We start from the raw sequence: 57,671 nt of genomic DNA, 5'->3' as shown, positions 1-57,671 counted from the left end.
GCATCCCACTCACCACTTCCACGATGCGCCCTGCGGCATTGATGCCCACGTTGTTGTACTCAAACTTGGTGCCCGGTTCGCGAATCAGTGGGAACTGCGCACTCTGCTTCACCTTCTCCTCCAGGGTCGGCACGTATTTCAATCGTGGATCACGTGCCGTGAGCAGGCCGCTGGTGTGGGTCATCACCTCCCGGATGGTGATGGGATGCTTCGGCGGATGCAGCGGACCACCTTCGCGCTCCTGCACTTGTTGTCCCTTGAACTCTGGCAGGTATTTCTCCACCGGATCATCCAGGCTGATCTTGCCTTCATCCACCAGCATCATCACCGCCACACCAGTCACGGACTTGGTCATGGAGGCAATCCAGAAGACCGCGTCATTCTTCATCGGCTCCTTGGTGGCGAGGCTGGCATAGCCCGCACTCTCCAGCGCCAGCACCTTGTCCTTGTCTGCCACCAGCATGACTGCGCCGGCGATCTTGCCTTCGTCCACCAGCGGTTTCAGTGCCGCGGCCAGCGGACCGGAGGTCGGTGTCTCTGCCACGATCGCCACGGACGTGAACAGCAAGGCCAAGAACATCAGGAAGCGTATTTTCATGGAAGAGGCAGCGCGGGCTGGATGGCTGCGGACCCCATGCTCTCTATTCGAGAACACAGGCTGCGGGATGGCTAGAACGACGCGGTTGACGTCATGTTGCCAGCAGGATTGATTATGGGCTGACGACGACAGATCCTATGCCAAATGCGACACGTAATCCCGGTCGAAGCCTGCACGGCAAGACACGCTCCGCGGCGGAACTCCGGCGTCAGCTCGATGGCCGGGACAGCTGGCTGCAGGAGATTGCACCCACCAGCCTCTTCCACACGCTCTTCGACAGCCTGCCGGGATTGCATTTTTTCGCGAAGAACCAGCGCGGTGAGATCATGTTCCTGAGCCGCAGCATTCGTGAACGTTACGGTCTTCGTGATGATGCCAGTACGGTGGGACTCACGGACTTCGACATCAATCCGCACGGCATGGCGGAGAGTTATGTGAGCGACGATGCCCGCATCTACTCCACCGGAGAGCCGATGAGCGACCGCGTCGAGCTATGGTGGGATGCGCAGGGCGTGCCGAACTGGTACGTGGTGACGAAGCTGCCCATCTGGTCACGCCGTGGGCGCATCATCGGCGTGATGGGTGTCATCCAGGAGTATGAGGGGCACGCCCGCTTTGACACCCCCTGGCGTGAGATTGCAGCATCCGTGAAATTCATCCGCCAGCACTTCCGCAAACAGGTAAGCATCGCTGCGCTTGCCAGGCAGGCGGGGCTTTCCATCCGCCAGCTTCAACGGCGCTTTCGTGCCGTCCTTCGTCTTACACCGCAGGAGTTTCTCATCAAGACACGGGTGCTTGCAGCGTGCCGGGCGCTTCGCGAAAGCGATGCCTCGCTGTCAGACATCGCCTCCGCATGTGGCTTCTACGACCAGAGCTCTTTCACAGAGCACTTCCGGCGGCACGCTGGGCAGACACCCCTGGCGTATCGCCGGCAGATTTTGCGCTGTGCGACATGAGCGTGGCGCGTGATGACCTTCAGCTGGCAGCAGCAACAGTCTCCTTCAGCTTCCTTTGATAAAAGGCCTCCAGGCGATTGTGCGCTGCCCACAAGGGAGAAGGCGTGGAACCGGACAAGCGTGCAAAGAGCATCGCGGTGTGCAGGTGCCAGCCGGAACTCACGTCGGTGCGCTCCGCATCCGAATTGAGCTTCCGGTGGGTGAGCGTCAGTTGCACGTCGTCGCCTTGAGGTTCGAGCTCGAAGATCACTTCAGACGTTTCTTCGGGCTTTTCGCCCTCCCAGGTGATGCCAAGCTTTCTTGGAGGATCATACGCGACCACTTCTCCAGCCATCGTCACTCCGGGGTCATGCACAGCGCGGTATTTGTCCGGAGGTGTTTCGTCCGGCGAGAGATTCGCATGGCGGAAATGCAGATTCACGCGACCGCCGAGGCGCGGCTCAATGGTGCCATCCGTGAACCAGGTCTTGCGCTTGTCACCTTCCATCAGGTAGGACCACACACGCTCCACCGGTCCGGGCAGCAACCGCACCACACGCGCCACATCTGAACCGATGTGCTGCACCGGCTGTCGATTCACCACCGCATAACGCTCTCCCAGGCTCGCGGCGAGCCCCTCGACGATGACAGTCCAGCCATCTTGCGAACGCGGGGCGAAATGCACCCAGTCGGGATGCACATCCTGTGTCAGGGTCAGTTCACAACTGTCTCCCTGGGGCACAATCTCCACTGTCACCTTCGTGAATTCCTTGGAGTACTTCGGCACACCGAAGGTGAAGACAAGACGTCGCGGACGATCGATCTCCAGATATTCACCCGCATGCTCCACATCCTCCCCATCACGACGGTCTGTGAAGGTGAACTTACCCCCCACCCGCGCGTCCACTTCTGCACGCACCATGGTTCCGGAGGGTGTGGAAAAGAGCCACTGCGAGGCAAGGTGGGGATCAAGCCATGCATCAAACACGCGCTCGGCAGGGAAGGAAATGCGCCTGACAACGCGCACGAAAGGATAGGTGGGATCTTGTTTCATGGTGAGTAGGGAGTTCTAAAGCCAGGCGGGCTCACTTCTTTTTCGCACTGGGTTTCTTCTTCTTTTCGTCTTCAGCCCGGAGCGTCTGCTCCAGTACATCCAGGCGGTTTTCCCAGAAGCGCTTCGTCTTTGCGATCCACGCCTCCATTTCCGAGAATCCACCCTGATCCAGCGAGTGGATGCGGCGCTGGCCATCCGCGCGCACGTTCACGAGGCCTGCCTCCCGTAGCATCTTGAGATGCTGCGAGATGGCGGGAGCCGTCATGTCGAACCGCGCCACAATCTCACCCGCGGTGCGCTCCCCCTCCGCCAGCATCTCGACAATGCGACGCCGGGTTGGATCTGCGAGCGCGGTGAAAGCGAGCATGCCAATATAATGAAGTCACCACTTAATTAAGCAACAACTTAAATAAAGAATTTGTCGCCCAGCGCAAATTGCCCGGAGCAGATTACGGACGGAGGCTTGCCGCTGCATCCCCGCTCTTCGTGATAGCAAACAAGACCACACGCGCTTTCGCAATCGTACCTCTGTGGGGCGCACTTTTTGCATACGGAATTCCTCGGTGTCACAAAGTTTCCGCTCCGCACAAAAGTCCCCGATGAAAGGCATCTCCTTCGTACTCCCGGCAGTTCTGGTCTTTGCCACGACCACGGCTTTTGCCATGCTCCCCGACCCGCTGCCGAAGGCGCCGGAGCCCATCGATGCCGTGCTGCGACTTCAGATCTTCCTGGATGGAAAACTTTTTGGTCCCGGAAAACTGGATGGCCGGCCGGGTGAATTCACCACGAAGGCCCTGAATCGGTATCAGCGTGCGCAGGGCTTCGCCGAGACGCCTCTGGAAGGACACACCTTGGATCTCTCCAACATCACGCAGCTCTACACCACCTACACCATCAAGGAGGAGGATCTGAAGTTCGTGGGGGATCTGCCCAGCCAGCCTTCCGCCCAGAGCAAGAAGAAGTACCTGCCATACGACTCGCTTCTGGAGTTCCTCACGGAGCGCTTCCACTGCGCACCAGAGCTGCTGGAGTTCATCAATCTCCCGATGAAGATGAGCAGGCTCAAACCGGGCGACACCGTGCGCGTGCCGAATGTGGAGCCTTTCTTGATTGAAGAGCTTACTCCCATCGCCAGCCTGCCGGAGAATCCCGACTACCTCGCGCGAGTCATCAAAATCGATACCCGCGAAAAGATTCTCGACCTCTACGACGGTGAGAAAATCCTCGCCAGCCTGCCCATCACGCCTGGCAGTGGCTATCTTGCAACGCCACCCGGCACCTGGCGCATCGTCGGCATCACCCAGATGCCCACCTTTCGCTGGGACAAGAGTGTTTTGGACTACGGCGTACGCAGCGAGAACTACTACAACCTGCCAATCGGCCCGAACAATCCCGTGGGAGTGATGTGGATTGGACTCAGCAAACCCGGCATCGGTGTGCACGGCACGAATCAGCCACAGACCATCGGCCGCAGCGCCAGCCACGGCTGCATGCGCACGGCGAACTGGGATGTGGTGCGGCTCACCAAAATGATCACCAAGGGCATGACCGTGGTCATTGAAGGACCGAAGCCCACACCACGCCCGGTGTACGTCGAGCGCAGCACGCCACAGCCGCCTCCCCCACCCCCGCCGCAGCGGCGTCGTGGTCTCTTCGACTGGCTGTTCAAGTGAGCGGGAAAGTCTCCTGCGGGGATTCACCGTCCATCTGCCGCAGGTGTCACTACCTGCGGTAGCTATTCATCCCGCATCCAAATCGTCTGTCTGGGACCGTAGCCGCGACTTCGCGATATTGCGTTCCATCCCAGATGATCAATGCCAGCGGCGTGCTGCCCGGTTGCAGGCACCGGACGACGTCATACTGGGGGAAGGTCTCCACCAGCACTCCGTCGAGCGCCACGATGACGTCCCCCACCTTCAGCTTCCACTGCCGGGTATGGTATGACTCTCCGGTGAACGCAACTCCCTTCTCCGGTACTGTGTTGAAGTCTGCCATGGTCACTTTGCGCATGCCCGAGGGAAATTGAACTCCCATCATCCGCTCATACAGTTGGGCCATCGCAGGATCGTGTTCCTTTCTCCGGGACGCGAACTGGAGAAGGCCACCGGGTGCATTGTAGCGCTCCGTGCTGGCCTCATAGTAGGCTCGGGCTTCCTCCCACTTTTCCATGCGCTCCATGAGCTTGGCCGCCGTTTCCAACCCACGTGCGGAATAGACCTCCGCGGCATGCGCAGCGATCTTCAAAGCATCGTCCTTGCGCCCCTGGTCGAAGTAGTAGTTCACAATCCAGTCTGAGCTGTTGGACATGGCAACGCGGTCAGAAGCCTTGTCGAACGCCGCCTGGTACGCGACGGCCGCCTCCTCCTTGTGGCCTGCATCAGCCAGTATCTTCGCCACCGTGAGGTACTCGTCCGGATCAAGCGCACACACGAGATTCATGGCAGACGCGAAGGCCTTGGGATCATTCCTCACGCACGAGGCAATCTTGCGCATGGCATGAACATTGAATTCAGAGACGCTCTTGAATGCCTGTGTGTCACGCTCAAAAGGTGGCAGCGTGCCGGGGTTGCCGGCTATGTGGCTGCGGAGAATGTCATAGTCATAAGGCGCCTGCGTGAGCATCCGCTTCCAGAAGCTGTGATAGTCCTTCCCGCCGGGTGGTAGGGCTGGAAGACGCAACGCTTGCATGCGATGATCAAAATCGAAGGCCGTGCCTTCAGGCATGGACGGCTGGAACCAACCATGCGCCGGTGGAGGAGGCTCGGGCATGAACTGTTTTGCGCTCGAAGCAAGGAGGGCCCAGTTCGCCGAGGAAACGAGATGCGGTTGCTCCCTGCACAACGCTGTGGCCTTGCGCATGGCATCTGCGAGGACAGGTTCGGGGAGGAACTGCCCGGCGCCTCCACTCATCATTCGCCGGACCAAAAGAGGATACAGGCGCAGATGGGAGAACTGGGCGTGGATGACCTGCTCCAAAGCGATCGCCTGATCTGGCACTCCCCAAAGGCTGTGCAAAAAGTGGTCCGTGCGATCCAGTGCCCAGCAAATGTGTCGCTGGTGAAAGGCAGCAATGTGCCCCCAACCCAGTACCGTCAGTTCGTATCCGCTGGCGGATCTCGCGACGGAACGGGTCACCGGTTCATTCAAAAATGACAGGAGCTCTTCACCTTTGGGAGCACGACCGTCCCAAGCTTGCGAAGCGGCCCCAAAGTCAGCGACCTCGAGACTCATGCTTGGTTTGACGAAGACATGCCCCTGCTCCACGCCAAATTCCGTATTCATGGTAGCGCGGCTCCAGTCAGGCGCTGAGTTCTGCGGCAGGTGTTTCCTGAGAAACGCCTGCAGGGGTGCAGGGCTCACTGCCTGGGAGATGACACGCGCCCACGTGAGCTGCTCCAGAAACGTAGCCTTCTCGGGGTTCTGGCAAATGCGCCAATCCCCGGTGTTTCGCATCTTGAGCGCGGTAACCCATGGATCGAGCCCCGCTGGCAGTTTTGCAACGCGCTCCAGTGCCTCCGCCTGCCGGGTCGCAAGAGTGAGTTGGACCGCTTCCGCCAGCTTCCCGCACGTGCCCGGCTCAGGACGGAGAGCCCGGGCCAGGGTCAGATGGGCAGCCATCCGGCACAGTGCTGGGCGCACATCCGTGAATGCCCCCGCAGCCTCACGTAGCGCCAAGGTGCCAATCACCAGAGCTGCCTGCTCGTGAAGTTCAGGATCGAGAGGCCGCTTGGTCAACAGGCGTGAAACGCGTCGCTCCTCTTTCGCGATGACAGGCGAAGTGGGATCCGTCAGTTGCATGGCCAGCGCGACGCCATCCGCGTCCGGGGTAGCGCTGCTGCTGTCGGGAGGCGGCTCGGACAGCCATGCCTTGAGCACCGCAGCGGCCCATGGAAGGTGATCCGCTGGAGACCAAACGTGGTGCTTCAACGTAACGGTCTGGGTGACCGCCCCTTTGGGTCCGGTGGCAGTAACCTCGTAGGCATCCCCATACGTTTTCCGACGGACGGTAAGTTCCACTCCGTGGGAGAAGTCCGCGTTGGAATCCGAGGCAAACAGAACGATTTCCGCAATGTCCCGCGTCACCTCGTCCACCATCCAGCGTCCTTCTGTGGGTCCAAGGGGATCGATCGGCGCAGGAGCACTTTCCTTCGCAGAAGAGGAGTTGTTCAAACCAAACTTCTCCAGATACTTCTCCACCACGCCATCAGGTCCGCGATAACCCTGGGTCCACATATAGGCGCCCACTCCAACAACCGCCACCAAAGGCACCACCAGGTATTTAGCCAAACTCATGAAAAACTTTAACGGTGCCGCGCGCCTATGTCAGATGAGCGTTTCTTCACATTGGCTGACGCCGACCCACCTGCCTACCTTGAGCGAAAGGTCTCACTCGTCAGACATTCCACGAGAATGGTGCGCAGGCCGAGGCCCTGCTTCTTGGCCTTTTCGTGGATATCCTGGATCACGAAGTCATCCGTGGATTCCATGAGGCGACCAGTGCTGTAGGCGAGGATCTCACCGATGAGATGGCGGATGAAGAGATCCTCCCGGGTCTCCTGCAGGATCTTCTTGAAGCCCGTGACGTCCGTATAGGTCTCGCCGGAAGGGAACTCTCCGGTAGTATCAATGGGCGGCGCCACGGCGTCCTTCTTCTTCGGCTTGGGATACGTGCTGCGCCAGTGTCCGATGGGATCATAGGCCTCCAGGCTGAAGCCAAGCGGATCGATCTTGTGATGGCACTCCGCACACGTCTTGTCCGTGCTGTGCTTCGCCAGACGCTCGCGGATGGTCGTTGCCCCGGACACGTCAGGCTCAATGGCGGGCACTTCATCCGGTGGCGGCGGTGGATGGATGCCAAGGATGTTTTCACTGACCCACACACCACGCGTGACGGGCGAGGTCTCCACGCCATTGGCGCTTACTGTGAGGATGCCGGCCATGCCCATGAGACCACCGCGACGCTTGTTGCCTTGCAGGCTGACCTTCCTGAAGCCATCGGCAAGGCGCAGTGTTTTCGCTTCGGGCAGGTCGTAGAGCTTGGCGAGCTTCTTATCCACGAAGGTGTAGTCCGAACTGATAAACTGGCTGGCCGAGCCATTATTCTTGAGCAGGTCACGGAAGAAGAGGCTGACTTCCGTCTTCATGGAGGCGGGCAGATCCTCCGCGTAGTACGCACGGTTCGTCTCACGCGGCGGCGGCTGGCTGCCGAGGTCGCGCAGGCTCAACCAGCTATCGAGGAAGCCATTGACGAAGCCTGTGCTCTTCTCATCCGACAGCATACGCTGGATCTGTTTTTTCAACTCCTCATCCTGGGTAAGCTGGCCCGATTTGGCAGCGTCCAGCAAGGCGCGATCCGGAGGCGCGGCCCACAGGGCAAAGGAAAGGCGGGAAGCGAGGTCGTAGGGATTCAGCGCCTTCGACGACTCATCGGTAATCTCGCTGAGGTAGAGAAACGAGGGCGAGCACAGGATGAGCTTCACCACGTCCAGTGCAGCCTGTCGGGGTGCGGCCTTTTCACCCACGCGCTTTTCATAGAGTCCACGCAGCGGCTGACGGTCACTGTCGGTCAAGGGACGACGATAGGCCTTCTCTGCAAAGGCGAAAAGCTGCTCCACCGCACGGTCTTCCTTGAAGCCTTCGCTGCCGAAGACCGCGGCTTCCTCCACGCTGCCAGCTTTCTCCTTCACCGGTCCCTTGACCTTCACCTCGCTGATGCGGATGTGCGGCAGCTTGCCTTCGCGAAGGATATGGGCGCGGCCCACAAGAGAGGTGGGGATCTTTTCCTTGAACTCGTCTTTGTACTTCTGGTTGATCGAGATCACTGAGGCACGGGATTCATACGGGCCGTTGGGGAAGATGAACCGTGGCGTCTGCCCTGCCTCCAGCCACACTCGAAAATAGAGGCGCGTCGGTTTGTCATCCGGCACTGTCTTCGTCGCGAGCACGGGCTCAATGGCCTGGGGATAGTGAATGTGTCCCTTGGTCACATCTCCGGGCACAATGCCGAGGATGAATGGCTCCGAAAAATCGATGCCAAAAATCGCGGGATCATAGTGCGTGTCCCGGTGCTTGGCCTGCGCCTCCACTTCGATGTCGTACATGCCGGAAACCGGCACGCCGTTCAGGAAGTCCTCAATGTGCCCGTAGCCGCCCTGACGCGTGTCGGTGTTGGGCTGCTCGTAGAGATTGAGGAAGCCAAAGTTGAAGGCGTCCTTGTGCGAGCCCTGTAGTTCCTCGTACTGGACGAAGTGGCCATTGAAACGCCACTGCTGCGGCTCCGTCACAGGCTTGCCAATGCGGGTCTCTACCAGGCGGTTCGCGGCCTGGAAGTACTGGTCCACGAGGAAGCCTGAAGTCACCAGCGTCTTGCCAATGGTATCGATGTGCTGGCTGGTCTTCTCCTTCGGGAAATCTGCGGTCAGTCCAAGGGTGTCCACGCGCCGGCCAAAGAGCGTCGCGAGAGTGTTCTCATACTCACGGCTGGAAAGCCGCCGCATCACGGTGCGGGACCCAGAGCTGTCCAGCTTGGTGCGTGCGGCCACCACGCCTTCGCGCAGCGCCCGCAAGACCGCGAGCCGCTCCTCATCAGAAGGCTGGTCCGCCTTCTTCGGCGGCATCTCTTTCAGTGTGATCTGGTCGATGATGTCCTTGGCCGAGATCAGGTCGGCGACAGACTTCAACGGCAAGGAAAAGGTCTCAAACTCCCGGTCACCCTTCTGCATGCCAGAGTCATGGCACTCCAGACAATACTTGCCCAAGAAGTGATTTACTTCCTGTGGTGCCGGCAAAGCGACATGCGGCTTGGGCGCTGGTGCCGCAGCAGGAGTGGGTGCGGTGGCGGTGGGAGTCTGAAGTGGGGCCGCAGGCTTGGGAGCAGGTGCAGGCGCAGCCGCCGCGGCTTCCGGTTTTGCCTGAATCTTCGGCTGCGGTTCGGGAGACGAAGCCGGTGGCTTCGCGTCCCCTTGCGCACTGGCGCCGCAGAACGACATCGCCGAGACACCGGCGATGATGCAGAGGTGATGAAGCACGCGCATCAGGCGAAACGGCCGGTGCTGCTGCCGAAGCGGTCGGTTTCCACGCCCATCTTTTGCGCGATATCCACGAAGAGATTGCAGAGCGGCACCTTGTTGGGGCCTTCACGCGACACCTGGCGGTACTCGCCATGCTTGTAGCCACCACCCGCGAGGATGATGGGCAGGTCCGAGTTCTTGTGCGAGTTGCCATCGCCCATGCCGCTGCCAAAGAGCACCGTGGTGGAGTCCAGGAGGGTGCGGTCGCCGTCGTTCAACTTGGACAGGCGGGTGACGAATTTGCCGAAGTGCTCGATCTGGTACTTCTCCAGCGTGATGAGAGCAGCAATCGATTCCGGGTCATTGCCGTGGTGCGACAGGCCGTGATAGTCCTTCTTGATGCCCAGGTGCTGCGGCATGAAGTCGCCGCCGATTTCCAGCGTAGCGATACGCGTGCTGTCTGACTGCAGCGCGAGCGCGATGAGCTCGTACAGCAGCGGCAGGTCTTCCACGGCGTTGCGGTTCGCCGGCTTGTCAAAAGGCGCGGCGGGCTTGGGCTGGGTGGTCCAGCGCTTCCGGAGCTCGAGGCGCTTCTCCACGTCGCGCACGGAGGTGAGGTACTCGTCGAGCTTGTCCTTGTCCTCCTTGTTCACCTGGCGGGAGAGGCGGTTCGCCTCTTCTCGCACGGAGTCCAGAATGGAGGACTGCACCTGATTCTCCTGCACGCGGCGGTTTTGGCGTTCCGTCGACTCGCTGACAAAGAGTTTCTCAAACAGTTCCGCCGGGTTCGTGACAGGCGGCACGCGCACGCCCGACTTCGTCCAGGCGATCTGGCAGCCCCCATGGATGCCGCCTTCAGAGCCCACGGTCAGCGAGGGGAAGCGTGTCTCAAAGCCCACCTCTTCCGCGAGGTACTGGTCGATGGTCACATTGCCATCAGGGCGATTCTGCGCCTCGGAATTCAGCACGCCCGAGAGGAAGGAGTGCACCGCGAAGTGCCCGCCCTTCACGCCGTGATCCAGACCACGGTAGACCGTCATCTGGCTGCGATTGTCCCAAACGGGCTCCAGCAACGTGGTCTTCTCGTACGCATTGCCCGTGGTGGTGGGGAAAAGCTGCTTCACCTGAAACCCGAGCAAGTTGCCAATCGCCACGAACCGGCGTGCACCCATGCCCGCGCCTTTCGCCAGTTGGACAGCAGCCGTGCCTCCCACCGCTTCAGCCTTGAGCGAAGTGAGACCCGGCAACGCGAGCGTGGCACCGAGGGATTGGAGAATGAAACGGCGGCGATTCATGGGGGAATTCAGGGGTAAGAGTAATCGGCCTGAAACCCCAGTCCATTGCAAGAAAGTAGGCCCAGCAGGGGGCAATCGGGCGGTTTGCACTGCTTCGAGGCAGCATCGGCCGGAGTTACCCCCAGCTCCACGATGCTGTCCGAAGGCAGCGTTGGAGTTGGCTCCCCTCTGGCTACCAGGTGCACGGCCCGGCCAATCCGCTCAATTCATGTACTTGCCGAGGAACGACAGCACCTTCTCGGGATATCTCCCGAACCAGTTGTAGCCGTCTTCGAAGCGCTTGGTCGTACCCTCGATCCAGTACAGTTCCTTGTCCGTGCTGGCCAGCAGGTCGAAGGTTCTCTGCGCGTCGCCCGGATTCTTGATCACCGCGTCCTGGAGCACCTGCCACATCAGAATCGGCAGCTTGACGTTCGGTGCCCAAAGCGCCCCAGACATGTCGGCCGCAGGAAATCCACCAAGCTTCAACAACTCCAGGTCGATCAATTCCTGATATTGCCCAATCCCCTGCTTCTCGGAGAGATTCTCGAATACGGACGTCATGTTGGGCACCAGAGGGCTGCAGAGACACAGGACGTTCTCGAACAGCTCTGGACGCTTGGTGATCGCCGCGTATTGCGAGACACCGCCCAGGCACTGACTGTACAGCGCCACCTTCATCTGGCTCAGGCGCGGGTGGGCATCGACGTACTTCTTGACCCCCACGCAGTCGCGCCATTCCCATTGGCCCACACCGCAGACTCCGCCGTTGGCCGCCCCGCTTGCGCCATGGTTGCGGAAGTCATAGGTCAGCACGTTGTAGCCGGCATCCGTGAGGTGCTTGTACTGGATGACGAAATCAATTTCCACAGGCTCGATGAAATTGCTCCACGGCGGGCCCATGTGACCGGGATAGCCGGCGCGGCACATCGGGAGGGCGTGGTTGAAGATGACGAGCTTGTTGCTCTCGCCGCCCCTGGCCGGGATATACCAGGCTTCGAGCGGTGTGCCGTCGTCCGAGGGGATGGACAATTCGCTCCAGCCCTGGATACCGTATTCGTCGGGGGTCTTGAAGATGAAGCTCCGTGGCATCTTGACCATGCCGGCGAGCGCTTTGACCTTGGCATGGTCTTCTGGGGAGATGGCCTTGAGTTGTTCGAGGGCCTTGTTCAGGCGTTCCTTGGATATTCTGCTCATGATTCGACTCTCCTTTGGTTCGTTGGTTTGAAGCCTACATGACAGCACTCGAAAACGGGTAGGCCGATCCTGTCGGATTCTTGCCCAATTGTCCGGCTCGCCGGAATCCGGTTGACGTGCGGATGGCTGACCTCAAGTTCATGTAATCACGACATGAGCACGCGGAAACCAAAGGCACCCGATACGACCAGCCACGCCCCGGCGAGACGGACGTCGGAGACGTCGCTGGTGGATCGCCTGCTGGATCGCATTCGCGGACAGGGAAGATTCGACACCGGAATTCCTCATCTGACATTCTACCGCTTCGACGGGCCGACAAGCCCGTCCGGCTACCTGCTTGAACCAAGCATCTGCATGATCTTCCAGGGCTCGAAAAAGGTGCTCTTGGGAGAGCAAAGCCACACGTTTGACGGGAGCCGCTTTTTTGTCACCTCCGTTGACCTGCCAGTGATCGCGGAAGTCCTGGAGGCCAGCCCCAAGCAGCCCTACCTGGGCATGGTGCTCACATTGGACCGGATGGAGATTGCGCGGCTAGTCATGGAAAGCTCGTTGCCACATGCCAAGAACAGCATGGCGGGTGAAGTCATCGAATTGGGAGAAGTCTCCAGGCAGTTGTTGAGCGCTGTGATGAGGATGCTCGAATTGCTGGAAGAGCCCGAGTTCATTCCGTTGCTGTCGCCTTTGATTCAGAGGGAAATCTATCTCCGGCTCCTGATGTCCGAGTGCGGGCCCAAGATTCGACAGATTGCCGTTGGTGGCAGTCCCACGCATCAGATATCGCGGGCCATTGGCTGGATCAAAAGCAACCTCAACAAACGCCTCAGAGTGGAGGACCTCGCCAGTCTGGCAGGCATGAGCGTTTCGACACTGCATCATCACTTCCGCTCTTTGACCTCACTCAGTCCTTTGCAGTTCCAGAAGCAACTGAGGTTGAGCAGAGCCCGGTTGCTCATGGTTGATGAACATCTCGATGCCTCTACCGCCGCTTTCGAGGTCGGCTATGAAAGCCCATCGCAGTTCAGCCGCGAATACGGCCGTATGTTTGGGGCTCCGCCTCTGAGAGACATCAAGGAACTCGCAAGACAGTCGTCCCGTATCGGAAAGCCGCAGTATCCGTGACGACGCCCTACATCGCCTTGATGCAGCGGTAGCTCTCGGCTGACTCATCCCGTCCACCTGGCCGGTCTCAAAAACCCCTTGCCAGTCTCAATTCCCCGTGACACCTTAGCGGCGTTATGAACACGATGCTCTTCCCGTATTTCGGCGTCTCCTGGAACCTTCCAGGGGTGAAGAGCACCTTTCGCGCTGAGTTGACTTGAGTCCCGTTTCGAGATTCGTCCAGCCAGACTCAGACGCAGATTCGGTTCCGATTTCGGACCAAGCCTCTTCACCCCGAAGCCCAGTGCGGGCGGCGGGCTGATGGACGGGTAAAACGAATCGACCTCGAAAGAATCGGATTCTCGTCTTGGAAGGAACGCCCCCGCTGCCCGGCACACCCGGTTCGCAGTCCTCCCTTGGAACTATTGTTCCCGCCCTTCCTTCATCCGCTCCCGCTGCCCCGTCGTTTTTCTCCTTAGTTCCGCCAAGACACCTTCCACTCCCAAGGAAATGGAAACCTCATCCAGTGGCCCTGCCACGACCTCATCCCAACCTCAAACGCCAGTGCCCCCCAAGCCGGCGCCCGCAGCCCTGCTCTGGAGCCTCATGCAAGGATTCCGCGGCCAGTATGCCCTGGCCATTGCCGCGCTGCTGGTCTTCACGGCGATCAACTACCTCATCCCGCTGGTGGGCAGTGCGACCATCGATTTCGCCCTGACCTCCGGCGTGCTGCCAGGAGTGACTACAGCGGCCAAAGTGGCACCGGAGGCGGAGCTCTCGGCCCTGTTGGTCTCGTGGATGGGCGGGCCGGAACTCGTGCGCGCTCATCTGTGGTTGCCTGCTCTGGTCATGGTGGGGCTAACAGTGCTTGCAGGCCTCTTCAGCTACCTGAAGGGCAGGTTCGCCGCGCAGGCCTCCGATGGCATTGTCCGGCGGCTCAAGGACCGGCTGTATGATCATCTGCAGCGCTTGCCCACCAAGTACCATGACCACGCCGAGACGGGCGATCTGATCCAGCGCTGCACCTCGGATGTAGAGACCCTGCGCCTAGCGATCTCCACCCAGGTGGTGGACATCAGCAACGCCATCCTGCTGCTGCTCACGGCCCTGCCGGTGATGCTCCTGCTGGATGGCCGCATGACGGCGATCTCCTTCGTCCTGGTGGTGCCCATTGTGCTCTTTGGCTACATCTATGTAGGACGGGTGAAACACCTCTTCCGCGAAGTGGATGAGGCCGAGGGCCAGGTGACGCGTGTGGTGCAGGAGAACCTGACCGGCCTGCGTGTGGTGCGGGCGTTTGCGCGGCAGGGCTTTGAGATCGACAAGTTTGCAAAGCCCAACCGGCTCTACCGGGACCGGAGCCTGCGCCTGCTGCGCCTCATGGCGTGGTACTGGTCCACGTCCGACTTCATTGTGTTGATTCAGCAGGGAATCGTCCTGATTGCCGGGGCGTGGTTCATCTCCCAAGGGACGCTGAGCGTGGGCACGTTGTTCGCCTTCATCATGTTCCTGAACATGCTCCTCTGGCCGGTGCGCCAGATGGGACGCACGCTCACGGATCTGGGCAAGGCCACCGTGGCCCTGAACCGCATGGGTGAGATCCTTAGCGAACCGGAGGAAAGCAAACCGAATCCTGCCGGCGTACATCCCGAGCCCTTCAAGGGCGGGATCGAGGCGCGGGATCTCGTGTTCGATCACGATGGCAAGAGCGCGGCGCTCAATGGCATCAGCTTCACGGTGTGTCCGGGTGAAACGCTGGCGATCCTGGGACCTTCGGGCTCGGGGAAATCCACCATCATGCACCTGCTGCTGCGGCTCTATGACTACCGCTCCGGCTCCATTCATCTGGACGGTCAGGAACTCACCACGCTGGATCGCCAGTGGGTGCGCTCGCAGTTCAGCGTGGTGATGCAGGAGCCCTTCCTGTTCTCCAAGACAATCGGTGAGAACATCCGCCTGGGGCGCGACGGCGCAGCCAAGGAGGAGATCCAGGAGGCCGCGCGACTGGCGGACATTCACGACACCATCAACACCTTCTCCGCCGACTATGGAACGCTGGTGGGTGAGCGCGGCGTCACGCTCTCTGGCGGTCAGCGCCAGCGTGTGGCACTGGCTCGTGCCCTCCTGCGGGAGACACCCGTGCTGCTGCTGGACGATGCGCTGAGCGCGGTGGATGCGGAGACGGAGGCCACCATCCTGGATGCACTGCGCAGCCGCCACGGCCAGCGCACCACGCTGGTCATCGCCCACCGGCTCTCCACCCTGGCCCATGCCGATCGCGTCATCGTGCTCGATAAGGGCCTCATCATTCAGGAAGGCCGACCAGTGGATCTTCTGAAACAAGAGGGACTCTACCGGCGCCTCTGGACCATTCAAAACGCGGCCCAAGAAGAGATCCTCGAAGACGAGCGACTCGCCGCAGCCGCTCCCGCAGCCAGTGCTGCGCCGACCCCAACTCCATTCTCTGCCAGTCGATGAAGAACGAACCTCAAGAAGATGTGTTCAGTGAAAAGCTTGATCTCAAGCTCTGGGGCCGCGTGTTTCGTCATGCGTTGCCCTATAAGCGATTGTTGATGCCTCTCGCCATCGCCGCGGTGGGCATCGCCATTTGCGATGCCAGCTTCGCGCTGGTGACTCGCTGGACGGTGGATGCGGTTGCCCAACAGCAGCAGGTGAACCTGTGGCCCTATGCGACCGTGTACTTCGTGCTGGCCCTGGCGCTCTCCATCGGAGTGTGGATGTTCATCAACGCGGCCGGCGGACTCTCCAACAACATGAGCCACGACATCCGGCAGGAGTGCTTCAAGAAGCTCCAGGAGCTGGAGTTCGCCTACTTCGACCACCGGCCTACCGGCTGGTTGATCTCAAGGCTGACCTCCGACTGCGACAAGCTGGCCCGCATCATCGCCTGGGGCACACTGGATGTGCTGTGGGCGGTGTGTCTCGTGTTCATCATCGCCGTGGTGATGGTGGTGATGCAGCCGCTGCTCGGCCTGCTGGTGCTCTCAGTCGTGCCTCCGCTGGTGTGGGTGAGTGCAGTGTTTCAGAAGAAGCTGCTGCTCAGCTCGCGTGAGACTCGGAAGTACAACTCCATGATCACTGCCTCCTACGCCGAGGAATTACAAGGCCTGCGCACCACGAAATCCCTCGTGCGTGAGAACGAGAACCAGCGGGAGTTCGAGGTGCTATCCACCCAGATGTATGGGGTCTCCATCCAGAACGCCCTGCAATCGGCGGTGTACATTCCCATCGTGCTCACGCTGGGCAGCGTGGCCGCGGGCATTGCCCTGTGGCGTGGCGGTGCGGATGTGTTGAGCGGCTCACTGAGTCTGGGGACGCTGGTGGCATTCATCTTTTATGCCGGGCAGTTCTTCAACCCCATCAACCAGATCGCGCAGACGCTGGTGCAGATGCAGGGCGCACAAGCTGCGGGTGAGCGCGTGCTGAGCCTGCTGGCCACCATGCCGGAGATCCGCGATCACGAGGAGGTGCAGGCGCGCCTGCGCCTGTGGGATCGTCCTGACCGCCCTGTAGATGTGGCGCCGGATGGCTACGAACGGGAGATCCGCAGCGTGGCCTTTGAGCATGTGGACTTCTCCTACCAGACGGGGGAGCCGGTGTTGCAGGACTTCAACCTCACGGTGGAAGCCGGCCAGACCATTGCCTTGGTGGGTGCGAGTGGCGGCGGGAAGAGCACCATCGTGAATCTTGCTGCGCGGTTCTACGAACCCACGGGCGGGCGCATCCTGGTGAACGGGCGGGATCTCCGTGACCGCAGCCTGGAGTGGTACCATTCCAATCTCGGCATCGTGCTCCAGGGGCCGCACCTCTTCAGTGGCACCGTGCGGGAGAATATCCGCTATGGCAGGCTGGATGCGACCGATGCCGAAGTGGAAGCGGCTGCCCGCAGCGTGAATGCGGACAGCTTCATTCGTGCCCTGGAGAAGGGCTATGATACGGACGTGGGCGAGGGGGGGAACCGCCTTTCCACCGGGCAGAAGCAGCTCGTGTCCTTTGCCAGGGCGTTGCTGGCGGATCCGCGCATCTTCATCATGGACGAGGCCACCTCCTCCATCGACACGGAGACGGAGCAACTCATCCAGCAGGGGCTCAAGGCCATCTTCGAGGGGCGCATCAGCTTCGTCATCGCTCACCGGCTCTCCACGATTCGCGGTGCGGATCGCATCCTGGTCATTGAGAAGGGCCGGATTGTGGAAAGCGGCACGCATGAAGAACTGATGATCGCCCGAGGGCACTACCATGCGCTCTACACCCAGCAGTTCAGAAATGAACAGGTGGAGCACATGCTGGACGTGGGCGTGGTGGGCTCTTAGTACGGAGTGCTTGTGGGGCTTCGATACTAACGATGTGGCTAGCCCCCTCGCCCTCAACTCCACAGCGCCCGGTCGAGCGTTCGGTAGCCTATTGCCTCCAGCACATTCTGCGCACTGACATTCTCAGCGCCCTCCAGATCCGCCAAGGTACGTGCCACTTTCAGGATGCGATCGTGCGCGCGGGCGCTGAAGTTGTTCCCATTCATCGCGTGCTCCAGGTAGCCGGAGGCCTCGGCATCCAGTTCGCAATGCTTGCGAATCAGACGCGGAGTCATGGAGGCATTGGTATGCGTGCCTCGCTCCGCCTTAAAACGCTCGCGCTGGGTGGCTCGCGCTTTCTCTACGCGGGAACGGATATCTTCTGACGTCTCCGAATGTTCCTTCGACGACAGCGTCTTGTAGTCCACCGCAGGCACGTCCACATGGAGATCGATGCGATCCAAGAGCGGTCCGCTGATGCGCTGGCGATAGCGCTGGATCACAATCGGACCACAGCGGCACTCACGCTTCAGGTCGCCATAATAGCCGCAGGGACAGGGATTCATGGCCGCCACCAGCATGAACTGGGCGGGGAATGTCACCGAGCCAATGGCGCGACTGATGGTCACCTTCCCATCTTCCAGCGGCTGGCGCATCACCTCCAGCGTGGAGCGGCGGAACTCAGGCAACTCGTCCAGAAATAATACACCATGATGGGCCAGGCTGACCTCGCCTGGCCCGGGATTTGTGCCCCCACCAAGCAGACCCGCATCGCTGATCGTATGGTGTGGCGGACGAAACGGACGCGTGGCGATGAAGCTGCAATTGTCCCCCAGCAGGCCACCGGCGCTGTGGATCTTGGTGGTTTCAATCGCCTCCTCTTCGCTCATCCCAGGCATGATGGTGGGAATGCGCTTGGCCAGCATCGACTTGCCGGTGCCAGGAGGTCCGACCATCAAGAGATTGTGACCTCCAGCGACCGCCACTTCGATGGCGCGCTTCGCATCTTGCTGACCTCTCACCTCACTGAAGTCGATGCCATAGATGGCATGTGCCTGGAAGTACTCCGCGGCACGGCAGGGTTCGGGCTCGATGGCCTTCTCCCCCTTCAAATACTGCACCGCTTCCCGCAGGTCGTTCACGCCAATGATCTCGATGCCCTGCACCACGCTGGCCTCGACGGCCACGCGCTTGGGCACCATCAGTTGTTTGCGTCCCTTACCACGCGCTTCCTGCGCAATGGCCAGAACACCACGCACCGGTCGCAATTCGCCATTGAGAGCCAGTTCACCCACGATGCAGCAATCCAGAAGGCGCTCTGCAGCGATGCCTTCACGCCCGGCTATCGCGGTCAATGCCAGCGGCAGATCGAAGGCAGGACCTTGCTTTGGAAGGTCTGCCGGCGCCAGGTTGAAAGTCACATACCCGCTGAAGGGCATGTAGAAGCCACTGCTGGTCACGGCGGCAATCACGCGATCCCTCGCCTCCTTCACCGCAGCGTCTGGCAATCCCACCACGGTGATGCGGAAATTGTTCCCCTCCGCATGGTGGCACTCGATCTCCACCTCGACGGCGTTCACGCCAATCAGGGTGGCAGAGTAGGTGCGTGCAATCATGGAATGGAAAGGGTGCGCGCGATGCTAGCACGAAGCCCGCAGATGCGAGCAAAAAATGGCGCGTGTCTGCCAGATTGCCCCACGTCGGCGCTGCCGGATGAATGCTGGGATTTTCCGGTCCGCCCCTCAGGCACGCACCGCGTGGTTCTTTTCCCCAAACAAGTGCTGGTTCAGCAGAGTGGCCGTCTCAGCGCCGTCGCTACGGAGATAGGACTCGTGGGTACCCCTCACCGCGCGGAGATGGAGCTGGCCACCCGTGCACTGTCCCCAGTACTCCAGTGCATGGTCGGAGTTTTTCGCGTCCGATGCGAGAATGACCTGGAGATCACTCCGGATGCGACCGACCGGGGAGTTCCTCATCAGCCGGTAGTAGTTCCGGACCTTGTCCGGAGCATTCTTGATCTGCTCGCTTTCGGGTACCTCCATGCGTTTGCCTTCGATACCCTCGATCCATGGAGAGCGAGGAGGAGTGAGGGGATCGAGCATGGTCACAGCCTCCGGAGCAAATCCCTGCGCCTCCGCCTGACAGGCTACTTCCATGGCCACAGCCGAAGCCACACACTCGCCGATGAGGGTCCATTTCTTTTCCGCGATCACCGGCCTCAGTTCCTGCAGCACCGCTGCGGCATGATCACTCAGGGAGCCCGCCACAGGCCAATCGTCATCCATCGCCCGTGAGCGCACCGCGTAAATGGCGCGACTGGTTTGCAATGCGCTGACAACTCCAGCCAGCAGCAGTATTTCAGTCTCATCACCCCATCCCCCAGGGACGATGATGATGGGATGCGCCTCATCGCCGGCCTGAACACGGACGAGGAAGTTCCAGTCGGCATTCCACTCCAACACCAGCGGTGCTCTTGTTACCTGTGGAGCCTCCGTCCTCGTCTCAGCGGTTCTTGCCATGGAAGCCACCGTGAAGGCCTCCGAGACATCGCTCGAGTCAAACATGACTCCCATCGAAGCCCGGATCTCCGCGAACAATCGCAGTGCTTTCAAGGAATCTCCTCCCACCATCATGAATTCATCATGAAGGCCCGGGACGTACCCTCCCAGCACGCGCGACCAGCACGCTGCCATTGCCATCTCCCATTCACTGAGCAGTCCTTCTTCAGGAAAGGCGGTTTTGTTCTCTACGAAGACTTTTTGCCTGCGGAGAGCTTCACGATCCACCTTTCCACTGGGAGTCAAGGGCAGTGCATCGATGGTCCTCACCACCGACGGCATCATGAAGTCTGGCAGACGGCTCCTGAGATATGCACGAATCTCCCACTCGGGGAGTTGGGTGACCACGTGCGCCATCAATGCCATCTCAGCGCCCCCATCTTGATGGGCTATGACAGCCGCACCCGCCACTCCGGGCTGATTGGTGAGCGCATGCTCCACCTCTCCCAGCTCGATACGGTTGCCTCGAATCTTCACCTGATGATCCAACCTTCCTGCAAACGCGATGGAGCCATCCGGCAAACGTCGGCCTGTGTCGCCTGTGCGATAAGAGCGCCCCTTCCCTTCCCCACGAAAGCGATCCGCAGTCAACGCATCATCACGCCAGTATCCGGGCGAGAGATAAGCGCTATACGCAACGATTTCGCCGACTTCACCTTCCCGGCACTCATTGCCTTCTTCATTGAGAATGCTGAGAGTGGTCCCCTCGGGAGGAAGGCCCACCGGCACCGCCTTGTCAGAAATCAGCGTGTCATGGTCAATGCGAAATCTGGCGTAGTTGAATGTCTCCGTGGAACCGAGACAATTCAGCAGGACACACCCTCGAGGAAATCGACTCTTGAAGAGTTCCACATCCGCAAGACGCAGTTCCTCCGTGCCGAGACGGATGATCCGCAGGTGAGGAAATGAAACGCCGGCTTGTACGCATCCGGCGAACTGCCGGAAGAGCGTAACGGAGGACGTGTAGATGGAGATACGCTCCTGCTCCAACCATGGCGTCAGTGACGCCAATCCTGCCAGCCTCAGGTTGTATGGGTATAGTGTAGCGCCATTGAGCAGCGAGACAAACATCGTGGCCACCCCCTGCCCCATGCTGAAAGCGGTAAGTCCCACCAGCCGATCTTCTGAGCTAATGTCCATCAATTCCGAAAAGGCATGGACATTCTTCAGCAGGTTGCGGTGCGTCTGGATCACGCCCTTCGGCCTGCCCGTAGTGCCGGAGGTATAGAGAAGGTAGGCATAACTCTCGGATGTGATTGCGAGGCGTTCAGCCACTTGATTCCGTGGCGCAGGCAACCTGTCGAGATTCACAATGGATCCCCTTTCACCACGGACACGTCGCGCCAGATCCAGCAGGGCACCGTGGGTCACCAGCGTCTTGGGTTCCGCATCTGACACGATGGAGCGCAAACGCTCCTCAGGATGCTCCACAGAGAGGGGCACACACACCGCGCCTGCCTTCAGCACTCCCAGCCACCCGACGATCAAAGGTATGTCATCTGGGAGGAGCAGGGCCACGCGATCACCTGGCACGACACCCTCGCTCAAAAGAGCGTCCGCCAGCAGCGCGACTTCCCTGGCAAGTTCCCCATAGGTGACGGTGCGCCCGCCAGAGACCACAGCCGGTGCCTCCGGATTGCGTACCAGGACCTTCTCAAAACACTCAGGAATGGTCTGCGCTGTCCAGGACTCGAGCTCCATCGCGTCTTTTTTCGCACCACTCTGTTAGTTCTGCAAGCTGGGTGACCCGCCCTGCACATGCCCCGTTTGCAGCGCCACCCCCCCTGCTGCTCCCCTATTCAGGAAAGTCCGCCTCCAGAAATGGGCATGGATTCACGTATCTCTCTTCCATGCCCGTCCCCCGACCTTCGATGTTTCCTCCTGCATTGCTCCGCTCAGCACGGCTCCTCGGTGCACTCCTCCTTCTGCTCGCTCTGCCACTGCGCGCTGCGCCCCCCGGTAGACCTCTTCCGAGCCGCCCGGACGTGTCCTACGGTCCCCGCCCGCTGCAGGTGCTGGACGTTTACCTCCCACCAAAACCGAACGGCCCTAGTCCGGTGCTGATCTGGTACGGCGGCATCTGGAAGCCGGCGAAAAATGTGCCGGACTGCAATCCCTTCTTCAAAGCCGGCTGCGCGGTCATCGGCGTGCAGACGCGCACCATGGGAGAGGCGACGCAGGATGGCGTATTCCCACCCATTTCGTATGTGATGGATGACGCATGCCGTGCCGTGCAATTCGTCCGGTCCAAGGCTGCCGAATGGGGACTCGACCCGGAACGCATCGCCGTGGGTGGTGGTTCTCAAGGAAGCCTGCCTGCGCTGTATGTCGGCTGTGCCGCCGATCGCGCCAATCCTGATGCGACTGATCCTGTCGAGCGTCAGTCTACCAAAGTCGTGGCCATTGCCGCCTTTCGCAGTCAGCCGACCATTGACCCCAAGCGCATGCAGGAGTGGGTGCCAGGTGTGGTGTGGGGCGCACCGGCGCTTGGTTGCAAGTTCGAGGAGTCGCTCGCACGTCGCGATGAGCTGCTGCCCGTGATCAAGGAATGGTCACCGGACTACTTGCTGCATTCCGGCGTACCTCCCATCTACTTCGAAAACGAATGGGGCCTCACCCAGCCAGAGGACAAGAGTGTGACCGAAACCAACTACAAGGTGCATGCCCCGATGTGGGGGCTCGGTTTTCAGAAGCTGGCTCAAGAAAAGGGCGTGAAGTGTTATGTGAAATATCTGGGCCATGCCACGGAAGAATATGTCAACACGTGGGACTTCCTGGTGAAGCAGCTTACGGCGAAGGGGGCGTAGTTCGTTGAGAAAATAGCTCGGTCGCATCGCATATCGAGCAAGTCACTTGGAGTGCTGGAGCTTGCTCCAGCTTTCCGCAGGCAGCTTGCTGCCGTGAAGCCAGACGTGACGCAGCTATCCTCCCATATGTTCGGCGCCATGGGTAGCTTCACGCAGAGCAAGCTCTGCTCCCGAAAGCTGGAGCAAGCTCCAGCAGTCCAAATTCACCGCCCCTGTTCAGCACACTGACTACGAAGACACGCACTCAGCCAAGCGATGTTCGGATTGTTCTACTGTCCCACAAACTCCTCACGGCTCAGCATGCCGTCGTTGTTCTTGTCGAACTTGATCCAACGCTTCGGTGCTTCATCGGGATCAGGCTGGTCCTTGAGAAACTCTTCCTTCGTGAGCTTGCCGTCTTTGTCCTTGTCTCGTTTGTTGAACATGGCATTGCGATCCTGCTTTGGCTTCTTGGCTGATGCGGCTGCATTTGCCTGGGGCTTGCTACGATCCAACAGCTTCAATCCGGCAGGTGGGGCCTCGCCCAAACGCTTCGCCATCATTGCGGAGAGCTCGGATACAGTAGCCGCGTGTTCGGACTTGCCTGCGAGATTCTCCGTCTCGCCTGGGTCGTTCTGCATGTCATAGAGCTCACGATCCGCGATGCTCTTGTCCGCCTTCTGCCACTCCACATAGCGCCAGCGTTCCGTGCGCATGGCCTGACCAAGCAGCGGACCGGCTTCCTGCGAACCACGCGGATACACCTGGAAGGCCGCAGGCTTCACGGAACCCTTGGGATCATCGAGCAGCGGCACGAGGCTTGCACCCTGAAGATGCGAAGGCTTCGCGATGCCAGCCAGATCGCAGAGCGTGGGATAGATATCATTGAACTCCACCACGGCGCTCGACTTCTGGCCACCCTGCTTTCCGGGAGCGGAGAAGAGCAGCGGCGCATTGGTGGCCTGCTCGTAGTTCGAGTGCTTGCACCACATGCCATGGTCTCCGAGATGCCAGCCATGGTCGCCCCAGAAGACGATGATGGTCTTGTCAGCGAGGCCCAGCTTCTCCAGCTCATCCAGCACAAGCCCAAGCTGCGCGTCCATGTAGCTCGTGGCCGCATAGTATCCATGAATCAGCGTGCGCGTGAGTTCTGGTGGGAGCGCTCCTTTCTCGGGAATGCCGAGGTACTGTCGCAGTTCACCCCACGCGGTGGGCGCATACGAAGGAGCACCGACTGGTGGCTCGCTGCGTTCTGGTTGTGGCAATGTCTTGGGATCATACATGTCCCAGTATTTCTTGGGCGCACAGAAAGGCAGGTGAGGCTTCACAAAACCCACCGCAAGGAAGAAGGATTCCCCACTATCCTTGAAGCCGCGCAACCGCTTCACCGCTTCCAGCGCGATCTTGCCATCGCCATAGGCATCATCCGGCACATCCGCGGATTCGTAAGCCGCGCCCTTTGGGAGCTTGCCCGCAGGCTTGTTGTCGAAGAGCGCCTCCTCACGAGTCAGCGTCCGCTTGTTCTCCTCCAACGCATAACCAATGCTCTTCGCCTGGAAATGCGGCACGCTCCAAGAGGCGGCATCTTCAGTGTTGCCATGGCCCACGTGGAATATTTTTCCCAGCCCATGGCTTTGCCAGCCCTGCTGCTTGAAGTACTGCGGCAGGGTTACCACCTCCGGCGCACGTTTCCGGAAATTCGTGCCAAGGTCATAGATCTGCAGCGTCTCGGGGCGCAGCCCGGTCAACACGCCATTGCGCGACGGCGAGCACACCGCCTGCATGCAATACGCCCGCGTGAACACCGTCCCCTTCGCCGCGATGCGGTCGATATTCGGCGTCTTCGCGTGCGTGTCCCCATAACAGCCGATGGTCGGCTTCAGGTCGTCCACCGCGATGAAAAGGACGTTGGGTTTCTTGTCGGCTGCCGTCGCGAGTGCAGGCAGAAGCAGCAGCGCGGAGACAAGGAGGCGCAGTTTCATGGTGGTCATCTTGCGATGGGAAACGCCGCAGATGCCAGCCAGATCGCACGATTTTCGGCTTTCGAAAGCAAGCCCCTTCTCCACAGTTTTACGCACCAGCTATTGTCTCTTTAATCCAAACGAAGGGTGTCGTCGATCATGGCGAAGCACCAGGATGCGGATCCCAAACTACGTTTCGCGGTACAGAAAGTGATAAGGGAACCCGGGCACATTTGCCCGGCGTAACTGGCCGGATATGGGATGGAATCTCTTGGGGTTCTCCACAGCCTTGTCCGCTAGAGCAAGGAATGCTCCAAAGAAACGATCCGCCACGGACTCCCCCGCTTCTTCAATGTAATAACGAAGGATGCCGTCCATATCACGCTGGACGAGCCTGTGAAAAACGACCCGCGGCTCCATCAACGCCCAAATGCCGCTTTGAACTGTTCCAATGTCATACCCACGGAGGGATCACGATCCAGCTCCGCATCCCGTCTCAGAGCTTCTGCAACACCTTCATCATCATCATGAAGGACCGCGGGAAGCGAATCCAGCAAGTGCGCCGCCAAAGCAGCTCGCTGATCCTGCGGCAGCTGCATGGCTTGCGCCTCAAGTTCGCTCAGGGTAACCATGTCAGAAGATGGGACAAATTAGCGAACTTCGCAATGGGGTATTGTCCAGAGGCGGCCGGCCAGACGCGCAGGCTTCTACGGCACCACCTCTCCCTCCGCCTCGAGAAACGTCGCATGCAATCTCCGCACCGCATCATCCACACCCGCCAGTGGCACCAGCCAGGTGATGCGGAAGCGTGAGGTGGAAATGCCCAGCACGCCATGCGTGGCCAGGGCTGCGGAGCCAGCACGGAGATTTTTGTAGTTCGTGGTAATGCCAGTACCCACCACGCTCACCGCGCCGATGCCGTCTTCCAGCTTCACGGTGTCGCCGAACTTCTCCTGCAACTTCGCACGCAGTCGCGCTTCATCATGCAGGTTCTCGCGGGAAATGACCATGGCGAGGCTGTTGGCGCCATCACCCGAGGTGGCCACGTGCAGTTGCTTGCCGACCACGGACAATTCATCCAACAACTCCAGCACGGCATCCGCACCACTGGTGGCATTCAGGAGGAAGAGGTCCTTCTCGCTGGCCACGCCCACGACACGCCCGGGCACATTGGGGCCGAACTTCCGCACGACGGTGCTGTCCGTCGGCTCTTCCGCACCGGGAGGCGCCTGCTTGGTGGCACGAGCGTAGATAGCGATGCCGCGCTCCTTGGCGAATTCCACGGCCTGCGCATTCAACACCTTCGCACCCGCCTCGGCCATCTCCTGCATCTCCTCATACGCCATGGTGGGGATGCGTTTCGCTGCGGGTACCACGCGTGGGTCCGCAGAATACACGCCATCCACATCCGAACAAATCTCACACCACTCCGCATCCAACGCCGCCGCCATGGCCACGGCGGTGGTGTCACTGCCACCGCGTCCCAGCGTGGTGATCTCCTTACGGTAGGATACACCCTGATATCCGGCGATGATCACAATCTTCCCACGCGAAAGCTCATCCTGCACGCGGAAGGGTCGCACCTCGATGATGCGCGCATCGATGTGACGATCATTGGTGACGATCCCCGCCTGGCTGCCGGTGAAGCTGATAGCATCCCCGCCCAGCTCACGAATCGCCATGGACAGCAGTGCCATGGAGATGCGCTCCCCCACGGAGAGAAGCATGTCCAGCTCACGGCGTTCTGGGTTCGTCGCCACCTTTTTCGCGAGGGTGAGCAGATCATCCGTGGTGTCTCCCATGGCGGAGACCACCACCGTCACCTGATGCCCCGCCTTCTGGGTCTCCATCACCCGCTGCGCCACAGCGCGGATCTTGTCCGCATCCGCCACGCTGCTGCCGCCATATTTTTGCACGACGATTGCCATGGGCCCATTAGTGGCACAGGGCGGCGAAGCTGGCACGTGAATTGTCAGGCGGCTCGTGAACGCCTAGAAAATCTTCCGCCAAATCTGGCCGAGGAATCCTTCCGACGTCCCTTCTGTGACCGGCGAGGAATGCAGTTCTTCCTCTGGAAGGATGCCTTTCAACTTCTCCCGAAGAGAGATGCGATCCGGCTCATCTTCTTCTAGATGGTTTTGCTTGGTCTTCCAAAGCAGGATCAAGGAGGCATAGGGGATGCGGACACCGTCTGCTTCGTCCCATTCGATCTGCGAGGTCGCGTCCGCATAGGTGATGCCACACAGGCTCGTCGCCAAGTCGACTACCATACTATCCGCCACACGTACCTCTACATACTCCCGCAAGTCCGCGTCACGCAACTCACGCGCCGCCTTGTCCGGTAATGTCTCAAGCGCATCCAGCACTTTCCGCTGGTTCTCAGTATCGCCATCAATCAAGAGCTTGAGTTCTGGCAGCAAATGGTCACCCCCATGATGAAGCATGGCGTGGCTTCCAACGACCACGTAGAGCGCCTCCCTCCTGTTCAGCTCACGGAAGAGATCGGTGACATCACGTCTATCTACGCCTGTGTCTTGCCCTGGGGCTTCACGTAGCGAATCTGTCCCATCCATGCATCTGCCTCCTCGTATGTTTTGAATTTAAAGACTCCCTTGGGATAGACCGGTGCGCCACGCAAAAGCATGGCCTGTCTCTGGAGACAATCGAACCGCTCTGTCTGGCTGCCCAAACTCTCGAGGCGTCCGACTACACGCACAGCATCATTCTTCGGCAGACCATCATGGAGAGTTTCCATGGTCAAGATTACTCCATTCCCAATCCAACAGCAAGGCTTCTGGAGAAGCCTTCTACGATTTTACTTCTTCTGCTCGTCAATCAACTGCGCAAACTCACGGAAGAAGTAGCTCGCATCATTCGGTCCCGGAGCGGCTTCAGGATGGTACTGCACGCTGAATACCGGGTAGTCCTTGTGACGCAGGCCTTCGACCGTGTTGTCGTTCAGATTGATGTGGGTCACTTCCACATTGGAGGGAAGCGTGTCCGCGTCCACGGCAAAGCCATGGTTCTGGCTGGTGATGGACACCTTGCCACTGCGCAGGTCCTTCACCGGCTGGTTGCCGCCGCGATGGCCGAACTTGAGCTTGTAGGTGGTGCCGCCAAACGCGTGGCCCAGAAGCTGGTGGCCGAGGCAGATGGCGAAAATGGGCTGGTGCGGCGTGAGCTTGCGCACCTGCTCATGGATGTACCCCAGCGCCGCCGGATCCCCCGGGCCATTGCTCAGGAAGACACCATCCGGCTTGCGCTTCAGCACTTCTTCCGCGCTGGTCGTGCTGGGCACCACCTCCACGGCGAAGCCCTCCTGACGCAGGCGGCGCAGAATGTTGCGCTTGATGCCGAAATCGTAGGCCACGATACGATGCTTCGCTTCGGGGAGCTGATGGAAGACACCTTCCGCGCCACCCGTGGTACCCTGGCTCGGATTCGGGATGTCCCAGCGGCGGCTGCTTTCATCATCCCAGAGGTAGGGATCCACGGTGGTGACTTCCTTCACGAAATCGCTGCCGGCCATGGGCGCGCTGGCGCGGGCAAGCTCCACCGCTTCTTCCACACTGGAGGCCTGGCTGGTGATGACCGAGCGCATGGCGCCACGGGTCCGCAGGTGCTTGGTGAGCGCGCGGGTGTCGATGCCCTGGATACCGGGGATGTCCCACTCCTTCAGCCAGCCGTCGAGCGACTGGGTGCTGCGCCAGTTGCTGGGCACTTCACACAGTTCCTCCACCACAAAGCCGCGCACGTGGGGAGCATTGCTCTCAAGGTCGAGCGGGTTGATCCCATAGTTCCCGATGAGCGGGTAGGTCATCGTCACAATCTGGCCGCGGTAGGAGGGATCCGTCAGGACTTCCTGATAGCCAGTCATCGAGGTATTGAAGCAGATCTCTCCAGTGCGCGTGGCGGTCGCGCCAAAGGCGATACCTTCAAAGTGACGTCCGTCTTCCAGTGCGAGGAGGGCTTTCATGTGGGGTGCCTGACTTACTCGAAATGGGGGGGTGGTGCAACACCGAACGAAAGATTGCCACACGACACCCGGATTCCCTATTCTACTGTACAAACGATGACTGAAGCGACCGAGATGCCTGCCAGCGAAATCTTCGGGGCGCTGGGCACCGCCCTCGGGCTGGGTCTGCTGGTGGGTCTGGAGCGGGAGTGGGTGAAGGACCGGGTGGCCGGCATTCGCACCTTTGCCTTGGTCACCCTCTCCGGGGCACTCTCCGCCCTGGTCGCCAGTACTTACGGAGGGTGGGTCATCGCAGCCTCCCTGCTCTGCCTCGCCATGCTGATCCTGATCGGCAATCTCCCTGCTCTCAAGAAGGGCACCTCCACTGCAGACATGGGGCTGACCACAGAGTTTGCCATGCTGGTGATGTTTCTCACTGGCATGATGCCCATGCTGGGCCATCCGGTGGCGGCGACCGTGACGGCTGGCGTGGTGATGGTGCTGCTGCAGAGCAAGGACGCCATGCATGGCGTGGTGAGACGCATCGGCGCAGCGGAGTTGAAGGCCATTGCCCGCCTCGTGCTCATCGGGCTGGTCATCCTCCCCGTGCTGCCGAACGAGGACTACGGGTACTACGGCGTCTTTAACCCGTTCAAAATTTGGCTCATGGTGGTGCTCATCGTGGGTCTGAGCCTGGTGGCCTATCTGGTGGGAAAGTTCATCGGTCCCAATCGCGGCCTGCTGGTCTCCGGTCTTCTCGGGGGGCTGATTTCCAGCACCGCCACCACGGCCAGCCTCTCCCGCCAGAGCAAGGACACCAAGGCCAGCCCTCCCTTACTGGCCATGGTCATCATGATTGCCTCCACGGTCGTCTTCGGCCGCGTCGTGGTGGAAATCCTCATGGTGGCCCCGAAGGTGGGCCAGTCGATGATTTACCCCTTCCTCGCCATGATGGCGTGGATGGCCGTGGTCAGTTTCGTCTGCTGGATGCTTTCGCGAAAGGAAATCGTGAAACCTCCTCAAAGTGAGCCTCCTTCCGAGATCAAGGGGGCGGTAATGTTTGGTCTGCTGTACGCCCTCGTGCTGCTGGGAGTGGCCGTGGCCCGGCACAACTTTGGCCAAGGTGGCCTCTTCACTGTGGCAGCCATCTCGGGCCTGACGGATATGGACGCCATCACCCTCTCCACAGCCAATCTGGTGCATGGCAACCACCTTGACCCCGGCACGGGCTGGCGTGTCATCCTCACGGGAGGGGTGGCGAACCTGATCTTCAAGGGAGCCATGGTCGCCACCATCGGGAGCCGGGCCCTGGCCGGGTGGGTAGCCGGGGTCTTTGGCGTCTCTATATTAGGCGCTGGCCTCATCGCCTGGCTCTGGCCTGCCTGAGACGTCTCCTATTCTTGTGCGCAGTTTGGAGCTTTAAGGGCCAGCTTGTCCTTTGCATCGGGGGGAATATGTGAAACAGTTCCCGTCCCATGCAGCAAAAAGACCCCAGCGCCGCATCCACGCGAATCATCATCGTGGATTCGGAGACGGATTTTTCGGGTTGGGCCGCCACCCACCTGAAGGCTCCGGACGTGACTATTGAGACCTTCGAACGCGCCGAGGATGCGCTGGCGGCCTACATGAAGCAACGCGCCGACCTCGTGCTGACCGAGGCCAGGCTGCCCCAGATGAGCGGCATCGAGCTGCTCAAGCGCCTCCGCCAACAGGACCCGAACGCCATGGTCCTTTTATTTAGTGGTCTGGCTGGCACCAGCGCGGTGATCGAATCCATGCGTCTCGGCGCCTATGACTTCCTGCGGAAGGAACAGATGCCGTATGACCTCCGTTCCATCGTGGAGAGCGCCCTCCGTACCGTGGAGGCCCGTCGCACCACGCTGGCCAGCGCCTCGCCCGTTTCGGCGGAGAGCATCCAGGAGACCATCATTGGCCGCAGCGGTGCCATGCAGGAGGTCTTCAAGCTCATCGGCCGTGTGTCCCGCAGTGACGCTGCCGTGATGATCACCGGTGAGAGCGGTTGCGGCAAGGAACTCGTCGCCCGCGCCATTCACAAGTTCAGCCCGCGCACGCAGAAGGAGTTTGTGGCCATCAACGTGACGGCCATCCCGGACAACCTGCTGGAGAGCGAGCTCTTCGGCCACGAGAAAGGCGCCTTCACCGGTGCCGTGGCCCAGCGCATGGGCCGCTTTGAACAGTGCGACGGTGGCACCCTCTTCCTGGATGAAATTGGCGACATGCCCCTGACCGTGCAGAGCAAGCTGCTCCGCGTGCTGCAAGAAGGGGAGCTCAGCCGTGTGGGTGGCAACACCACCCTGAAGACGGATGTCCGCGTGCTCGCCGCCACGAACAAGGACCTCGAAAAGGAAGTGACCGAGGGCAAATTCCGCGAAGACCTTTTCTACCGCCTGAATGTAGTGCGCATCCACATCCCGCCACTCCGTGAGCGTCGCGAGGATGTGCGTATCCTTGCCGAGTTCTTCCTGCAGCGCATGGCTGCCCGCAAGCGCACCCCTCAGATGCGTTTCTCCGAGGACGCCCTCGCCCTCCTCGAAGCCTATGACTGGCCCGGCAACGTGCGTGAACTGGAGAACACCCTCCAGCGCGCCTGCGCCCTGTGCAATGCCGACGTGCTGCTCCCCGCGGACATCCCGCTCGGCAGCAACACCCAGCGCGTCGTCACTCCCATCCACACACTGACCCGCATGCAGGACGCCCTGCAGACCCTCATCCATGGCGCTCAACAGTTGCCGGGATTCGAGCTCATGCCCTGGGTGGAACGCGAACTGAAGAAAGCCGCCCTGCGTGCCAGTGGACAAAACTCCGAGGACGCCGCCGGCCTGCTCGGCGTGTCTGAAGAAGACCTCTCCCAGGCCAAGACCGAAACCAAGCCTGTGCCAGTTCCTGTGGCAGCGGGTGCCGGCGCAAAAGCTGCGGACCCCAAGGCAGCGAAGACGCGAAAGGCTTCGTAGCAAAGCAACGGGAAAGGATAGCCGCAAAGAAACGCAAAAGGTACCGGAGGTATCAGCATGCGACACGGCATGCTGATGATACACCTCAATGCTTTAACACGTGCTCTTCACCTTGGCTCCGCTCAGAAACCTTTTGTGTTTTTTGCGTCTTTTTGCGGCTAAAAAATCACTGCCGCACCCCTGACATCATCACATCAGCGACATCGCATCCACATCCCACGTCACGATGACGCCCTCCGGGAAGGTCATGCCTGCGAGCACCTTCTGCAGGTGCATGACCAGCGGACGAATTTTCTCCGCGCGCAGCAGGAGCTGAAAACGGAACTGCCCGTGCGCCTTGGCGAGCGGTGAAGGACAGGGCTCACCCATGATGAGATCCGGTGGTGCCTCTTTCTGCAGCCGAGATGCGAGCGTCTGCAGGCTGAACTCCGCATGCGCCGCTTCCTTGCCCCGTGAGCCAATCAATACGGTATGGAGATAGGGCGGGTAGTGCCACTGCTGGCGCTGCTCCAGTTCCTGCTCGGCAAAGCCATCGAAGTCCGTGTGACGTGAAAACTGAATCGCCGGGCTGTGCGGCGTGTACGTCTGGATGAAGACCTCACCTTGCCGCTCCCCGCGCCCGGCACGACCTGCCACCTGGGTGAGAAGCTGGAAGGTGCGCTCGGCAGCGCGGTAGTCGGGGAGGTTCAGCGCAAGGTCCGCATTGAGCACGCCTACGAGTGTGACGTTGGGGAAGTCGAGCCCCTTGGCGATCATCTGCGTGCCGATGAGGATATCGAGCTTCTGACTGCGGAAGAGGCGTAGCGTATCGCGGAGCTGATTCTTCCGCTGCATGGTGTCCGTATCCACACGGGCAAGGCGCGCCTGTGGGAACACCTTGCGAATGGTCTCTTCCGCGCGCTCGGTGCCGAAGCCTGCAAAGCTCAGTGAAGGATCCCCGCACGACTCACACTTGCGTGGTGGCAGCTTCCGCATGCCGCACACATGGCAGATGAGCTTGGTATCGCTCTTGTGAAAGGTCATGGCCACGGAGCAATCCGGGCAGACACAGGTCACGCCGCACTTCATGCAGGAAAGCGCGGTATTGAAGCCGCGCCGGTTGAGGAAGAGGATGGACTGCTCACCACGCTCCAATCTTGCCTGCACAGCGAGGCGCAGCTTCTCACTCAAGATGCTGAAGCCGTCCTTCGTGCGGCGCTTCTCCAGGCGCATGTCCACGATGCGGATGAGCGGCAAGGATTTGCCGTCAGTGCGCTTGTTCATGCGCAGGAGTTCGTACTTCCCGCTCTTCGCATTCTCGAAGGACTCCAGACTCGGCGTGGCACTGCCGAGAATCACGGGGCAGCCTTCCATCTTCGCACGCACCACGGCGAGATCACGCGCGTGGTAGCGCGGATTCTCATCCTGCTTGTAGCTGGGCTCATGTTCCTCATCCACGATGATGAGGCCCACATTCTCCAGCGGCGCAAAGATGGCGCTGCGCGCGCCGATGACGATGTCCGCGCGCTCCTCGTGAATCTTGAACCACTCATCGTGACGCTCACCCTCGGAGAGATGGCTGTGCAAAACAGCGATGCGCTGCTTTCGCTCGGAGAAGCGTGACTTGAAGCGTTCGATGGTCTGCGGCGTGAGGCTGATCTCCGGCACCAGCACAAGCGCGGTTTTGTTCTTCTCCAGCACCCGACCGATGGCCTGCAGGTAGATCTCCGTCTTGCCGCTGCCCGTCACGCCGAAGACGAGCATCGGAGGGCTATCGGCGGGCCTCTCCAGCGCCTGGAGCACGCGGGCGTACACGGCGCTCTGCTCTTCCGTGAGCGTGAGCGGCGCGGAAGGCATGAACTCCTCTTCTTGAAACGGGTCACGCTCCACGCGCACTTCACTGCGCGTGACGAGCCCCTTCTTCACCAGCACGTGAATCACCTGCGTGGCCCGCGGCAGTTCCTTGCGCAGCATGCTCAGCGTGGATTCACCGCCGTTCGCCTGGATGGTTTCCAGGATGCGTACCTGGATAGGCGCGGCCTTGCGCAGCTTCTCCAGTTCGTCCGTATCCGGCATCTTCACGAGTGAGATGTGGCTGTCAGAAAGGAAACTCTCCGGTCGCGAACGCACCGCCTCGGGCAGCATGGTACGCAGCACCTGCCGCAGCGGGCAGAGGTAGTACGCGCTCAACCACTTCGCGAGCTTCAGCAGGTTCTCGGGGAACATCGCCTTGGTGCCAATGGTGTCTGCAATGGGACGCAGCCTGCCTGCATGAGGTGAGTCGTTGAGCAATTGCACCACCACGGCGATGGCCCGCCTTCCCTGCAACGGCACATGCACGCGTGAGCCGAGATGCACGCGATGCGCGAGCTCTTCCGGAATGATGTAGTCAAGCTCCAGCGCGGTCTCTTCCACCAGCACACGAGCGATGCGCGGCTGGTCGCTCTCCCGCTCCAGCACAGCGCCGCCATCCTGTGGTTCAAACAGGCTGGGTTGGGTGGACTTCGTGGAGGAGGACATGTGCTGTGATGCTTCCGATACCTCACCCTAGAGTAGGGTGCGCGGCATCGCACAAGGAATCTCTGCAAGGCTGAGCGGCAATCCGTCGCCTTCTGCTTTCTTTCCGCATGACGAAAATTGCCATGCACTCGTTGCGTAAGGCTCCCCGCCATGACACGCACGCCCTTCCCGCTTCTCTCGCTGTGTATCGCATCCCTCGGCCTCGCGCCGCTTCTTCCAGCCCCTGCGGCGGAACCCATCGCCATCGGCTCGCGACTGGAGTTGTTCGTGGACGGTCACCTCATTGAGAAGCTGGATCGTTGCGCGCTGAAACTTCATGAGCCGGTGCTGGCCGGGACTGCGCTCACGCTGGATGCGCCATGGGAAGGGTCCTTCTGCGGCTACTTCACCGTGCTCAAGGATGGCGGCACCTATCGCATGTACTACCGCGGCAGGCCCGATACCGGGAAAGACGGTACGCGCGGCGAAGTCACCTGCATGGCCGAGAGCAAGGACGGCATCTCCTGGACTAAACCCAAGCTCGGTCTCTGCGACTCTGGCGGCAGCAAGGACAACAACATCATCCTCGATGAGTCGCCCTTCACTCACAACTTTGCCCCCTTCATCGACACCAACCCTGCCTGCCCTCCGGATCAAAAGTACAAAGCCGTGGCTGGCACGGCGAAGTCAGGGCTCGTCGCCTGGGTCTCTCCCGATGGCATCCACTGGAAGAAGCTTCGCGAAGAAGCGGTGTTCCGCAAAGGCGCCTTCGACTCGCAGAACGTCGCTTTCTGGTCGGAGGCTGAGCAGTGCTACCTGCTCTACTTCCGCGTCTTCACCGGCGGCACCGTCGATGAGAAGGTGTGGCAACCCAAAGGCTTCCGCACCGTAGCCCGCACCACGTCGAAGGACTTCATCAACTGGACCGAGCCGCAACGCATGAGCTTTGGTGACACGCCACCGGAGCACCTCTACACGAACAACACCCACGCCTACTTCCGCGCGCCGCATCTCTACATCAGCACTCCCATGCGATTCATGCCTAGCCGCAAAGTGCTCACGGATGAACAAGCGGATGCGCTGGGTGTGAAGAAGGGATACTCAGGCGGTTGCGCGGAGGCCGTCTTCATTTCCTCACGCGGTGGCAACACCTACGACCGCACCTTTATGGAAGCGTGGATTCGCCCCGGCACTGACTTGGGCAATTGGGCCTCACGCGCCGGCCTCACCGCCTGTGGCGTCGTGTCCACCGGTCCGGCAGAAATGAGCCTCTATAAGCAAGCCCATTACGCGCAGCCCAGCACACACCTGCTACGCTACACCTTGCGCACCGATGGCTTCGCCAGCGTGAACGCCCCCTACCGAGGTGGTGAATTCACCACCAAGCCCCTCACCTTCACCGGCAGCAAGCTCACCATGAACTTCGCCACGGGAGCCACCGGTGGCGTGCAGGTGGAGATACAGAATGCTGCGGGCAAGCCCATTGCTGGATACACTCTCGAAGACGCGGTGGAACAGATTGGCGACGAGATCGAACGCCCCGTGTCCTGGAAAAGCGGCAGCGACATCAGCAAGCTCACCGGTGAGCCGGTGAAGCTTCGCTTTGTGATGAAGGACGCGGATGTATTTGCGGTGCAGGTAAAGTAGAACGTAGTCCGCGAGTCCCTTCGCGGTCAGGATTTCAGTTTGGATGGTAGTACATCATACTCGGCTTCGGGGTGAACCATCTCCTCCAGAGAGGTAGTGAGACCCAAAATTCGTAGCTCCGCCTTTCGCGATCGTAAGCGATGAAATTCTCGCTGATGACATATTCGAGTTGGGGGTCGCCATCAGTACCAATCCAAGCTTCCGCATGTGGTCGGGTGCTCAGCCAAGTCTGAGCATATTCCCTGGCATCCTCGATCGCCTCGAATTTGAACACGGGAGATTCCCCTGGTCCCAGGAAGCGGCTGCTGTCCTCGTTCAGCACGATACCGGTATTCACTTCGGCGAATGTCACTTGGTACGCCATGCGCCAGTAATTAGGTATGTACTACCCCGCCAACTCCTTGCTCCGCTCCGTCGCCTTCCTCACCGCCTGAATCAGCGCATTCCTCAACCCATTCGCCTCAAGCTGCTCCAGCCCCGCGATAGTGGTACCACCCGGACTGGTGACTTCATCACGCAGCACGCCGGGATGCTTGCCGGTCTCCAGCACCATCTGCGCGGCGCCAGCGACGGTTTGCGCGGCGAGCTGCAGCGCAGTGGCACGGGGCAGACCCATGAGCACGCCACCATCGGCCAGCGCTTCAATCACGGTGTACACATACGCAGGACCGCTGCCGCTCAAGCCAGTGACAGCATCCAGCAATTTCTCCGACACTTCTTGGGCGACACCCACGGCACCGAGCACCTTGGCCGCGAGTTCGGCGTCTTCGTCCGTCGCATGCTGGCCACGCGCAAACGCCGCGGCACCGGCGAGCACCAGCGCGGGCGTGTTCGGCATGGAGCGGATCACACGCGCCTGACCACCCAGCCAGGACTCAAGCTGCTTCAGCGTGATGCCGGCAGCGATGGAAAGGAAGAGGCACTTCTCCAGCTTCAGCTTGGGGGCTTTCACCAGCCCCTGAAGCAACGCCGGCATGTCCTGCGGCTTCACGGCAAGCACGACGACTTGAGAAGAGGCAACGAGTTCGGCAGGGTCTTTGGCGGCTTTGGCTGCGGGCGCTTCGGATTGCAAGGCCTTCACGGCAGCAGGCACCTTGTCATACAGGGAGATGTCCTTTGCCTTCACAAGCGAGGCCTTCAGCGCGCCCTTGAGAAGCGCCCCGCCCATCTTACCGCAACCAATCAGTCCGAGTTTCATGCAGGCGGCAGCATAGCCGGGCAAGGCAGCCTAGCAAAGGGGGATGTTTTCCAAAGTAGCTTCGACTTCAGTCGAATCAGGAGGCGTGGCAAACGCCGGAGACGTTTCAGTTCGGCTGAAGCCGAAACTACTTTGCGAGCAGCCATCAATTCGCGCGACTATCTCTTCGAAGATTTCTCCATTGCGCACCGTTTCAGGAACTCACGCGTTTCTCCTCTATCTCATGAAACTTCGCTTCTCCCTCCTTTCGAAGTACGCCGCGTTCACCCTCGCCACCACCTCGCTGCTTCACGCCGCAGCTCCGCTCAAGGCCGCAGACGCCACCGGACTGCACGCCGGTGCGGCGGCAGTGGACATTACGCCGGATCAGTGGCCACTGTCACTGCGGGGGTCCTTCTCGCCGCGCTCCTCTGCCGGGGTGAATGACCCTCTGCATGCACGCGCCATTGCGCTGAAGAACGGCGAAGGCAAGGTGGTCATCGTCATCGTGGACAATCTGGGCATCGGTCGCGAGACGCTGGATGAAGTGAAGAAGCGCGCGGCGGAAGCGACCGGATGGAAGACAGAAGAAATGCTCATCGCCGCGACGCACACGCACACCGCACCCTCCATTTCCAGCACCAGCACTCTCGGTGCCCAGGCGGCCTACCGGGAGAAGTCGCAGGGCGGCATTGTAAAATCCATCGTGGATGCCATCGCGAAGCTGCAACCCGCCGAGATCGCCTTCGGCTCGGACAATGTGCCGGAAGAAGTGAAGAACCGTCGTCACTTCCTCAAGGAGGGTACCATGCCGGTGAATCCCTTCGGCGAGTACGACAAGGTGAAGACGAACGCGGGCCGTGCCGACATCGTAAAGCCTGCCGGTCCCACCGACCCCGAAGTCGCCGTGCTGGATGTACGCACACGCAAGGGACGACCGCTGGCCTTCCTCGCGAACTACTCGCTGCACTACGTGGGCGGCATGCGGGAGGGCACTGTGTCCGCGGATTACTTTGGCGAGTACGCCCGCATCATGCCGTTCCGCGTGGGCGGCAGCAAGCCGCCGGAAGATTTCGTGGCGATGATGTCCAACGGCACCAGCGGCGACATCAACAACATCGACTTCGACCAGACCCGCCCGCCACGTGAACCGTTTGAGCAGATCCGTCTCGTCGCCGCGAAATGTGCCGATGCCTCGTGGCGTGCTACCCGGAATGCCGAGCGTCATGAAAATCCGCGCATCGCCATCGTGCAGCGCGAGGTCGTGCTGCAACGTCGCCGCCCCACACCGGAGATGCTGGAGCGCGCCAAGAAGATCGTGGCCATGACCAAGGAAGAGAAAGCAAAGCTCCCCGGCAAAACGGAGAACTACGCCTATCGCACCCTCAGCGCCGCCGAAGCTCCGGAAACCATGCCCGTGCTGCTCCAGGCCCTGTGCATCGGTGACCAGGCTATCGTGACGATGCCGTTTGAGGTGTTTGTGGAGATCGGATTGGAGATCAAAAAGAAAAGTCCCTTCCCGCGCACCTTCATGATTGAACTGGCGAATGGTTCGGGTGGTTACCTCCCCACGCCGGCGCAGCATGAACTCGGTGGCTATGAGACATGGCTCGGCACAAACAATGTGCAGAAGGACGCCTCTGATATTCTCACGAAGCACCTGCTGAAGATGCTGGCGGAATTGAAGGCGGGTGCCCAAGCGGCAAACTGAGCACCCCGACCTCTCGTTCTCACAGCTTCAAAAACTCCCGCATCAGCCTGCCCAGGATCTGCATGCCGCGCTGATTCGCGTGGATGGGATCCCGCTTGAAGGAATCCTGCGCATAGCCACTGCTCTTCATGTAATCCATCCAAGGTGCCGTCATGTCGAAGAAGCCGCATTTCTCCTGCACGGCGAGCTCCTGAAGCTCGGCACGGTAGGCGAAGGCCTTCTTGTCAGGTTGAGGCGTGAAGTTCTTCACATAGTCGGCCTGCGGGCTGCCGAAGGTGGGCGTGAGCAGGAGCACTTCCACATTGGGGAGTTTCGCACGCGTCTGCTGGATCACAGAGCGGATAGACGCGATGTCACCACGCTGGCTGATGCCACCAATCACAAGCAGGTCGGGCGAATGACGCAGCACGTACTGCTCAAGCGGCTCAGGGTCCTTGTAATACCAGCAGCCCGTGGAACCACGCACGCTCACGATCTTCTTCACGGTGCACTTCGGATAGTCACGGCCCACCAGCAGTTCGAAGTTTGAGCTGCTGGTGTCGCCGATGATGCTGTCACCCAGCATCACCATGGTGAGTGCAGGACCGTTCTCCAGCTTGGCCTTGGTCTTCTCCAGATTCGTCCAGCGGGCTTCAGGCGCCTTCCACGTCACGGGCTTCATGCCGGCATAGATGGAATCAATACGCGCCAGCGGATCCATCCCAGCCATGGGATCCTTCACTTCGCCATCCACGAGGAACCAGCCGAGGCGTGTGAAGCGACCCTTGCTGTCCTTCGGTGGTTCGGCGGCGATGCGCATCTTCAGCTCATGCTCCACCTTCGGATCCAGGTCGCGTGCGAAGACCGTAGAAGCCGCGCGATGGTAGGTCAGGCAATACTTGTCGAAGTTCACCTTCAGCTTCCACTCGCTGCCATCGAGGCTGTATTCCAGGTTGCCCGTGTCGGGTCCAATGATGTCATAGATGCCGATCTGCGAACCTTTGAACTTCAGCGCGATGGTCGCACCTGCTTTGTCACTCACCGCCACATGAGGCAGATTGCCAGACGTGCTGAGCTGCCAGCCGAGCCAGCCGTCATCCATCTGTGCCCAGTCATAGGGCACGAGACGCGCGTTCTCCATCGGCTTCGGGGACAGCGGTGCAGGCACTTCAGCCTTCACCACTTCCTTTGCCACAGGCGCGCTCTTCACGGCTGCGAAGAAAGGCTTCAGCGCTTCGAGGTACAACGCGTAGCCCGCGTCTGTAGGATGCACGTTGTCCTTGGCGAACTCCTCGATGGTCATCTTCCCGCCAAGGATTTGATCCGCGGCATGCTTCGCCATCACCACACTGGGGATGCCATAGTGCTCCGCCACCTTCTCATGATACTGCATGGTCGGCGGCAGCTTCCCGGCTTTGAAGTCCTCCAGGTGTCCCTTCACCAGTGTGTACACAAAGAGGATGTCCGGCTTGGACGGCGTCTTCGTGCGAAGCTGGTGCACAATCCCCTCCATGCTGGCAATCACCTGTTCCTCCGGCGCCCCGCCATCATTCACCGCGAACTCCACAATCACGAGATCCGGACGCTGATAACCCACGTCATTCCAGCAACGGAATGCACCGAGCCACGATCCCGTGCCGCCAATGGCCGCATTGTACGGTTGGAATGGCACACCAGGATTTTCCTTCTTCAGCCACTCGGTGAGCATCTCACGGTAGCAGAACTGCGGCTTGCTGGATCCCGCCCCCGCCGTGATGGACCCACCGAAGTAGCTGATGCGCACCGGCTCCGGACCTTTCTCCACCACCTTCTTCCAGAAGTTCGGCAATCCCCCGCGCATGGTGTAGGGGGCGATTTCGGCGGCAGGGGCTGCACTAGACCACGCGACCACAGTCACGGCGAGGCAGGCAAAGGCAAGACGATGAAGCATGCGCCACCCATACGAGGGCTGGACGAAGACTCAACGAACTTCCCGGCGCCCGAACTACTTCGTCATCTGTGGAAGGCGAAGCCTCATTGACAAAATTATCCGATTCGCTCCAGACTCGCTCATGCGATTTCCCCCGTTGCAGCCTTCCCTGTATCGCGCCCTTCAGGCATTGCTCTGTCTCTCGGTGCCGGCGTTGGGCCAGGTCGCAAATCCTCCCTCCCTCGAAGCCACTCTGGATGTGGGTGAACAATTCCGCAACGGCGTGAGCCTGATCTGGAGTCCCGTGGGCAATGCCACATGGAGCGACCTCCTGGACTTCCATCAGGTGGACAAGATCCACATGGATCCCCGCAGTCCCACGGCAGAAGTGCTCAATGCGTTCCAAATGGACAAATCCAAGGTGTTGCCGCCCGGGACGTTCACCTTTGCTGGTGAAGACTCCCCCGAATCCCGGGACAAGGTACGTGAAGCTCTCAAGAAGCAGGTGGGAGCAAGTGCCGCGAGTATGATCGGGCCCTATGTGCCGCCTGACATCTCCGCAAGCAATCCCGCACGTCCGGTATTGATGGTGTGCTCCATCGCCCGGCAACCATTCTTCCCCTCCCACTTCGCGCCGGATCCCAATCCCCGCCTTTTCACGGATCGATTGGGGGTCCATCATCGCACTCTAGGGTTTGGCACGGCTGGAAAATTCGCCTCTCAATACACCAATGTAGAGGTGCTGGCAGACGACCTCGCGGGGCATCAAGTGCTGCGTCTGGACTTTGCTTCCACAGGCTTGGAAAGCCAGGAGTTCGTGGTCCTCTCGACACCAGGTCAACATCGCAGCATGGAAGAAGCGGTGAAGGAAATTCATGGGCTCCTCGGTAAGGTTGGGGAGGTAAGCAGAGTTGTCGAAGTCGGCGGCGTCAAATACCAGTACACCAGCACGTTGGAAGCCGGGGATGAGCTGTGGATTCCCTACCTGCAAGCCCGAGTCCTGGGTGAGTATCCCGATCTCGTCGGGAAGTCCTACCTGAAAAGCCCCGACGGCCGGAGGTGGTGGGAGCTGCGCCAAGTCTCGCAGTTTCTGAATTGGAAGCTCGATCATACGGGTGCCGTGGTAGAAGCCACGGCAGCGGCAGCGGCTGCACCGCAAGAGCCCTTTGGTGATCCACCTGCCTCCCAGCAGGCACAGGCCCAGCCCAAAAAGCTACCGCTCTACAGGAAGCAATTCATCTTCAACAAGCCCTTCATCGCCTCCCTATGGCGCAAAGGTTCGGACTGGCCCTACCTGGCGTGCTGGATGGATGGACCGGAGATGCTGATGGAGAAGAAATAACCAGACTCCCTCTCTCAGCACATGAAACGGACTGTTTCCTTAAATGCAGTGAGCGCTTTCTTCATGGCTTGCGCAGTGCTGCACTCCGTATCGCCGAAAGCACCTGCTCAGATTTCAGCGCCGGTCGAAACCACCCTGGATGTTGCCGAACCTTTTCGCGATGGGGTGAGCCTCGTGTGGAGCCCGAATGGCCAGGCGGCATGGGACTCACTGAAGGCTTATCACAAGGTGGATAAGATCGTCATGCGCCCACGCTCGGTGACCGCAGAGACGCTCGACGCGTTCAAGTGGGACCAGAGCAAGGTGCTCCCACCCGATACACTCATCTTCGCAGAGGATGATACCCCGGAATTTCGCGAGCGTGTGCGCACCGCTCTGCGCAAGCAGGTGGGAGAGAATGCCGCGCGGCTGATTGAGCCCTATGAGCCACCAACAGTCGTGGGCATGAAGAAGGCCCTTATTGTCACTTCCTTTGTCGCCCGTCCCAAGTTTCCCAGCAGTTTCATACCTGACACCAATCCCAAGAGATTCCGCGATAGAAAGGGCAATGCCTTCCAAGCATATGGCTTTGGCACCCAGGGTAAGCACGCCGGAAGCCATGGGGACAACGTGCGCGTGCTAGCAGACGATCTGAATGACCAATTTGCATTGCGGTTCACCTTCTACACAGGAGACGACCGTGACCGGCAGTGCATGGTGCTTTCCACTCCGGGCACACACCAGGATTTCGAGAGCGCTCTAAAGGACATCAAGGAACTTCTTGGCAAGGAACGCATCCCCATGAAAGCCGTGGAAAAGGAAGGCAAAAGATGGCGCTACACCGATACACTTTCACCAAACGATGAGCTGTGGTTGCCGGATATTCACGCCACGACCCTTTGCGAGTATCCCGATCTCAGCAACAAGAGGTACCTTGAATCTGGTGGAGGATACTGGATACTCGGACCTGTGAAGCAACTGCTCAATATGCGGCTGAATCATGAGGGAGCGCTGGTGGAGACGACCTTCGTAGTGCCCCCCACCTTTCTCAGTAGTGGCGCAGATAAGAACGCCGTGCCCGTGGATCAATTGCCGCTCTACCCCAAGCGCTTCATCTTTGACCGCCCCTTCATTGCCAGCTTCTGGCGCGAAGGCGCCGACTGGCCATACCTTGCGTGCTGGATCGATGGGCCGGAGATGCTGACGGTGAAAAAATAGAATCCAGAAGTGACCAAACGCAAATAGGCGCTGAAACCAGCGCCTATTTGTCATCGTGGAACCGGTGCCGTCAGTCGTGACGCTTACTTCTGCACCGGTCCGTATCCCGCCACCGGCTTGCCACTGTCATCCAGCTTGCCACAGGCCCACAGCAGGCCGCGGGCGACGAGATCGAGGTACTCGGGAGATTCCATGGTGGAGTTGTTGTGGCCCAGCGTGGTGCCGAAGACTTTGCCCTTTTCATACGTGTTCACCCAGATCACGTGGTGTTCCTTCTTGGTGTCTTCACCGTAGGCCTTCGCCAGCGGGACGAAGCCGGGATAGAGTTCTTCATTCTTGTAGAGCTCGTCCTTCGGGTTGAGCCACTCCTTGGGGAAGCCCTTCATGACGGGATGCTCAGGGGCCGTGTTCTTCACCAGCAGATCGCGATTCTTCTCGTGGCTCATGCTCTTCTGCCCCACGACCTTCCGCCATTCATCCGTCTTCGCAGCACGGTAGCTGTGTGCGGAGCAGTGCAGCACCACGGCGGGTACGCCTTCCTTGTGCGGCTTCGCGATGCGTTCCACGAAGGCCACGTCTTCCACCGCACCGAAGCATTCGTTGTGCAGCACAAGGTCATACCCCTTCGCCCAATCTTCCTTTTCGTAGATGCTGATGCGGTGGGTCTTGTCCTTCTTCCCTTCAGGACCCTCTTCATGCACGATGGTGAACTCCACATTCGCACGAGCGCTGAGGCCCTCCGCAAGGATGCGCTTCTGGTTCTCGTAGTCATGGCAGCAGCCGCCACAGACCATCAGGACCTTGAGCGGTGAGACGTTGCCGCCAGCAGGAGCAGGGGGAGGAGGTGGTTCTGCCGCAAAGAGGAGCACCGTGGTAGCCAGCGCCGCAAGGGCTGGGAAGATGAGCAGGAATCGTTTCATGAGGTGGTTGATCTTGATGAGTGTGCTGAAAGTGATTTTGAAAAGACCATGCTGCGGTAGTTCGTCACATCCCACGAGACATGCTGGATGAACCGGAAACCGAGCCGTGCATACCAACGGCACAAATGTTCCGCTGTTTCCGCAGTGTCGAGAGAAAGCTCAATAGCCCCGAGTGCCCGGGCCTCGTCCTCGATGCGCTGGAGCAGCCGGTGGCCGATGCCTTCGCGCTGCCGTTCGGGATGCACGGCGAACTGGCCGAACTGATACACCCCACTCTGCCGATACCACACACAGGGAGAGTCCGGCTGTGCGGCGTAGAGGGTGATGGTGCCGACGACGCGGCCGCGATCCACCGCCACGAAGGCATGTCCTTCGCGAAGCCGGCGCAGCGTGGTCGAGTCATCCTGGTGAGTGGCAAGAAATCTCAGCCCCAGTGCCGCGAGCTCCGCATAGGATTCGTGCAGCAGGCGGGTGATTTCCGACAGCGAATCATCCTCCCTCCAGGGTCGGATGATCACGCTGCCTGACATGCGCGAGGGACCAGTTACTTGCTCTTCGGCTCGTATCCGGCAGCAGGCTTGCCGTCGTCGCCGAGCTTGCCAGCGGCCCAGAGCACGCCACGTGTGATGAGGTCAAGGTAACGGCCATCCGCCACGGTGTCGTTGTTGTGGCCAATGGTGGTGCTGAAGACGCGGGTCTTCTTCGGACCGTAGCTGTTCGTCCAGGTGATCACAGCATTCTCCTCTTTGGTGGTGCCGTCCTTGTTCTTCACGATCTGCTTGCCCGTGGCGAGCGTGTGATGACCAGGGAAGTTCTTCGGATCCTGCACGTTGTTGTACAGCTCCTCCTTGATGGTGGTCCAGTCTTCCAGACCTTTGGTGATTGGATGCTCCTTGTCCGTGTGCGTGATGGCGATCGGCTCCTGCGGACCGTGGCGATTGGACTGGAGACCGAGCATGTCGAACCAGATGGCCTGTTCCGAGCCGGGAGCGATGGGTTCGCCGACCTTGAAGCCCTTGCGGTAGGAGTGCATGGCGCAGTGCAGGTTCACCGCCGGCACGCCGTCCTTGTGCGCGTTGACGATATTGTTCACATACGGCTGGTCCATCACGTCCGCGGCGCACTCATCGTGAATCACCACGTCGTAGCCTTTGGCCCAGTCAGCCTTGTTGTAGATCTCGAAGTTTGGCTTGGTGCTCTTGTCATCCGTGTGGGCGAACTCCACCTCAATGTTCGCGCGGCTGCTGAGTCCCTCCGCCAGGATGAGGCGCTGCTTCGCATAGTCATGGCAGCAGCCACCCGTCACGAGAAGCACGCGCAGGGGTTTGGCGGCGGCAGCAGGGGCGGCGGCAGATTTCAGCAGCATACCCGCGCCGAGAGCGAGGGTGACAAGGGCAACAACAAGGAGGCGTGGCTTCATGGAGGGGATGAATGGAGCAGAGACAAACGCGAACTGCCAGCAGCTTGTTGCGCCGGATGCGCCCGCGCTTCCAGCCGGGGTCACAGCAGCCCGCTGTCGCAGTCACGCACCACGCACACGCGGCTACCGCGTCTGGTAAATCACACCCGGTTGCGGCAAGCCCGGCAAGGTGCCGTTCTGTAGGAAATTCTGAAATTGCCTCTCCCGAGCATCGAGGTCCTGGGGGAGGTCAGGCAGCGGACTCAGGGGAATCGCCTCTGGAACATATCGCATAGGTGCCGGTGGCGGCGTAGTCACAGGCAATTGGCCGCCCCCGCTCATGGAGACTGGCGCCTCTCCCTTATTGCCTGCCAGAAGTTCCTGCATCAGGATGGTTTGGTCCCACGTCTTGGGTCCAGCACCCGATGACCCGGAGGCCGGCACGGTCACCGCTGGAGGACGCGGAATCGAGTCCGAGTGCACCCGGGACGGCTTGTCACTCCCCATGAAACGCAGCATGTTGATGACAACCAATATCACTGGCACCACGAGCCACCCGGGGAAACTCGAGCTCCGCTGCTGGCTGCTGGCCGCTTGCTGGGCCTGGTGATGGAGGCGGCTTTCCACGAGAGCCCAGTTCCCAGCCGGCATGAGCTGCTTCACAATGTGCCAGCCTTCCCAGACGTACCGTTTGCGCTCGACGATGTCATTGACGGCGCTCCGCGCTTCGGCGCTGTTCCAGTCATAGCTGTCATCACCCCCTCGCAGCCGCTTGAACCAAAAAGGCTTCGTGGACGGCGACACTCCCGCGAAGATCTTCCCCAGAGCCGCCTCCTGCTCGAGCTGCGCCATCAAGTGATTCCGCGCCTCCACCGGCAGATGGGGGTAGGCGGCATTGGCAAGCGTGCTGGCCATCTCCGGCTGCTCCAGTCCCGTCAGCACCCCAACACGGGCAAGCAAAATCGCCCCATCAGGCGTGGCCAGCGTACGGGCATTCTCCACAAGGGCCCGGCTGAATTGCACCAGTCTCTCCCGGTCATCCGCGTCCTGCCACGCCGATACCACAAGATGGGGCAGGTTCATCTGTCCCAACTCTGCCATGCGAATGAGGAAGCTATTTGTCACGGCGGAGGCCAGGTCATTCACCCGCCCTTGCAAGGCCCGCTCCAAGGCCGTGACCCGTGTCTCCCCAGAGACAGCTCCGGCCTCGCAGCACTCATGAAATGCCACCAGTGCCGCCTCGAGCTGTTCCGTGTTGCCCGACTTCGCGGCCCGTTCCACTTCCGTGAGGGCCTCTTGTGCCTCTGCAGGGAGGGGGAAATCCTCGAACACCACGGGCAGATCCAGCCGGTTGCGACCCTGCCCGCCTCCATCTTGGGCGCCCTCTTCCCCCACGGGCGTGTCTACGTAGGAGACTTCGGGCAAACTTTGGGAGGCACGGTGGCGCAGCCAGTTGAGCGCCGCCTCATATGCCTCACGGACCCGGCGGAATCCCTCCGGATCACTGTCTGGACGGTGCTGCTTCAGCAGGCGGGCGTAGGCCGCCTTCACATCCTTCTCGGTTGCCGTGTGGCGATCGAGAATGAGGACTTGCCAGGGATCGTTCATGTCTTGGCGTGACTTGGGGGAAGGAACCACAACGAAGCGGAAATGCGCGTGAATTCCAAGGTGAAATCCGCATCATCTGATGGAGAAAAGCCCATCAACGTCCCACCCCCGTCCGCCCAACACCAAAAAAAGGCTGCACCCGCTTCAGGTGCAGCCTTTTGTAAAAATCTTCGAAGTCGGAACTGAGGACTAGGACAGGATACCAGCCTTCTTCAGCACCTGGTATGCGCCGTTCTTGTTCATGGTCTTCAGAGCGCGGGCCGTGAGACGGACGGTCACCCACTTGCCAAGCTCAGGCACCCAGATGCGCTTGTCACGCAGGTTCGGGTAAATCTTGCGCTTCACGCGCTTGGTGATGTGCTTACCGATACCGCCTTCTTTCTTGGCCTTACCGCTACGGTGAATCTTGTGCCCCGTGGTGACGGTAGCTCCGGTGATTTGGCAGGATTTCGGCATGGCAGACTGAGGGTTGGAAATTCGTGGGGCGGAGAGGGTAGCCAGCATCGAACCGGAGTCAAATATTTTGAAAACTTTCCCCCACTCGCCAGACTGGCTTCATGAGCAAGCCCGTGCGCATCGGCATCATTGGAGCTGGAGGCATCGTAAAATCCCGCCATCTACCCGCCCTTCTGGCCATGCCGGAGGTGGAGATTGTGGCCGTGTGCAACTCGTCCTTGGAAAGCAGCCGCCGCTTCTGCTCGGAGCATGTCCCTCAGGCTGAGCCGATGGAGAAATGGTGGGAGCTCGCCAGCCGGGATGACATCAACGTCGTCTGGATCGGCGCCACCCCCTACATGCACAGCGAGTGCAGCGTCTACGCCCTGAAGGCGGGGAAACATGTCTTCTGCCAAGCCCGCATGGCCCGCAGCCTCGGTGAGGCCCAACTCATGTGGGAAGCCAGCATCAGCAATTCCGAGCTCGTCGCCGCCCTCTGCCCGCCTCCGCAGGGCATGCGCGGTGACCGCACCATGCGACGCCTGCTCGCCGAAGGTGTGATTGGCCGGGTGCACCAAGTCCGCTTGAACAGTCTGAACGGCAACTGGCTCGACCCCATCGCCCCTGCCCACTGGCGCCAGCGCGTGGAAATCAGCGGCCTGCAGGTGCTCACCTTCGGCATCTATGTGGAAGTCATCCAGCGCTGGCTGGGCGACATCACTTCCGTGCAGGCCGATGGCGCCGTGATCACCCCCGTGCGCGACGGCTATACCGTCGATGTGCCGGACTTCCTCCATGTCCTCTGCACCTTCCGCGAAGGCGCGCGGGGAAATCTTACTTTCAGCGGCGTTGCCTCGCACCCGCCGCAGGACGCCATTGAGATCTATGGCAGCGAAGGCACGTTGACCTACAACTTCATCACGGATGAAATCCGCCTGAGCAAACGCGGCGGCGACATGCAGGTAATACCCATCCCCGCAGATGAAGTGAAGGAGTGGACCGTGGAACGCGACTTCATCAACGCCGTGCTCGATCCGAAAGCGCCACGCCCGAAGCCAGACTTCCTCGAAGGCATGAAGTACATGCGCGTGGTGCAGGCCGCGGCGGAAGCGCTGGAGAGTGGGGAACTTGTGAGGGTGGCGGCGTGAAGAGCCAGGTGACCCATGGAGCACGATATCGACAGGATCATCGCTGGAGTACGCCGCCTGCATCCTGATGTGGTCGTGGTCCAGATGAGCAAGTACCTCCCTGCGGATGACGACGGCCTGTGGTGGTTCCGGTTACCAGATGTGGATCCCGACATCCAAGTTGAGTCATCGAGCTACGATTGTCCCTTCATTGTGGAGCACAGTGGGATGAAATCCTCAAGCGAGGCGATCCATGTAAACTTCGTGGAAGAAGGGGTGCATATCGTCGACCGCTACTTGCGCTCACTAAAAGCCAGATAGCTCTTCCCTCTGTTCACTCTTTGATGGGTTTGCGTTTTGGATCGTACATCCCAAACTCGGGATGGTTCCAGAAGCCTTCCAGCCCGAGCTTCTCGTAAATGGGAATCTCCGCAGAATGAATGGGATAATACTGGTAGAGCGTGGCTCTGTAGTCCCGCAACTGCACAGTCGCTGCCTCCGGATCGAGCAGTGACTGGGCGAAGATCAATACACCATCCATCTCCGTTTCGCTGGTGAGTGTGCCATCAACCGTAAATACGTCTCCATAGCAGAAGCGCTTCTTCCCCGCAAAATACGCGGTCAAACCCAGCGCCGCACTTGGCCAATCCAGACTCTCGGATTCCATGGAGATGACCATTTCTGGCCGACCGAATTTCCAGTCGGGATGAGCTCGGTGACTAAGGCCAAAGGTCACTCCGGTTACCATCCCGGGTTCCGGACATTCACGATAAACAAACATAGCGATTTTCGGTCCGCCATCCTCTGCTTGCTCAGACAGAATTTGATCCTCTTTTCCAAAGGTGTTGTCGAGATACTCGAGAAAGAGTTCGGCATTGGATCCTGGCATGGTGGAGAGCAATGCATCTCCAAGCGCCATTGTCCAGCCAGTGAGCACTAACGCAAGACGACTCCATGCGCGTGCAAAAGGACTGGCAGGCGCTCCGGTACCTCACCTGTGAGCAAGCCCGTCACTCGCGGCATCGTCGGCTCGTGGCTCTTCGTCCGGAGTTCCGTCCCGCGCTCTTCGGAAACGATGATCTATCACTTCGATGCCCAAGGTGGAAACCACTGGGAGCTGGACTGGCCGAATTCCCCTCGCGAACTCAGTTACATCCGCTACTCCTTCGCAAACTCGACCCTCACGATCCATTACAAGTCCGGCTCGACCCGCGACTTCCCAATGGTCCAGGAATGCGACGGTACCGTGCGCATCACCAGCTACGAAGATACCTTGTGGTGGATGCGACGTCTCAGGTGTCCCATGCCCTATTCCATCGCTTTCATCGGCGACGACGGACTGCTGAAGCGTTCGTTGATGGAGGGACTCATCTAGAAAACACCCCCCACTCTTCTGGCCGCCGTGCAATACGGCTACGTTATGAAAGCCGCGGGCATGTCGCCACCCGCCTTGGCCGCCTCTTCCTTTTCCTCTTCTTCTTTCGCCTTGGCCAGGGCGCGACGGTGATTGATGGCCTGCTGCTCAGCCCGGATCTTCTCCACCTCAGCTTCGGAAAACAAAATCTCGGCAGGCAATTCCCTTCCGCAGTAACCACACTTCCTCTGACTACGGCTATAGAGCAAACGCTGGCAGTGCGGGCAGTTCATGGGAACAGGCGTTGACTGCCTGAAGGTGCCACATCCGTGGCACTCTTCAAGTGGTCGCGCAGTCACTCTCCCCGCTCCGCCGACTTTCTCGCTGCCTCGAGCATCTTCTTTGCCTCCACAGCTTGGGGATGATCCCGACCCAGGGTTTTCTCAAAAATATTCAGAGCGGTCGCATAGAGATCACTCGCCTTTCCCGGCTGCCTCAGTTCCATGTAGCAGTTGGCCAGATTGTGCAGGCACTGGGCGTTCTCCAATGAATCGGCGGGATAGTGAAGCCGCGCAATGCTCAGGGCCTGCATGCCGCGTGACTCGGCTTCCTTGTAATTCTTTTTCACGGACTCCGCCTGGCTGAGGTTGAGCTGGATGTTCATCAACTCCGGAGCCTCGGGGCCTTTCAGCTTCACATAGGTTTCTTCCGCACCCCTCAGCGACTTGATGGCGACATCGAGCTGTCCATCGGCATGCAGGGCCACGGAACCCAGGTTCAAGAGTGCCTGGGCCGTCACGAGACTCGGCGGAGGCAGGCTTTTGTTGGCAATGTCGACAGCTTCCTGGGCGATGGGAAACGCCTTCACGTGCTGGCGATGGTGGTGGTAGAGAGTCACCAGCGTGGACAACGCGCGCACCTGGTTCTCTGGCTGACTGGCATATTTCGTCTGGATACGTTCGCGAGCACGCGCAACGGCCTGGCTGGCATCTTCCACGCGATCCAATAACAATAGGGTGTCCGCCAGCAGGGCATCCAGGATCAGCAATTGGTCGGGATCACGACCCGACTTTTCCCCGTCGCTGATGGTGGTGGCGAATACGACGGCCGCTTCAGCATAGCGTGCGGCTCCTTGCATGGCACGACCCAGCTTTTCACCAGCGGCATACGCGAGGTGCCCCTCTTCACCATCCCATCGCTTGTTCTGCTCAGCGTCGAAACGAGCACGCTTCCACACGTAGTCGAGCTGACCGATGGCATCGTCCCATCTGCCGGCGGCGCGGTAAGCTTCTCCCAGCTCCAGACGTGCCGTGATCACTTCCACATGATCGTCCTTGAAGACCTTGAGCGTCGAGTTCAGCGCCTTCTCGAAGTTCTCAATGGCAACGTCATTGTCCCCCACCTTGGCGGCATCCAAAGCCTTCTCGCGAAACGTCTGGGCGGACACGGAGCCAGCCACGAATACGAGGCACACCGTCAGTAATGGAATGAGTGCAGAGAGACGCATGGAGGAAGGGAAGGGGGACAGGACGGATGCCGCCTCTTCCATGAGGTGGCAAGGCAAACTTGGACGGCACGAATCTGCCTGCGTTGAAACAAGAGGACGTGCCGGTGTGTTCTTGTGTTCCTTCCTCTCATGAAAGCTGTCCTCGCTCTCCTCATCGGCTGCTTCACCTCCGGCATGGCCTTCGGGGCCGCGCCTGAACCTGCGCAAACCCTACCCGTGTGGCCAGACGGCGTGCAGGGTCCGGTGAATGACAAGGCTCCAGAACGAGTACTGCCTGACGCGCCGAATGCGAAGAAGGTGGTCCGGCTCGAAGGCGTCACGGAGGCTACCTTGCAGGTGTATCCCGCGCCGAAGGACAAAACCAATAACACGGCAGTGATCATTTGTCCCGGCGGCGGCTTCAGCAAACTGGCCCTGGATCTGGAAGGCGGCGAGGTCGCGGCCTATCTCAATGAAAACGGAACGACCGCCTTTGTGCTGAAGTACCGTACCTCACCGAATGGCTCAAAGGATCCCCAGCTCGGGCCCGTGATGGATGCCCAGCGCTCTGTCGCGCTGGTGCGCAAGCGGGCTGCAGAGTTCGGTGTGGACCCTGCACGCATCGGCCTTCTGGGCATCAGTGCGGGCGGCCAGGTGGCCGTGATTGCCACCAGCAATCACGCGAATCCCACGTACAAAACCTCTGGGAAGATCGATGCGGCTTCCTGCCGTCCGGATTTCCTCGCGCTCGTCTATCCCTGGAAACTACAGGACAACGCCGACGCCACAAAACTGCGCGCCGATATCAAAGTGGACAAGACCATGCCGCCCGTCTTCATCGCCCACGCCGCCGATGACAAAGGCGCAAAGATCGAAGGCAGCCTGCTTCTCTTCCTCCAACTCCAGGCCGCCGCCATTCCCACTGAGGCGCACCTTTATGCGAGAGGCGGTCACGGTTTTGGACTTCGTCCCGCCGATGTCCCCTGCCCCACGGACTGGCCTCAGCGCCTCACCGCCTGGATGAAGGTCATGCAGCTCGTGAAATAGCTCCCCATACGCATCACCTGGTTCTCGCATCACATCACCTCCCATCACACCTCATCATGCACCGCCTGCTCCTTTCCCTCGCACTGGTCATCGCCTGTACGTTCACCGCACCTCTCGCTGCTCAATCAACGCCGAAGCTCTTCACCGATGGCGACACCATCTGCTTCCTCGGGGACAGCATCACGCACGGTGGCAATTGGCACCGCTACATCGAACTCTTCTACGTGAGCCGTCAGCCGGAGAAGAAGATCAACATCGTCAACTGCGGCATCGGTGGTGATCGCGCGGACGGCGCCCTGAAGCGTCTCGACTGGGACGTGCTCGTGCATCAACCTACCGTGATCGTGATCATGCTGGGCATGAATGACATCGGCCATGGAAACTACGACAGCCCCAATCCCACACCAGAGATGCTCGCTGGCCGCGAAAAATCCATCACCGATTATCGCAAGAACATGGCAGCACTGATTGAAGCCATCCAGAAGCGCAGCAAGGCCGCCATCATTCTAGTAAAGCCGTCGCCTTATGACGAAACCGCGGAAATTACCGGCAAGCCCGCCCGCAAAGGAGCCAATGGCGCCCTCGCCAAGTGCTCAGAGATCTGCGGTGAGTTTGCCCAGAAGTACAACACCGCCGTGATCGATTTCCACGGCCCGATGACCAAGCTCATGTCCGAAGGACAGAAGCTAGATCCCGGGTTTGCCCTCGTTGGTCGTGACCGCGTGCATCCCGGTCTTCCTGGACACCTCGTGATGGCCAGCCTTTTCCTGCGTGGCCAGGGATTCACGCTGCATGAAAGCGGCAAGCTCCCCATCGTCACCGGCGTGAACGACCCGGTGCTGGCGAAGATTGTTCCTGCCGAAGAATTGATGGGCAGCACCACTCCTGCGGTCGGCACCGATGCCAGCACCAAGAAGGCCACAGAAATCGCCACGCTCAGCACCGAACGGTTCACCCTCGGTATGCCTTTGCGCACCATCGCCCGCATGGAAGTCTCGATGCGCGGCGCCAACATCGACCCCAAAGACGATGCCGCCGTGAAGACCTGGATGGACGAGCGGAACAAGAAAATGACTCCCGACACTCCGGCCGGGAAGTCTTGGGAACAGCTCGCCACGCCCTATCTCAAGGCCCGTGCGGAACTGCCCGAAACCCTCAAAAAGCGCCAGGCACTCCTTGAGAAGATGCGCGAGCTCTCTGCGGCGAGGTCCTGATAGGAGCGTCCTTCCGCGACCAGCGGTCGCGGCCACAGGAAAAGGCATAACTGGATGGAATCAGCTCGGTACCGAATTCTGTGGCTGCGACCGCTGGTCGCGGAAGGCTCCCAAAAACACCACCCCCGATCAGGCTCCTCAGTAGGGGCAATCCAATCCCCATGCCCGTCCCCAAAGCATTCTTGGTTGGCTTGAAGCCGGATTTATTAGTTCTGCGAATGCAGATCTCCAAGAAGATGAATTCGCGGAAAGTGCGTTCCGTGCCACCGTGCGGCATCTCCACCTTTTCTCTTTTTGCCCATGTCCGCACTTTCTTCCCCACTTCTCGATTACCTCAAGGAAACGCCCGCTGAGCGTCTCGACAATGCCACGGTCGCCTACCTGGCGAACCTGACCGAGACCGCGCGTGTCGCCCCCGGGATTGCCCGCTCCGTCGTGAAGGAACTCGCGGACCAGCGCAGCCACCTGAAGCTCATCGCCAGTGAAAACTACTGCTCGCTCGCCACGCAGCTCACGATGGGCAATCTCCTCACGGACAAATACGCCGAGGGCTTCCCCTTCTCCCGCTTTTACGCCGGCTGCGACAACGTGGACGACATTGAGGCCGCCGCGTGCGAGCAGGCGCGCAAGCTCTTCGGCGTGGAGCACGCCTACGTGCAACCCCACAGCGGTGCGGACGCGAACATGGTCGCCTACTGGGCCATCCTCAGCGCACGTGTGCTGACCCCCGCCCTTGCGGAACTGGGCGAGACCAATCCCGCCAAGCTCTCCGTGGAAGACTGGAACAAGGTCCGCGGCATCTGCGGCAACCAGCGTTTGCTGGGCCTGGACTACTACTCCGGTGGCCACCTTACCCACGGCTACCGCCACAATCTCTCCGCTCAGATGTTCGAGGCGCACTCCTACACCGTGAGCAAGGAGACCGGCCTGCTGGACTATGACGTGATTGAGAAGCAGGCCACGGAGTTGAAGCCGCTCATCCTGCTGGCCGGTTACAGTGCCTATCCGCGGAAGATCGACTTCCGTCGCATGCGCGAGATCGCGGACAAGGTGGGTGCCGTCCTCATGGTGGACATGGCCCACTTCGCCGGTCTCGTGGCCGGTGGTGTGTTCGAGGGCGACTACAATCCCGCTCCCTTCGCCCACGTGCTGACCACCACCACGCACAAGACCCTGCGCGGCCCCCGTGGTGGCGCGGTGTTCTGCACCAAGGAATTCGCTGAATACGTGGACAAGGGCTGCCCCATGGTCCTCGGCGGTCCGCTCCCGCACGTGATGGCTGCCAAGGCCGTGGCCTTCACCGAGGCCAACCAACCCGCCTTCAAAGAATACGCCGCCAAGATCCTCGAAAACTCCCGCGCGCTTGCCGAGGCCTGCGTGGCCGAGGGCATGACCATCCCCACCGGTGGCACGGACAATCACCTGCTGCTCATCGATGTCCGCTCCTTCGGCCTCACCGGTCGCCAGGCGGAAACGGCCGTTCGCCGCTGCGGCATCACGCTGAACCGCAACTCCCTCCCCTTCGACCCGAACGGCCCCTGGTACACCAGCGGTCTGCGCGTCGGCACCCCGGCCACGACCACCCTCGGCATGGGACCGGAGGAGATGAAGGAAATCGCCGCCGTGCTGAAGCTCATCCTCTCCAACACCAAGCCGGAGACGGTGCAGTCAGGAGAACAGGCCGGCACACCCAGCAAGGCCAAGTTCACCATCGAGCCCGCTGCTGAAAAAGAAGCCCTCGACCGCGTGCACAAGCTTCTAGCGAAGTATCCCGTATACCCCACGCTGGATCTCGGGGTGCTGCAGAAGGCCTTTGCCTGAAAGTAGTCCGTCGAGCTTCGGCGGTCAGTAGAAGCGACTCCTGCGTTCCCAACTTCTTTGACGATTGCACAACCCTGTCTCTCACGAGACGGGGTTGTTTTTTGTGTCCCGCGTGGGCCATCCTCACCGCCGAAGCTCGGCGGACTACTTTCTTACGGACACCCGCTCCCCGAAGCACCACATGCCAACTGGAAAATCTAGTCTTCCCGCCAATCAAAAACCCCATTCATTTCGGGCCTTTCCAGAAAGGCTATGAATCCAGCTTTTGCCATCTCAAACGGCATTCCAAAAAAAGCTGGCAATTCTGTCTCCTCATCTCCCACTGTGAAGGCTAACCCCCCCTTTGCAGAAGGTTCTGCTCCCATTGCGGTAAACGCGGGCCAACCGCCGGGGCTCACGTAGTGGAGCATACTCGCCACGCCACCGATCCCAAGGCTCATCATTGCACCTGACTCAGCACTTAAGTGCACAAGAATCGGAAACGAGGCATGTTCCCGATGAAGCTGATCAACGATGTCACCAAGGGCCGTGCGAGCATCGATAGACAAGCTCGCCGTGCCCCACTGGAGAAGAAAGGCCATCGCTTATTTTGTTCCCCGAATCGCCAACCGCCGAGGCTCGGCGGACTACTTTCTTACGGGCAACAGCCCGAAGACTCGCACACCGGCATTTCCTCATGCGTGTGTTCATGGTGCTCATGATCCGAAGCGCAGCACGGTGACAGCGGGCGATCCAAGTTCACCTCCGGCGACGTCATCGCCGGATTCGGCGTCTGCGGCACGAGGCCAAGTTCGGTGAGGAGTTTCATGTCCTCGTTCGCACGGGGATTCACCGTGGTGAGCAGCTTGTCTCCGTAGAAAATCGAGTTCGCACCGGCGAAGTAGCACAGCGCCTGGGCTTCCTTGCTCAGGGAGTAGCGGCCCGCGCTGAGACGCACCTTCGACTTCGGAATGGCAATGCGGGTGATGGCGATCATGCGCACGAGGGAAAAGACATCCACCGGCTCATTGTTCTCCATCGGCGTGCCCTTGATGGGCATCAGCGAATTGATCGGCACGCTTTCCGGCTGTGGGTTGAACTCGCTCAGCGTCTCCAGCATCTTCAGACGATCCTCGATGGTTTCACCGAGGCCGAGGATGCCGCCGGAGCATACGCTCATGCCGGCGTCTTGTGCGTTGCGGATGGTGCGAAGACGATCGTCAAACGTATGCGTGGTGACGATGTTCTTGTAGTGCTCGCGCGAGGTATCGATGTTGTGATTGTACGCAGTGACGCCCGCCTCCTTCAGCGCGCTGGCCTCTTCGGGACCCAGCTCGCCGAGGGTCACGCACACTTCCATGCCGAGCGTGCTCACTTCGCGGACGATTTCCAGCACCTGGTCAAACTTCTGGGTGCCCATGCGCACGCCTTTCCAGGCGGCACCCATGCAGAAACGGGTGGAGCCATTGGCACGGGCCGCGCGGGCGCGCTCCATGACTTGGGCGGTCTGCATCAGGGTTTCACGCTGCAGACCCGTGGAATACCTGGCGCTCTGGGCGCAGTAGCCGCAGTCCTCGCTACAGCCGCCGGTCTTGATGGAGAGCAGGGTGCAGAGCTGCACTTCACGCTCGGGCCAATTTTCCTCATGTACGGTGCGGGCCTGCTTCAGCAGGTCAAAGAACGGCAGGTGGTACAGGCGGTGCAGCTCAGAGTAGTTCATGGAGAGGAGGTCGTGCCCGGAGGCAACGCGCATCATGGCATGATTCGCGACGAATGCCAGTAGTCAAAACGCAGGGGGAGTAATACCAGTCTCTCGTTTTTCTAAAAACTTCTTCACGGTTTTGCGACTCACGTGGTGGAAATTTTGCAATTTTCTTAGAACACCGTCCAAAATCTGTTGTCTAAGCGATTCTCTGCCGATTGGCGTGGGCTCGTCCGGAGCCACCTCTCCTAGGGTTTCTCCGGTTTACCTCCGCTGGTTTGCTCACCTCCACCACAAGGCAAACACCGCGCATGATCTCATCGTCGCCCCGCCGTATGACACCGGAGGCCAGGTTCAGCCTCATGCTGGCCCATTTCGCGTTTACCACGCCTCCCCAACCCCGTCCGCACTCCGTACTGTGCCGCATC

At 60.1% G+C, this 57,671-nt stretch carries 48 protein-coding genes (2 of these 48 running past the window's edge); 19 read left to right on the top strand and 29 right to left on the bottom strand.

Annotated features, from left to right (window positions below):
- On the bottom strand, positions 1–598 hold the beginning of the coding sequence (locus tag DES53_RS16025; RefSeq protein WP_113959292.1) for a serine hydrolase domain-containing protein. It extends 650 nt beyond the left edge of the window; the window shows 598 of its 1,248 coding nt (coding positions 1–598); it begins with the start codon at positions 596–598; the stop codon falls past the left edge of the window.
- 137 nt (positions 599–735) lie between these two features.
- Between DES53_RS16025 and DES53_RS16020 the strand changes: the two genes are divergently transcribed.
- Positions 736–1,554 (top strand): AraC family transcriptional regulator, encoded by an 819-nt coding sequence (locus tag DES53_RS16020; protein ID WP_113959291.1) that lies wholly within the window; start codon positions 736–738, stop codon positions 1,552–1,554.
- Between the two features lie 19 nt (positions 1,555–1,573).
- On the opposite strand, the gene DES53_RS33520 is transcribed toward DES53_RS16020, so the two are convergent.
- Both DES53_RS33520 and DES53_RS16005 read right to left on the bottom strand, forming a co-directional pair.
- Positions 1,574–2,587, bottom strand: a complete 1,014-nt coding sequence (locus tag DES53_RS33520) for an SRPBCC domain-containing protein (RefSeq protein ID WP_211325569.1) — start codon at positions 2,585–2,587, stop codon at positions 1,574–1,576.
- 31 nt (positions 2,588–2,618) lie between these two features.
- On the bottom strand, positions 2,619–2,954 hold the full coding sequence (locus DES53_RS16005) for a metalloregulator ArsR/SmtB family transcription factor (protein ID WP_113959290.1): 336 nt from the start codon (positions 2,952–2,954) through the stop codon (positions 2,619–2,621).
- Positions 2,955–3,186: 232 nt separating this feature from the next.
- On the opposite strand from DES53_RS16005, the gene DES53_RS16000 reads away from it, so the two are divergent.
- Entirely contained in the window at positions 3,187–4,260 is a 1,074-nt protein-coding gene (locus DES53_RS16000; RefSeq protein WP_113959289.1) for a L,D-transpeptidase family protein, read from the top strand.
- 49 nt (positions 4,261–4,309) lie between these two features.
- On the opposite strand, the gene DES53_RS15995 is transcribed toward DES53_RS16000, so the two are convergent.
- The 4 genes from DES53_RS15995 to DES53_RS15980 form a co-directional block, all read right to left on the bottom strand.
- A complete protein-coding gene (locus DES53_RS15995) occupies positions 4,310–6,880 on the bottom strand; it encodes a hypothetical protein (protein ID WP_147263438.1) in 2,571 nt (856 codons plus the stop codon).
- A gap of 74 nt (positions 6,881–6,954) precedes the next feature.
- A complete protein-coding gene (locus tag DES53_RS15990; protein ID WP_211325581.1) occupies positions 6,955–9,576 on the bottom strand; it encodes a DUF1592 domain-containing protein in 2,622 nt (873 codons plus the stop codon).
- 44 nt (positions 9,577–9,620) lie between these two features.
- A complete protein-coding gene (locus tag DES53_RS15985) occupies positions 9,621–10,892 on the bottom strand; it encodes a DUF1552 domain-containing protein (RefSeq protein ID WP_113959287.1) in 1,272 nt (423 codons plus the stop codon).
- Between the two features lie 201 nt (positions 10,893–11,093).
- A complete protein-coding gene (locus DES53_RS15980; protein WP_113959286.1) occupies positions 11,094–12,068 on the bottom strand; it encodes an alpha/beta hydrolase family protein in 975 nt (324 codons plus the stop codon).
- 153 nt (positions 12,069–12,221) lie between these two features.
- Between DES53_RS15980 and DES53_RS15975 the strand changes: the two genes are divergently transcribed.
- The 3 genes from DES53_RS15975 (at position 12,222) to DES53_RS15965 (ending at position 17,500) form a co-directional block, all read left to right on the top strand.
- Positions 12,222–13,187 (top strand): AraC family transcriptional regulator, encoded by a 966-nt coding sequence (locus DES53_RS15975; protein ID WP_113959285.1) that lies wholly within the window; start codon positions 12,222–12,224, stop codon positions 13,185–13,187.
- Positions 13,188–13,676: 489 nt separating this feature from the next.
- The gene (locus DES53_RS15970) at positions 13,677–15,644 is read left to right on the top strand and encodes an ABC transporter ATP-binding protein (protein ID WP_245958186.1); all 1,968 of its coding nucleotides are present in this window, start codon (positions 13,677–13,679) and stop codon (positions 15,642–15,644) included.
- Positions 15,641–17,500 carry an ABC transporter ATP-binding protein gene (locus tag DES53_RS15965; protein ID WP_113959284.1) on the top strand — a complete coding sequence of 620 codons (1,860 nt, stop codon included), beginning with the start codon at positions 15,641–15,643 and terminating at the stop codon, positions 17,498–17,500. Before DES53_RS15970 ends, DES53_RS15965 begins: the two co-directional genes overlap by 4 nt.
- Before the next feature lie 53 nt (positions 17,501–17,553).
- Here DES53_RS15965 and DES53_RS15960 read toward each other — a convergent pair whose 3' ends face one another.
- Together DES53_RS15960 and DES53_RS15955 are read right to left on the bottom strand one after the other, a co-directional pair.
- Positions 17,554–19,095 carry a YifB family Mg chelatase-like AAA ATPase gene (locus DES53_RS15960; protein WP_113959283.1) on the bottom strand — a complete coding sequence of 514 codons (1,542 nt, stop codon included), beginning with the start codon at positions 19,093–19,095 and terminating at the stop codon, positions 17,554–17,556.
- 126 nt (positions 19,096–19,221) lie between these two features.
- Positions 19,222–21,738: an AMP-binding protein gene (locus tag DES53_RS15955; protein ID WP_113959282.1), complete on the bottom strand. Its 2,517-nt coding sequence runs from the start codon at positions 21,736–21,738 to the stop codon at positions 19,222–19,224.
- Between the two features lie 149 nt (positions 21,739–21,887).
- Here DES53_RS15955 and DES53_RS15950 point away from each other — a divergent pair, with 149 nt between their 5' ends.
- Complete coding sequence (locus DES53_RS15950) at positions 21,888–22,844, top strand: alpha/beta hydrolase (RefSeq protein WP_147263437.1); 957 nt, start codon at positions 21,888–21,890, stop codon at positions 22,842–22,844.
- Between the two features lie 269 nt (positions 22,845–23,113).
- On the opposite strand, the gene DES53_RS15945 is transcribed toward DES53_RS15950, so the two are convergent.
- The 6 genes from DES53_RS15945 to carA all read right to left on the bottom strand — a co-directional run bounded on the left by DES53_RS15945 (position 23,114) and on the right by carA (position 28,760).
- On the bottom strand, positions 23,114–24,805 hold the full coding sequence (locus DES53_RS15945) for a sulfatase-like hydrolase/transferase (protein WP_211325568.1): 1,692 nt from the start codon (positions 24,803–24,805) through the stop codon (positions 23,114–23,116).
- A 398-nt stretch (positions 24,806–25,203) separates the two neighbouring features.
- Complete coding sequence (locus DES53_RS15935; protein ID WP_113959278.1) at positions 25,204–25,416, bottom strand: addiction module protein; 213 nt, start codon at positions 25,414–25,416, stop codon at positions 25,204–25,206.
- Positions 25,417–25,491: 75 nt separating this feature from the next.
- A complete protein-coding gene (locus DES53_RS15930; RefSeq protein ID WP_113959277.1) occupies positions 25,492–26,712 on the bottom strand; it encodes an aspartate kinase in 1,221 nt (406 codons plus the stop codon).
- Positions 26,713–26,775: 63 nt separating this feature from the next.
- Complete coding sequence (locus DES53_RS15925) at positions 26,776–27,228, bottom strand: hypothetical protein (protein ID WP_147263436.1); 453 nt, start codon at positions 27,226–27,228, stop codon at positions 26,776–26,778.
- A 77-nt stretch (positions 27,229–27,305) separates the two neighbouring features.
- On the bottom strand, positions 27,306–27,539 hold the full coding sequence (locus DES53_RS15920; RefSeq protein WP_113959275.1) for a hypothetical protein: 234 nt from the start codon (positions 27,537–27,539) through the stop codon (positions 27,306–27,308).
- A 60-nt stretch (positions 27,540–27,599) separates the two neighbouring features.
- Positions 27,600–28,760 carry a glutamine-hydrolyzing carbamoyl-phosphate synthase small subunit gene (carA, locus tag DES53_RS15915; protein WP_113959274.1) on the bottom strand — a complete coding sequence of 387 codons (1,161 nt, stop codon included), beginning with the start codon at positions 28,758–28,760 and terminating at the stop codon, positions 27,600–27,602.
- A gap of 96 nt (positions 28,761–28,856) precedes the next feature.
- On the opposite strand from carA, the gene DES53_RS15910 reads away from it, so the two are divergent.
- Both DES53_RS15910 and DES53_RS15905 read left to right on the top strand, forming a co-directional pair.
- Positions 28,857–30,125 (top strand): MgtC/SapB family protein, encoded by a 1,269-nt coding sequence (locus tag DES53_RS15910; protein WP_113959273.1) that lies wholly within the window; start codon positions 28,857–28,859, stop codon positions 30,123–30,125.
- An 89-nt stretch (positions 30,126–30,214) separates the two neighbouring features.
- Positions 30,215–31,711, top strand: coding sequence for a sigma-54-dependent transcriptional regulator (locus DES53_RS15905; protein WP_113959272.1), 1,497 nt, complete (start codon positions 30,215–30,217; stop codon positions 31,709–31,711).
- Positions 31,712–31,900: 189 nt separating this feature from the next.
- Here the strand turns inward: DES53_RS15905 and priA are convergent, their stop codons facing one another.
- A complete protein-coding gene (gene priA, locus DES53_RS15900) occupies positions 31,901–34,210 on the bottom strand; it encodes a replication restart helicase PriA (RefSeq protein ID WP_113959271.1) in 2,310 nt (769 codons plus the stop codon).
- Between the two features lie 150 nt (positions 34,211–34,360).
- Here priA and DES53_RS15895 point away from each other — a divergent pair, with 150 nt between their 5' ends.
- Complete coding sequence (locus tag DES53_RS15895; protein WP_113959270.1) at positions 34,361–35,836, top strand: glycoside hydrolase family protein; 1,476 nt, start codon at positions 34,361–34,363, stop codon at positions 35,834–35,836.
- A gap of 34 nt (positions 35,837–35,870) precedes the next feature.
- On the opposite strand, the gene DES53_RS15890 is transcribed toward DES53_RS15895, so the two are convergent.
- The gene (locus DES53_RS15890; protein ID WP_113959269.1) at positions 35,871–36,200 is read right to left on the bottom strand and encodes a hypothetical protein; all 330 of its coding nucleotides are present in this window, start codon (positions 36,198–36,200) and stop codon (positions 35,871–35,873) included.
- Positions 36,201–36,221: 21 nt separating this feature from the next.
- Entirely contained in the window at positions 36,222–37,034 is an 813-nt protein-coding gene (gene proC, locus DES53_RS15885; RefSeq protein WP_113959268.1) for a pyrroline-5-carboxylate reductase, read from the bottom strand.
- Positions 37,035–37,257: 223 nt separating this feature from the next.
- Between proC and DES53_RS15880 the strand changes: the two genes are divergently transcribed.
- Complete coding sequence (locus DES53_RS15880) at positions 37,258–38,724, top strand: neutral/alkaline non-lysosomal ceramidase N-terminal domain-containing protein (protein ID WP_113959267.1); 1,467 nt, start codon at positions 37,258–37,260, stop codon at positions 38,722–38,724.
- Between the two features lie 19 nt (positions 38,725–38,743).
- On the opposite strand, the gene DES53_RS15875 is transcribed toward DES53_RS15880, so the two are convergent.
- Positions 38,744–40,633 carry an SGNH/GDSL hydrolase family protein gene (locus DES53_RS15875; protein ID WP_113959266.1) on the bottom strand — a complete coding sequence of 630 codons (1,890 nt, stop codon included), beginning with the start codon at positions 40,631–40,633 and terminating at the stop codon, positions 38,744–38,746.
- A gap of 121 nt (positions 40,634–40,754) precedes the next feature.
- Between DES53_RS15875 and DES53_RS15870 the strand changes: the two genes are divergently transcribed.
- Complete coding sequence (locus tag DES53_RS15870) at positions 40,755–41,954, top strand: hypothetical protein (protein ID WP_113959265.1); 1,200 nt, start codon at positions 40,755–40,757, stop codon at positions 41,952–41,954.
- 63 nt (positions 41,955–42,017) lie between these two features.
- Positions 42,018–43,151: a hypothetical protein gene (locus tag DES53_RS15865; RefSeq protein ID WP_113959264.1), complete on the top strand. Its 1,134-nt coding sequence runs from the start codon at positions 42,018–42,020 to the stop codon at positions 43,149–43,151.
- Between the two features lie 83 nt (positions 43,152–43,234).
- Here DES53_RS15865 and DES53_RS15860 read toward each other — a convergent pair whose 3' ends face one another.
- The 5 genes from DES53_RS15860 to rpmB form a co-directional block, all read right to left on the bottom strand.
- Positions 43,235–44,071: a ThuA domain-containing protein gene (locus tag DES53_RS15860; RefSeq protein ID WP_113959263.1), complete on the bottom strand. Its 837-nt coding sequence runs from the start codon at positions 44,069–44,071 to the stop codon at positions 43,235–43,237.
- Positions 44,068–44,589: a GNAT family N-acetyltransferase gene (locus DES53_RS15855; RefSeq protein WP_211325567.1), complete on the bottom strand. Its 522-nt coding sequence runs from the start codon at positions 44,587–44,589 to the stop codon at positions 44,068–44,070. The genes DES53_RS15860 and DES53_RS15855 overlap by 4 nt, the downstream gene beginning before the upstream one ends.
- 26 nt (positions 44,590–44,615) lie before the next feature.
- On the bottom strand, positions 44,616–45,491 hold the full coding sequence (locus tag DES53_RS15850; protein ID WP_113959261.1) for a ThuA domain-containing protein: 876 nt from the start codon (positions 45,489–45,491) through the stop codon (positions 44,616–44,618).
- Positions 45,492–45,614: 123 nt separating this feature from the next.
- Positions 45,615–47,078: a hypothetical protein gene (locus tag DES53_RS33035; RefSeq protein ID WP_170157136.1), complete on the bottom strand. Its 1,464-nt coding sequence runs from the start codon at positions 47,076–47,078 to the stop codon at positions 45,615–45,617.
- A gap of 189 nt (positions 47,079–47,267) precedes the next feature.
- Positions 47,268–47,534, bottom strand: coding sequence for a 50S ribosomal protein L28 (gene rpmB, locus DES53_RS15840; RefSeq protein WP_113959260.1), 267 nt, complete (start codon positions 47,532–47,534; stop codon positions 47,268–47,270).
- Positions 47,535–47,635: 101 nt separating this feature from the next.
- Between rpmB and DES53_RS15835 the strand changes: the two genes are divergently transcribed.
- Both DES53_RS15835 and DES53_RS15830 read left to right on the top strand, forming a co-directional pair.
- On the top strand, positions 47,636–48,661 hold the full coding sequence (locus DES53_RS15835) for a Gfo/Idh/MocA family protein (protein WP_113959259.1): 1,026 nt from the start codon (positions 47,636–47,638) through the stop codon (positions 48,659–48,661).
- 15 nt (positions 48,662–48,676) lie between these two features.
- Positions 48,677–48,961, top strand: coding sequence for a hypothetical protein (locus DES53_RS15830; protein ID WP_113959258.1), 285 nt, complete (start codon positions 48,677–48,679; stop codon positions 48,959–48,961).
- Positions 48,962–48,974: 13 nt separating this feature from the next.
- Here the strand turns inward: DES53_RS15830 and DES53_RS15825 are convergent, their stop codons facing one another.
- Positions 48,975–49,529, bottom strand: a complete 555-nt coding sequence (locus DES53_RS15825; protein ID WP_170157158.1) for a suppressor of fused domain protein — start codon at positions 49,527–49,529, stop codon at positions 48,975–48,977.
- 108 nt (positions 49,530–49,637) lie between these two features.
- On the opposite strand from DES53_RS15825, the gene DES53_RS15820 reads away from it, so the two are divergent.
- Entirely contained in the window at positions 49,638–50,015 is a 378-nt protein-coding gene (locus DES53_RS15820; protein ID WP_147263434.1) for a hypothetical protein, read from the top strand.
- Between the two features lie 38 nt (positions 50,016–50,053).
- Here DES53_RS15820 and DES53_RS33030 read toward each other — a convergent pair whose 3' ends face one another.
- Together DES53_RS33030 and DES53_RS15815 are read right to left on the bottom strand one after the other, a co-directional pair.
- Positions 50,054–50,287 carry a hypothetical protein gene (locus DES53_RS33030; RefSeq protein WP_211325566.1) on the bottom strand — a complete coding sequence of 78 codons (234 nt, stop codon included), beginning with the start codon at positions 50,285–50,287 and terminating at the stop codon, positions 50,054–50,056.
- A gap of 62 nt (positions 50,288–50,349) precedes the next feature.
- Positions 50,350–51,501, bottom strand: coding sequence for a tetratricopeptide repeat protein (locus tag DES53_RS15815; protein ID WP_170157156.1), 1,152 nt, complete (start codon positions 51,499–51,501; stop codon positions 50,350–50,352).
- 129 nt (positions 51,502–51,630) lie between these two features.
- On the opposite strand from DES53_RS15815, the gene DES53_RS15810 reads away from it, so the two are divergent.
- From DES53_RS15810 to DES53_RS15800, 3 genes are all read left to right on the top strand, one after another.
- The gene (locus DES53_RS15810) at positions 51,631–52,527 is read left to right on the top strand and encodes an alpha/beta hydrolase (protein WP_113959254.1); all 897 of its coding nucleotides are present in this window, start codon (positions 51,631–51,633) and stop codon (positions 52,525–52,527) included.
- A gap of 56 nt (positions 52,528–52,583) precedes the next feature.
- A complete protein-coding gene (locus DES53_RS15805; RefSeq protein ID WP_113959253.1) occupies positions 52,584–53,741 on the top strand; it encodes an SGNH/GDSL hydrolase family protein in 1,158 nt (385 codons plus the stop codon).
- Positions 53,742–54,041: 300 nt separating this feature from the next.
- Complete coding sequence (locus DES53_RS15800; protein ID WP_113959252.1) at positions 54,042–55,562, top strand: glycine hydroxymethyltransferase; 1,521 nt, start codon at positions 54,042–54,044, stop codon at positions 55,560–55,562.
- Positions 55,563–55,759: 197 nt separating this feature from the next.
- Here the strand turns inward: DES53_RS15800 and DES53_RS15795 are convergent, their stop codons facing one another.
- Positions 55,760–56,143, bottom strand: a complete 384-nt coding sequence (locus DES53_RS15795; protein WP_113959251.1) for a hypothetical protein — start codon at positions 56,141–56,143, stop codon at positions 55,760–55,762.
- Between the two features lie 53 nt (positions 56,144–56,196).
- A complete protein-coding gene (gene bioB / locus DES53_RS15790; RefSeq protein WP_113959433.1) occupies positions 56,197–57,261 on the bottom strand; it encodes a biotin synthase BioB in 1,065 nt (354 codons plus the stop codon).
- Between the two features lie 293 nt (positions 57,262–57,554).
- Here bioB and DES53_RS15785 point away from each other — a divergent pair, with 293 nt between their 5' ends.
- A protein-coding gene (locus DES53_RS15785; protein ID WP_113959250.1) for a 4'-phosphopantetheinyl transferase family protein crosses the window boundary here: on the top strand, positions 57,555–57,671 show its 5' end (the start). Its footprint extends 621 nt past the window's final position; the window shows 117 of its 738 coding nt (coding positions 1–117); the start codon lies at positions 57,555–57,557; the stop codon falls past the right edge of the window.

The organism is Roseimicrobium gellanilyticum, from assembly GCF_003315205.1.
GTDB classification, from domain to species: domain Bacteria; phylum Verrucomicrobiota; class Verrucomicrobiia; order Verrucomicrobiales; family Verrucomicrobiaceae; genus Roseimicrobium; species Roseimicrobium gellanilyticum.
This window is presented reverse-complemented; position numbering and strand designations above follow the sequence as displayed.

Coding starts and splice junctions, on each gene's coding strand:
- DES53_RS15895 (WP_113959270.1), top strand. CDS start 34,361: ATGACACGCACGCCCTTCCCGCTTCTCTCGCTGTGTATCGCATCCCTC.
- DES53_RS15995 (WP_147263438.1), bottom strand. CDS start 6,880: ATGAGTTTGGCTAAATACCTGGTGGTGCCTTTGGTGGCGGTTGTTGGA.
- DES53_RS15835 (WP_113959259.1), top strand. CDS start 47,636: ATGAGCAAGCCCGTGCGCATCGGCATCATTGGAGCTGGAGGCATCGTA.
- DES53_RS15800 (WP_113959252.1), top strand. CDS start 54,042: ATGTCCGCACTTTCTTCCCCACTTCTCGATTACCTCAAGGAAACGCCC.
- DES53_RS15860 (WP_113959263.1), bottom strand. CDS start 44,071: ATGAAACGATTCCTGCTCATCTTCCCAGCCCTTGCGGCGCTGGCTACC.
- DES53_RS15910 (WP_113959273.1), top strand. CDS start 28,857: ATGACTGAAGCGACCGAGATGCCTGCCAGCGAAATCTTCGGGGCGCTG.
- rpmB (WP_113959260.1), bottom strand. CDS start 47,534: ATGCCGAAATCCTGCCAAATCACCGGAGCTACCGTCACCACGGGGCAC.
- DES53_RS15875 (WP_113959266.1), bottom strand. CDS start 40,633: ATGCTTCATCGTCTTGCCTTTGCCTGCCTCGCCGTGACTGTGGTCGCG.
- DES53_RS15880 (WP_113959267.1), top strand. CDS start 37,258: ATGAAACTTCGCTTCTCCCTCCTTTCGAAGTACGCCGCGTTCACCCTC.
- DES53_RS15935 (WP_113959278.1), bottom strand. CDS start 25,416: ATGGTTACCCTGAGCGAACTTGAGGCGCAAGCCATGCAGCTGCCGCAG.
- DES53_RS15830 (WP_113959258.1), top strand. CDS start 48,677: ATGGAGCACGATATCGACAGGATCATCGCTGGAGTACGCCGCCTGCAT.
- DES53_RS33520 (WP_211325569.1), bottom strand. CDS start 2,587: ATGAAACAAGATCCCACCTATCCTTTCGTGCGCGTTGTCAGGCGCATT.
- DES53_RS16005 (WP_113959290.1), bottom strand. CDS start 2,954: ATGCTCGCTTTCACCGCGCTCGCAGATCCAACCCGGCGTCGCATTGTC.
- DES53_RS15920 (WP_113959275.1), bottom strand. CDS start 27,539: ATGGAAACTCTCCATGATGGTCTGCCGAAGAATGATGCTGTGCGTGTA.
- DES53_RS33030 (WP_211325566.1), bottom strand. CDS start 50,287: ATGAACTGCCCGCACTGCCAGCGTTTGCTCTATAGCCGTAGTCAGAGG.
- DES53_RS15975 (WP_113959285.1), top strand. CDS start 12,222: ATGAGCACGCGGAAACCAAAGGCACCCGATACGACCAGCCACGCCCCG.
- priA (WP_113959271.1), bottom strand. CDS start 34,210: ATGTCCTCCTCCACGAAGTCCACCCAACCCAGCCTGTTTGAACCACAG.
- DES53_RS15905 (WP_113959272.1), top strand. CDS start 30,215: ATGCAGCAAAAAGACCCCAGCGCCGCATCCACGCGAATCATCATCGTG.
- DES53_RS15990 (WP_211325581.1), bottom strand. CDS start 9,576: ATGTCGTTCTGCGGCGCCAGTGCGCAAGGGGACGCGAAGCCACCGGCT.
- DES53_RS15870 (WP_113959265.1), top strand. CDS start 40,755: ATGCGATTTCCCCCGTTGCAGCCTTCCCTGTATCGCGCCCTTCAGGCA.
- DES53_RS15825 (WP_170157158.1), bottom strand. CDS start 49,529: ATGCCAGGATCCAATGCCGAACTCTTTCTCGAGTATCTCGACAACACC.
- DES53_RS15950 (WP_147263437.1), top strand. CDS start 21,888: ATGCCCGTCCCCCGACCTTCGATGTTTCCTCCTGCATTGCTCCGCTCA.
- carA (WP_113959274.1), bottom strand. CDS start 28,760: ATGAAAGCCCTCCTCGCACTGGAAGACGGACGTCACTTTGAAGGTATC.
- DES53_RS15970 (WP_245958186.1), top strand. CDS start 13,677: ATGGAAACCTCATCCAGTGGCCCTGCCACGACCTCATCCCAACCTCAA.
- proC (WP_113959268.1), bottom strand. CDS start 37,034: ATGAAACTCGGACTGATTGGTTGCGGTAAGATGGGCGGGGCGCTTCTC.
- DES53_RS15865 (WP_113959264.1), top strand. CDS start 42,018: ATGGCTTGCGCAGTGCTGCACTCCGTATCGCCGAAAGCACCTGCTCAG.
- DES53_RS15980 (WP_113959286.1), bottom strand. CDS start 12,068: ATGAGCAGAATATCCAAGGAACGCCTGAACAAGGCCCTCGAACAACTC.
- DES53_RS15930 (WP_113959277.1), bottom strand. CDS start 26,712: ATGGCAATCGTCGTGCAAAAATATGGCGGCAGCAGCGTGGCGGATGCG.
- DES53_RS15945 (WP_211325568.1), bottom strand. CDS start 24,805: ATGAAACTGCGCCTCCTTGTCTCCGCGCTGCTGCTTCTGCCTGCACTC.
- DES53_RS16020 (WP_113959291.1), top strand. CDS start 736: ATGCCAAATGCGACACGTAATCCCGGTCGAAGCCTGCACGGCAAGACA.
- DES53_RS15815 (WP_170157156.1), bottom strand. CDS start 51,501: ATGCGTCTCTCTGCACTCATTCCATTACTGACGGTGTGCCTCGTATTC.
- DES53_RS15850 (WP_113959261.1), bottom strand. CDS start 45,491: ATGAAGCCACGCCTCCTTGTTGTTGCCCTTGTCACCCTCGCTCTCGGC.
- DES53_RS15985 (WP_113959287.1), bottom strand. CDS start 10,892: ATGAATCGCCGCCGTTTCATTCTCCAATCCCTCGGTGCCACGCTCGCG.
- DES53_RS15925 (WP_147263436.1), bottom strand. CDS start 27,228: ATGCTTCATCATGGGGGTGACCATTTGCTGCCAGAACTCAAGCTCTTG.
- DES53_RS15965 (WP_113959284.1), top strand. CDS start 15,641: ATGAAGAACGAACCTCAAGAAGATGTGTTCAGTGAAAAGCTTGATCTC.
- DES53_RS33035 (WP_170157136.1), bottom strand. CDS start 47,078: ATGAACGATCCCTGGCAAGTCCTCATTCTCGATCGCCACACGGCAACC.
- DES53_RS15955 (WP_113959282.1), bottom strand. CDS start 21,738: ATGGAGCTCGAGTCCTGGACAGCGCAGACCATTCCTGAGTGTTTTGAG.
- DES53_RS15890 (WP_113959269.1), bottom strand. CDS start 36,200: ATGGCGTACCAAGTGACATTCGCCGAAGTGAATACCGGTATCGTGCTG.
- DES53_RS15810 (WP_113959254.1), top strand. CDS start 51,631: ATGAAAGCTGTCCTCGCTCTCCTCATCGGCTGCTTCACCTCCGGCATG.
- DES53_RS15805 (WP_113959253.1), top strand. CDS start 52,584: ATGCACCGCCTGCTCCTTTCCCTCGCACTGGTCATCGCCTGTACGTTC.
- DES53_RS15795 (WP_113959251.1), bottom strand. CDS start 56,143: ATGGCCTTTCTTCTCCAGTGGGGCACGGCGAGCTTGTCTATCGATGCT.
- DES53_RS16000 (WP_113959289.1), top strand. CDS start 3,187: ATGAAAGGCATCTCCTTCGTACTCCCGGCAGTTCTGGTCTTTGCCACG.
- DES53_RS15960 (WP_113959283.1), bottom strand. CDS start 19,095: ATGATTGCACGCACCTACTCTGCCACCCTGATTGGCGTGAACGCCGTC.
- bioB (WP_113959433.1), bottom strand. CDS start 57,261: ATGAACTACTCTGAGCTGCACCGCCTGTACCACCTGCCGTTCTTTGAC.